Genomic DNA, 57,671 nt, shown 5'->3' on the forward strand with positions numbered 1-57,671 from the left:
GAGACTTTACAGAAAAAAATTAAGAGAAAAGCTCACGTAAAGTAAAACTGTTCTCTTAATTTATTAGAAAGAGGGACATTTACTGAATATCCCTAATTAGTTTTAAGCACATGATTACAAGTAGAAAGATTTCTCAGATTAACGTTTTCGCAGGTAGTCCCTGGGAAGTGGAAAGCGTGAAGCAGCTGTTAAAGTCAGCTTACATCAACGCTTCAACTGAAGACAAAGGCAACGGCATTCATGTGTCTGTTCCCTGTCAACAGTACACCGCTGCTGTACGGGTTATCAGCAACCGAAAGGCTTTATAAGACTTGAGAGAAGACGAAGTGAAAAAAGGCTGCCCGCCGGAAGATTATTCCGAACGGGCAGTTTTTTATTAATAGATTACTTCTCCTCCTTCGGACTCCTCACTATATCGTATATCAAAGCGTCCCTCTGTTACATTCCCGCCTCTGAACGTTCCACTGATAATCGTTCCGTTCATACGGGTGATATAGGCCTCGCCATCTTCCAGTTTTACGCCATCAAAACTGGCATTGATATAAGTACAGACAGCCCCCTGCCGTGGATTCACAAGCGTAAAATGCAAAGAAGTGAAAACACCGGCATCCGCACCAATCGTAACATAATGGTTACCGTCTTCATCGTAAGTACTGACATACGGCTTTCCAAACCGCCCGGAAGTATGTACCCAGCCGTCTATCAAACAACCTAACGTATTTTGCCCCGTCGTCGTAGCTTCGGGCATCAGTGTCGGGTCCACCGACTTATCTTCCTCGCAGGCACAACAGAGAACCAGCAGGAACAGAAATAACAACTTTTTCATAGCGCTCAAAAATGATAGTTTAAACCGAAGACTAAAGATAACTGACCGAAATAACCGGTACCGGTTTTCGGATTTTCCACATTCCACTTCTCATCGTGATACTTCACCGAATAAGTTTCTGTGCTGGATGCCAACCAGTTCAGGCGGGCCGAAGCTCCCCAGTGGCTCGTCAGGAAATACTCGCCCGAAAGCGCCAAGTTACCTGCAAGTTTATCCATCGAAACATCCCGCGGCTTGCCATACACCTTACTCTTATCCTTATAGAACTGATAGCCTATTCCGCCTGCCAACTGAAGTTGATAATGTTTCTTCACCATCGTCAAAGATACCTGCGGCGCCATGTAGTGCATCAGAATCTTATCCGCCCCAGTGTCGTGCGTATTTTTATAGGAACTTCCCTGATACAGCGCTCCCACCCCGAACTTCAACTTCCGGCCGGCAACTTGCGCCAGATAGCTGACATCCCAAGCCACTCCTTTTCGTAAATCACTGCGATAGGCATCCGATCTGTCGGTGATTCCCATCAATTGTCCCAAATACCATGACGGCCCGGCATGAACGGAAAAAGAGGACCTTTTATCACCTGCACTTTGGGCGTACAGAGAGGTAGTTAACAATACCCCTACAAGGAAACAAAACAAGTACTTCATAATGATTTGTATAGTGTTTTTCTTATTAAATGCAAAAAAAAGAAAAGTACTGCATACCGATAGTTTTTATATCATCTTTTTCTTTCTATATGGAAAGAACATATAAGAGATATTGTTGATTCTTTGAATTATACTGTAAATAAACAAGAAAGAAGTCCATTTCCCATTACTAAAAAATTAGACCTGTAACACAGTATATTGATTGTAACCCTCATACATTTTCCGGTTTACATCTTGGTTTACATGAACCGCATAATTCATAGGAAATGCCACTCAATTTAATGCTAAAGGAGGCTTTTTCTAAAGAAACGGCCTAAAAGAATAAAGCCCCGTAAACATATAGTTTACAGAGCTTTAAACAGTACTCGAAGCGGGACTTGAACCCGCACAGCCGCAATGGCCAAAGGATTTTAAGTCCTTCGTGTCTACCATTCCACCATTCGAGCATCCTATAACAGGAGAGCGGAAAACGAGACTCGAACTCGCGACCCTAACCTTGGCAAGGTTATGCTCTACCAACTGAGCTATTTCCGCAGGTCTTTTTCGAAGAACGGGTGCAAAGATAAGGAGTTTCCCCGTTACAGCCAAATTTTTTACACGAAAAAAGCTGTTTTTTATTAGTTACGGACTTGCAAAGTAGTACCGGACACAGAGACTTTATAATGTCTCAGATACTCTGTACCTTCTCCTGTAGGAAATCCACCACTACTCAGATTGTACTGTGTATGGCACTTCGGACATTCAGCTGTGCCCAAGCCGTCTTCTTTCAATTCAACCGATACACTACGGCTGGCCTCTACCGGACAGGCAGCATCATAAGCAACATAATCATTTCCTTCTGAAAAAACAGACTGCCCGATTATTAATCCGGCATAGCCAACCGGCAATCCATTCACATTCTTCTCCACTTTCAGAAACTGACCGGGAGTCTTTATTACATAATAAGGCGATTGCGCAAGGCTACACGAGAAATTAAACGTCACAGAAGGAATGCTCGACTCATATGAGTCACCGCAACCGACGACACACAACCAAAGCATTCCTATGACTATACAAAATTTCCGCATACAATATCGCATTTATCGTCCTAACAAGGATTTCTCAGCCACTTCCATTCCATGAAAGTTGAAACCATCCACCACTTCTTGCATCAGTGCAGAGATTTCATCGTTACAGAGATTGCCGATGCTACCTTCATGCGTATGGTGCACTTGTTTGCTATGAGAGAACTTTCCAGCTTCAATATCCAGCCCGACCTTCTTATAGGCATCACGGAAAGGCATGCCTTCACGTGCCAACCGGTTCACTTCTTCTACGCTGAAAATAAGCAGATACTTATCATCATCAAGAATATGTTCGTTCACCTTGATTTCATTCATGATGTAAGTCGTCATCTGCAAGCAATCCTTCAATTCCTGGAAGGCAGGAAGAAAGACTTCCTTGATAATCTGCAAGTCACGGAAATAACCGGATGGCAGATTATTGGCAATCATCATAATCTGTTGCGGCAATGATTGCAGTTTGTTACATTTGGCACGAGTCAGTTCGAAAACATCGGGATTCTTCTTATGCGGCATGATGCTGGAACCCGTTGTACATTCATCCGGCAACTTCACAAATCCGAAGTTCTGACTATTGAACATACAAGCATCAAAAGCCAGCTTAGAGATAGTACCGGCGATACTTGCCAGAGCAAAAGCCACGTTACGCTCCATCTTGCCGCGTCCCATTTGCGCATAAACCACATTATAATTCAATGAATCGAAACCCAACAAGCGGGTAGTCATCGTACGGTCCAACGGGAATGAAGAACCATACCCGGCAGCCGAACCCAACGGATTACGATTGCACATCTTGAATGCCGCCTGCAGGAAAAGCATATCATCTACCAAGCTCTCGGCATAAGCACCAAACCACAGTCCGAAAGACGACGGCATGGCTATCTGCAAATGAGTATAACCCGGCATCAATACATTCTTGAAACGCTCACTCTGGCATATCAGCACATGAAACAGTTGTTCCACCGCCTCGGCTATTTCTTTAATCTGCGTACGCGTGAAGAGTTTCAGGTCGAGTAATACCTGATCGTTGCGAGAACGACCGCTATGTATCTTCTTGCCTACATCACCCAGTCTACGTGTCAGCATCAGCTCTACCTGCGAATGCACATCCTCTACCCCTTCTTCTATCACAAACTCACCCTTTTCAGCAGCCGCATAGATATTCTTCAGTTCATCGAGCAAAAGAACCAGTTCTTCTTTCGTCAGCAGACCAATGCTTTCGAGCATGGTGATGTGAGCCATAGAACCTAATACATCATGCTTTGCCAGATAAAGGTCCATCTCACGGTCGCGTCCTACCGTAAAGCGTTCTATATCCTTATTTACCTGAACGGATTTCTCCCAAAGTTTCTGAGCCATTTATTTAGTGATTAATGATTAGTGATACGGTATTATCGACAGCATATCGGCCATCTTTTCCAGTCCTTCCTGCAATGGTTTCTGCACCATACCTTTCATAAAGGGATTCAGTTCCATGCCGATGGTCAGTTTCATCTTACATTCCGTCTCCGAAACGGCGACTATCTGTATCCACAGATTGAATGGCAGCGGTGAAGTTGTTGTGGCAAACTTAATACATTTGCACGGTTCCTTCTCTACGATACTCAGCGCTATCTTACCTACGGGAGCCACCTCTATCATCACGCTTTCCGAGTCAAAACTCAAGTTCTTCACTTTATCCTCCGGCAGGCTGCTCTTAAACTTTTCCAGATTATTCAAATCGGACAACTTCTCATAAACAAGTTCCTGTGAGGCGGGTATCGTCTTCACACCACTTTCAAATTTTGTCATATTTCGATTCTCTTTAAAAGACAAAAAAGAACTATTCGGACAGAATCTATCCGAATGGCCCTTTCGTCATATTAATTACTTTGTAGTATAAACCGCTGTTATTTTCCGGCATCCCAATGTGCAGGATCCTTACGCCATTCGTTCAGCGTCTCAATGTCTTCCTCTTCGATGTAACCTGTACGGAGTGCAACATCCAGAACCGCTTCATAATTCGTCAGCGTCACCAAAGGAACTTTGGCATCTTTGAATGCTTTCTCTGCAATGGGGAAACCATAAGTATACGCAGCTACCATACCGATTACTTCGCATCCGTCACGACGGATAGCTTCTACGGCTTTCAAGCTACTTCCACCAGTAGAAATCAAGTCTTCAACAACCACAACTTTCATACCCGGGCGAAGTTCACCCTCAATCAGGTTTTCCAATCCATGGTCTTTCGGGGTGGAACGTACATACACAAACGGCAAGTTCAGCGCATCGGCAACCAAAGCTCCCTGAGGGATAGCGCCTGTTGCTACGCCGGCAATTGCATCCACCTGCCCGAAACGTTCCAATATCAAACGGGTAATTTCAATCTTTACAAAATTACGCAAAGAAGGATAAGAAAGTGTTTTGCGGTTATCACAGTAAAAAGGAGATTTCCAGCCGGAAGCCCAAGTGAAGGGATTTGCCGGTTGTAGTTTAATCGCTTTTATCTTCAGCAACTTCTCTGCGAATAGTTTTTCTAAAGTTCTCATAACTAAATTAGCTATTTATAATAAATATGGCACAAAAATACGGAAACTGAACGAGAATAAAAAAAAGAATAAAGAGATTTTTCACTCAAAACCTTCATTTTCGTCAGAAAGTTGTATACAACGACTGATATCTTTCATTTCGAAACCGCGGCTCAAGGCAAAACGCATCAGTTTTCCATTCAATTCAAATTCGTTCCCGGCATGAACACTTTTCCGTTTCGCCAGTAACAAACCGTCTAATATAGACAGGTATTCTTCCTCGTCTATCTCATTCAGGAAACGTCGGCATACATTATAAGAGATCTTCTTCAATTGAAGTGCCTGGGCAATCTTCACTTTCCCCCACTTGGCAAAACGGTACTTGTCATTGACAAAAGCACGGCAAAACCGCTCTTCATCAATATACTTTTCATTTTCCAAACGTTCAAGGATGCGTTCAATAGCATCATACGGTAGTCCCCAACGCTGTAACTTCTCAGAGACCTCGGCACGGCAATGCTCCGCAGTGGAACAATAGGCAGCAACTTTACTCAGCGCCTCCGTTTCAGTAATATTTGTCATTTTTCGGCTATTACAAATCTATCATTATGGGAAATATCCTTTTGAAGACGGACGGTGCGATATCCTAAATCACGCAACATAGATACAGTATCTTCTCCAAAAGCACGGTTTATTTCAAAATAAAGTTTTCCACCGGGCACAAGCATTTCAAGCCCCAGCACAGCAATACGGCGATAGAAGCGTAAAGGGTCCGCATCGGGCACAAACAGTGCCAGCGAGGGCTCCCAATCCAGTACATTCTGTTCCATCTCCGCCTTTTCCGCTTCAGTCACATACGGCGGATTACTCACAATAACGTCATAACATTCTGTTACATCAGGAGTATAGGTCAACACATCACGCTGTTCGAACCGGATAGATGCTCGCAAGGCTCCGCCATTAAGAGCAGCAACAGACAAAGCTTTTTCGGACACATCCCAAGCCGTGACCTGCGACTCCGGCAATTCTTTTGCCAAAGAGACAGCTATACAACCACTACCGGTTCCGATATCCAAAACACGGGAAGCGGGAGAAAGTTCTTTCAGCATCAACTCAACCAGTTCTTCCGTTTCCGGACGAGGAATAAGCACATCGGGAGTTACACAAAGCGTTCTTCCGAGAAAACGGGCTTCGCCTAAAATGTATTGTATCGGTTCAAAATTATGCAAACGAGTGAGAATGCTCTCTAATTCCTGTTTCGCTTTTGCAGATAAAGTTATATCTTTGCCCAGATAATAATCCACTGTCCGTTGCCCAAATATCTCACAACAGATAAGTCTGGACAGATTGCCGGCTTCCTGAGGAGTATAATAGCCCTGTAGTTTCCGGCGAACATAAGCAGTGGTAATATTCATAATTTGGATATTTTGGGATGCAAAAGTAAGAAATATCCGAGAAAGGAAGCACACATGGAAGAAGAAAAATATATGCGCCGTTGCATTCAGCTGGCTCAGAACGGGCTTTGTAATGCAGCTCCCAACCCAATGGTAGGAGCAGTAATCGTATGTGGCGGAAAAATTATCGGCGAAGGTTATCATATACGTTGCGGAGAAGCGCATGCCGAAGTGAATGCCATCCGCTCCGTTAAAGACAGTTCGTTACTGAAGCATTCAACAATTTATGTAAGCCTGGAACCATGTTCCCACTATGGGAAAACGCCACCTTGTGCCGATTTGATTATTGAGAAGCAAATTCCCCGTGTCGTCATCGGTTGCCAGGACCCTTTCGCCAAAGTTGCGGGACGGGGCATACAGAAGCTGAAAGATGCCGGTCGGAAAGTCGTCGTCGGAGTACTGGAAGGTGAATGCCGGCATTTAATCAAGCGCTTTATCACTTTCCACCAGCTACATCGACCATATATCACCCTGAAATGGGCGGAGTCTGCGGACGGTTTTATCGATTTATGCCGGAAAGACGGGCATCCCGTTATTCTGTCCACCCCCTTAACTTCAATGTTAGTGCATAAAAAACGGGCAGAGCATGCCGCCATCCTTGTCGGTACCCGCACGGCAGAATTGGACAATCCTTCTCTGAATGTCCGCAATTGGTACGGACGCTCTCCTCTGCGTCTCGTATTAGACCGTAAACGACGCCTGTCGCCTGCCCTCCATCTATTTGACGGAAGTGTACCGACACTCATCTTTACCGAACACCCCCTCCCCTCCCTCCCCAACATAGAATATCTCCCAATAGATTTCCAGCAGGATATATTGCCGCAAATCATGTTAACTTTATACGAACGTGGCATCCAATCCCTTTTGGTGGAAGGAGGCAGTGCCTTGCTACAATTTTTCATCGATGCCGACCTTTGGGATGAAGCATTCGTCGAAGTAAGCCCCATACGATTAGTATCCGGTGTTAAAGCACCTGAAATGAGGGATAAAAATAGTTATGTCAACGAACAATCTTTCGGAAGAAGTATACGGCATTATACAACGACAAAATAGTCCGAAACACCTCATTTTGATGCTTTTTTATCGAGAAAAACGGGCATATTATCTATAATTTTATATAAAACTTCCCTGCAATGCTGATTATAGAAAAAAATGTTCCTATTTTTGCAACTTGTAAATAAACACTATCTTTAGAAAATGAGAATAAAGTTTTTATCCGTAATCCTGAGTTTTCTTCTTATGTCAATAGCCATAAGTTCGTGTCTTGACTCAGATGATAATTATGAATATAGTTCTGACGCAACAATACGCGCCTTTGGCATTGATACTATAGGAAAAGGCATATATTATAAGTTCACAATTGACCAGCTGAAAAGAGAAATTTATAACGTTGACTCTCTCCCTGTTGGCTCTGATACCATCATTGACAAAATCCTGATCGATACGCTGAGCGTAACAGGCTGGGTTACTTCCGGCCTTAACGATACATTATTCAACACAAGTGACTCAGTTGACCTGAGAGAGCCTATCAAGCTCAAGGTTCATGCAGCTGACGGCGTGACGGTTCGTGAATATACAATCAAAGTAAATGTTCATAAGCAAGACCCAGATTCTCTGATCTGGAGAGAAATGGCAGCTCTGCCGGCTTCACCTGTTTCCGGTAAGCAAAAATCCGTTATTCTGAAAGGAGAACTGTTTGTTTACACTTCTTCCACAACTGCATATCGTAGTTCCTTGTCCACTCCTGCCAGTCTTCAATGGAGTCTGATCAACGTTGAACTTCCGGAAGGTGCAAAATTAAACTCCATCGTTAGTTTCAATGACCAGCTGTTCATAACTACAACGAGTGGAGAAGCATTTTACTCTGACAACGGCATCAGTTGGACCCAAATGGATATGCAAGGGATGCAGATGGTAACATTCCTGGGAGGTATTCCGGAAGACAAAATTATAGGGAACAAGAATATACTCACTGGTATCTTTACTAAAGAAGGTGCTAACTACTTCTGCGCAAAAGATACAGAAGAAGCCACTTGGAGAAAGGGTGAAGAAGTGATTCCTGCCGGTTTCCCTCTGGAAGACATATATTCCACTGTTTTCACAAATGCAAGCGGTATCAAGCAAACAGTGATAGTAGGCAATACTGAAACAACGGTTGAAGAAACAGTACCTTGGTTCACTATGGGCGGTCCCACCACTATGGACGGACTGACTTGGACAGGCATGAGTACGCCGACAGATTTCTCCTGCCCGGCCATGAAGAATCCGTCAATCATGTATTATGGAGGCCTGTTCTACATGATGGGTGGAGACTTCAATATCATCCGTACCTCTCGCGTAGGAATAGAATGGAATGAGGCAGCTACTAAATTCCGGTATCCGACAGAAATAAAAGTCACTCCGGGTGAAAAGGAAGATGACAAAGATACGATTGAATACATAAGTTTGTTCAAAGACAAGGGAGATTACTCTCTGGCCATTGACACAAAACATTATATTTGGATTGTATGGAACAGCGACGGTTCTGTTTGGCGTGGCCGTCAGAACAAGCTGGGTTTCAAATAACAATAATAAAATAGTCAATTTCCCGTTTCCTTATATAGTAAGGAGTAAAATTAAAACGGTATGGCTATTACAAGAAATATAAAGATAGTGTTTTGCCTGTTCATGTTCCCTTTCTGTTATGTTACAGCGCAGGAAGAATATACATGGGAACTGGGAGGTGCTATTGGAGGAAGTTTTTATATGGGAGATGCCAACAGCAGTACCCCGTTTAAGAACACAGGAATAGCGGGAGGATTCATGGCCCGGTATCTGTTGAATCCGCATATGGCAATAAAAGGCAACCTGACAGCCGGCAGGATTTCCGGTGATACGAGAGATTTCAAAAATGTGTATCCGAATGGAGAGTACGCCACTTTCAAACGGACGATTTTCGATTTAGGAGCACAGTTTGAATATAACTTTTGGGGATATGGTACCGGTAATACGTACCGGGGCGACCGTCGGTTCACACCTTATATATTAGGTGGATTAGGATTTACGTTCGCGCCTAAACCCGCTAAGACTATTTTCACGATGAACATCCCCATAGGGGTGGGTGTGAAATACAAAGCAACTCCGCGCATCAACATAGGATGCGAGTTTACAATGCGGTTCAGCCTTAGCGACCAGTTAGACGTTACCCAACGGGAAGGTTTACAACTGGAAGACCCGTACCAGATAAAAGGAAAAGGTTGGAAGAACAAAGACAGTTATGCATTTACCGTCTTTTTCGTTACCTACGACCTCTTCCCAAGATGTAAGGATTGTAACAACTAAAAAAGATGCAATATAAAGAACAAATTGATTTGAGCCGGATACCCCAGCATGTGGCAATTATCATGGACGGCAACGGACGGTGGGCGAAGCAGCGCGGACACGAGCGCAGCTACGGACATCAGGTCGGTGCTGAAACCGTGCATATCATTGCCGAAGAAGCCGCCAGACTGGGAATCAAATATCTGACCCTATATACGTTCTCAACCGAAAACTGGAACCGTCCCTCGGATGAAGTGGCAGCCTTGATGGGCCTCCTTTTCGATTCCATCGAAGAAGATACGTTCATGAAGAACAACATCAGTTTCCGGATTATTGGAGATATAGAAAAGTTACCCGCAAATGTACAAGACCGCTTATACAGTTGCGTAGAAAATACTTCCAAGAATACAGGCATGTGCCTGGTACTTGCCCTCAGCTACTCTTCACGTTGGGAAATAACAGAAGCCAGCCGGCAAATTGCCGCATTGGTGCAGAAAGGAGAATTGACACCCGAAGAAATCAACACCGATTTAATGTCGAAACATCTGACGACCAACTTCATGCCCGATCCCGATTTGCTGATACGCACCGGCGGAGAAATCCGTCTGAGCAATTACCTGCTTTGGCAATGCGCATATTCGGAACTCTATTTTTGCGAAACCTATTGGCCCGATTTCCGGGAAGAGGAACTTTGCAAAGCCATCTGCGACTACCAGAGACGGGAACGTAGATTCGGTAAAACCAGTGAACAAATCAGTTAAAACCAAACATATTTAATCCAAAACATAAATGCACTATCGTATTTTCTCTATACTCACAGCGTTTATCTGCCTCTTTGGTTGTGTATTGACAAGCGCCGCTCAAGATGTTAACGGCACCGATGATGCGGAAAAACCAGTCATTCTCTACTCGGGAACCCCCAAGAAGTATGAGATTGCAGAAATTAAAGTAGAAGGAGTTAAGAACTATGAGGACTATGTACTTATCGGCTTGTCCGGTCTGTCCGTAGGCCAAACGATTACCGTGCCGGGTGAAGAAATCACTCAGGCTTGTAAGCGTTATTGGCGTCATGGTCTATTCTCCAATGTCCAGATTACAGCCGACAAGATAGAAGGCGATAAAGTATGGCTGACTATCCATCTGACTCAACGTCCGCGTGTATCCGATATCCGCTATCATGGCGTGAAGAAGTCGGAACGTGAGGATATAGAAAGTAGAATCGGTATGATCAAAGGCGGTCAGGTGACTCCCAACGTCATTGACCGTGCCAAGACTCTGATTAAACGCTATTTTGACGATAAAGGTTTTAAGAATGCAGAAGTAATCATCTCGCAGAAAGATGATGTATCCAACGAAAACCAGGTTATCGTAGATATCGACATCGACAAGAAAGAGAAGGTGAAAGTGCACGAAATCACAATCGTTGGTAATGAGGCTTTAGCAACTAAGAAGTTGAAGCGCATCATGAAGAAGACCAACGAGAAGAATAAGTTGCTCAATCTATTCCGCACCAAGAAGTTCGTAGAAGAAAACTTTGAAGCGGACAAACAGTTGATTATCGACAAGTATAACGAGTTGGGTTATCGTGACGCCATGATCGTAGAAGACAGCATCAAGCCTTATGATGACCGCACGGTAGACATCTTCATGAAAATTGAAGAAGGAGACAAATACTACCTCCGCAATGTAACGTGGGTAGGTAATACATTGTACCCTTCAGAACAGTTGAACTTCATGCTTCGTATGAAGAAGGGTGATGTATACAACCAGAAATTGCTGGAAGAACGTACCATGTCCGACGAAGACGCTATCGGTAACCTCTACTACAACAACGGTTACTTGTTCTATAGCCTCGAACCCGTGGAAGTAAACATCGTAGGAGACTCCATCGACCTGGAAATGCGTATTTTCGAAGGCCGCCAGGCTACCATCAATAAGATCAGCATCAATGGTAACGACCGTTTGTATGAAAACGTAGTACGTCGTGAACTCCGTACCCGTCCGGGTGATTTGTTCAGCCGTGAAGACCTGATGCGTTCTATGCGTGAAATCCAGCAGATGGGACACTTCGACCCGGAACAAATCAAACCCGACATCCAGCCGAGACCGGAAGACGGAACCGTGGATATAGGTTACGACTTGGTATCCAAAGCCAACGACCAGGTGGAATTCTCTGCCGGTTGGGGACAGACGGGTATCATCGGTAAGTTAAGCTTGAAGTTCACCAACTTCTCACTTGCCAACTTGCTGCATCCGGGTGAAAACTACCGCGGTATCCTACCGCAAGGTGATGGTCAGACTTTGACTGTCAGCGGACAAACCAATGCCAAGTATTACCAATCCTATAGCATTTCATTCTACGACCCGTGGTTCGGTGGTAAACGTCCGAATGCATTCTCTCTGTCAGCTTTCTATTCCGTGCAGACAGATATCAGCAGCCGTTACTACAACTCGGCGTACATGAACAGCTACTACAACAGCATGTATAGCGGTATGTATGGTTACGGTATGTACAACTATGGCAACTACAACAGTTACGAAAACTATTACGACCCCGACAAGTCTATCAAGATGTTCGGTGTGGCCGCCATGTTCGGTAAGCGTCTGAAATGGCCGGATGACTACTTCCAGTTTACCGCTGAGTTGTCCTACCAACGCTATATCCTGAGCGACTGGCAATACTTCCCCGTAACCAACGGTAAATGTAATAACCTCAGCATCAACCTGACATTGTCCCGCAGTTCTATCGACAACCCGATTTACCCGCGTTCAGGTTCTGAGTTCTCCCTGTCAGCACAGTTGACTCCACCGTATTCTCTGTTCGATGGAAAAGACTACAGCAAATACAGTACCAGCAATCAGGAAGACATGAACAAGATGCACAAATGGATTGAATACCATAAATGGAAATTCAAATCCAAAGTGTACATTCCGTTGATGGACCCCGTAGCCGTGAAACGTACTCCGGTATTGATGGGTCGCGTAGAATTCGGTTTGTTGGGACATTACAACAAGTATAAGAAATCTCCGTTTGAAACATTCGACGTGGGTGGTGACGGTATGACCGGTTACTCCAGTTATGCTACGGAAAGTATCGCTCTCCGTGGTTATGAGAACAGCTCATTGACTCCTTACGGATATGAAGGTTACGCTTATACCCGTCTCGGCCTTGAGTTAAGATATCCGCTGATGCTGGAAACAAGTACCAGTATTTATGCGTTAGGTTTTGTAGAAGCCGGTAATGCCTGGCAGGATGTGAAGAACTTCAATCCGTTCGAATTGAAACGTTCTGCTGGTGTTGGTGTACGTATCTTCCTGCCGATGATCGGTATGATGGGTATTGACTGGGCTTACGGTTTCGATAAAGTACGTGGTTCTACAGAATATGGTGGCAGTCAATTCCACTTTATCTTAGGACAGGAATTCTAATTGTATCACAAAAACCAAACGTTATGAGAAAGTCTGTTTTATTAATGATCTTGCTGTTTGCCGTAGGCATGACAGCCAGTGCACAAAAGTTCGCCTTGATTGATATGGAGTATATCCTGAAAAACATTCCGGCTTACGAACGTGCTAACGAACAGTTGAACCAAGTTTCAAAAAAATGGCAAAGCGAAGTAGAGAAAGTTGCCGAAGAAGCTAAAACGTTGTACAAGAACTATCAATCGGAAGCCGTCTTTCTTTCCGAAGAACAGAAAGGAAAAAAAGAGGAAGCGATTGTCGCTAAAGAGAAAGAAGCAGCCGAGCTACGCCGCACCTATTTTGGTCCTGAAGGAGAATTGTTCAAGAAACGCGAAAGCCTGATGCAACCCATTCAAGATGAAATTTATAATGCGGTTAAAGAGATTTCGGAACAAAAAGGATACTCCGTAGTAGTCGACCGGGCTTCTGCAACAAGCATCATTTTTGCCTCTCCGCGAATTGATATCAGCAATGAAGTCCTCGCAAAGTTAGGATATTCAAATTAATTTCATACATTTGCTCCGCGAACATAGGCTACACTCCAGCATTAAAAATAAGCAAGCTTATTTTGTATTGCATTCAGTTTGCACTATATTTGCACTTAGACAATGAACAATTAATTAAATAAACAATAAACATTATGCTTAAAAAAATCGCACTCCTTGTAATTGTGTTCGCTCTTCCGTTAGGAGCAATGGCACAGAAATTTGCTCACATGAACTCACAAGAGGTTATCGCTTTAATGCCTGAATACACAAAGGCACAAGCAGACCTTGAAACTATGTCCAAACAATATTCAGAAGAAATGCAGCGTTCTCAGGCTGAGTTCCAGAAGAAATTGCAGGAATATCAGGCACAAGCTGACTCTCTGCCCAAAAACATAGCAGAAAGACGCCAGAAAGAATTACAGGACATGGCCGAAAGACAAGAACAATTCCAGCAGGAAGCTTATCAGAATATGCAGAAAGCACAGCAAGAAGCATTAGTACCTATCTATAAGAAATTGGACGAAGCTATCCAGGCTGTAGGTAAAGCAGAAGGTGCCATCTATATCTTCGACCTGGCTCGTACCTCCATACCTTATGTAAGTTCTACAAGCGTAGATGTAACAGCTAAAGTAAAGACTCAGCTGGGTATCAAATAAGAAAGGCATATCTTATCTAAAGATAGAAAAAGGCGTGGATTGCATACAGTCCACGCCTTTTTCTATCTTCAGATAAGATAAGCGGCATCTCAGCAGAACTTTTTTATGCAAGCATGAAAGTTCTGCATTCGATTTGCATTATCTTTGTAGCGTGTACATAGCTTTTCCATCATGAAACAAGAATTACCCACTATCCCCGGCCCTATCGGCGTATTTGATTCCGGATACGGCGGGCTGACTATCCTCAGCAAGATACACGAAGCCCTGCCCCAATATGATTATATCTATCTGGGAGACAATGCACGTACGCCCTACGGCACACGGTCTTTCGAGATTGTATATGAATTTACGTTGCAGGCTGTCACCAAATTATTCGAGATGGGTTGCCATCTGGTTATCCTGGCCTGCAACACAGCATCTGCCAAAGCATTGCGCAACATACAAATGAATGATTTACCCGGTATGGACCCGTCACGTCGTGTATTGGGCGTCATACGTCCTACTGTGGAATGTATCGGTGGCATTACTCACAGCCGCCATGTAGGCATCCTCGCCACCTCAGGAACTGTCAAGTCCGAATCTTATCCGCTGGAAATACATAAGCTTTTCCCGGATATTCAAGTACAGGGTGAAGCCTGCCCCCTATGGGTACCGCTTGTAGAAAACAATGAAGCGGAAGGAGAAGGAACCGATTATTTTATTCGCAAATACATTGATGAACTCCTTGCAAAAGACAGGCAGATTGACACAGTAATCCTGGGCTGTACACATTACCCCTTACTGCTGCCTAAGATAAAGAAGTATATGCCCGAAGGCATCACCACCGTTGCACAGGGAGAACTGGTAGCTGACAGCCTGAAAGATTACCTGCAGCGTCATCCCGAAATGGATGCGAAATGTACCAAAGGAAGCAAATGTTCTTACTACACTACAGAAGCGGAAGAGAAGTTCATCGAATCAGCATCCACCTTTCTGAACAAGGCAGTCACCGTACAACGGATAGAACTATAATCGTAAAACATTTGGCAATAAAAGAAATCTTTTCTCCGAAATACTTGTTATATTTGTAGAATATAAACTTATTAATACTTACCATTATGAAATCAACAGACAACAGCCGTACAGTTGAGGTGTTCAAAGGATCACCGTGGGAAGCAGAACTTGTTAAGGGGTTACTCGAAAACAATGGTATAGCAACTATTTTGAAGGACGGACTAATGAGCACCATTGCGCCCTACATAACATCAGACATAACGATCCTCGTCAGCGAGGAAAAGTACGAAGACGCGATGGAAATAATCCGGGAGCGTGGCAAAGGTGAAGATGAAGACTAAATTCAGTCTCTATAAAACCACATAAGAAGAATATAACGACACATGGAGCAACAATTTTCGAGAATTGCCGTAAAAGTGGGCAGCAATGTTCTGACACGCCGCGACGGCACTCTTGACGTAACACGTATGTCTGCTTTGGTAGACCAGATAGCTGAACTGCACAAAGCAGGAGTAGAAATTATCCTCGTATCATCCGGAGCCGTAGCTTCCGGACGCAGTGAAGTGCACCCTGCCAAGAAACTGGACAGTGTGGATCAACGTCAGCTATTCTCTGCCGTAGGGCAAGCCAAACTTATCAACCGCTATTACGAATTATTCCGCGAACATGGTATTGCCGTAGGGCAAGTGCTGACTATGAAGGAGAACTTCGCCACTCGCCGGCACTACCTCAACCAGAAGAACTGTATGACGGTAATGTTAGAGAATAGCGTTATCCCCATTGTCAATGAGAACGATACAATTTCCGTAAGCGAACTGATGTTTACGGACAATGATGAATTGTCCGGCCTAATAGCGTCTATGATGGACGCACAAGCGCTAATTATACTCAGTAATATCAATGGCATTTACAACGGTTCCCCAGCCGATCCCACCTCGGAAGTGATACGGGAAATCGGACAGGGCAAAGACCTTTCATCTTATATCCAGGCTTCCAAGTCCAGCTTCGGCCGTGGCGGTATGCTGACTAAAACCAACATTGCCCGCAAAGTAGCCGATGAAGGAATCACGGTTATCATAGCCAACGGCAAGCGTGATAACATCCTTGTCGATTTGATTCAACATCCGAAAGATACCCTCTGCACGCGCTTCATACCTTCTGCCGAGCCCGTATCCAGCATAAAGAAATGGATTGCGCACAGCGAAGGTTTCGCCAAAGGTGAACTGCACATCAATCAATGTGCTACGGAAGTGCTGAATTCAGACAAAGCAATCAGCATTCTGCCCGTTGGCATCACCGCTATCGAAGGAGAGTTTGAAAAAGATGACATTGTGCGGATTATTGATTTCGAAGGTAATCCCGTAGGCGTGGGAAAAGCCAACTGCGACTCTGCACAGGCAAGGGAGGCAATGGGAAAACATGGAAAGAAACCGGTGGTGCACTATGACTATCTATACATAGAATAAGAAGCATGTCAATACTCCGTTTGGGAACTGTCGTTTCTGTTATAGGTCTTTTTCCTGATTTTGATTCATTCCCGCTGCAGTAATGAATCATCATTTCATTCAAAACCGGAAAAAGGAAGCTGTACATTGCCAACTTCTTGCCATCGAAGTGGCACAGTCTTGCCATCGCTTTGGCACAGTCGTGCCATAGGTGTGGCAATGTCTTGCCATAGGCGTGGCAATGTTGCGCCATAGGCGTGGCAAAAGCAAGGAATTTGAATCTAAAAACCGTATAAATATACAGCACTTCTACACTTCCCCGTATACTAATTCTTTTTCAAAGAGATAAAGTGTACATTCTCAATATAATTAGTACATTTGCAAGGTAATCAACACTAAAAAGTACAATAAAGATGAACTTAAACAAAGTATTTGCTACTGTACAAGACGCCAGCCGCGAATTATTATCGCTGAGCGACCAGGAAATCAATCGGATTTTGCTGGCTGTAGCAGATGCCGCTTTGGCAAAATCAGACTTCATTCTTACAGAAAACCGGAAAGACCTGGATAGAATGAACCCGAAAGACCCGAAATTCGACCGGTTGAAGCTGACCGAAGAACGTCTGCAAGGCATTGCCGCAGACACGCGTAATGTGGCAACCCTTCCCTCACCCCTGGGACGCATTCTAAAGGAAAATATACACCCGAAAGGCATGAGGCTCAAGAAAGTGAGCGTCCCCTTTGGTGTCATCGGCATCATATACGAGGCACGCCCGAACGTCAGTTTCGACGTATTCTCCCTCTGCCTGAAAAGCGGAAACGCCTGCATCCTGAAAGGCGGCAGTGACGCCGACTACTCCAACCGTGCCATTATCAGCGTAATTCACGAGGTGTTGGAACGCTTCAGCGTCAACCCGCACATCGTAGAACTGCTTCCCGCCGACCGTGAAGCAACCGCCGAATTACTGAATGCCAGAGGTTATGTAGATTTGCTCATTCCCCGCGGAAGCAGTAGTCTCATCAACTTTGTACGCCAAAATGCCACCATTCCGGTTATCGAAACCGGTGCAGGCATCTGCCATACTTTCTTCGACCGGGACGGTGATGTAAAAAAAGGTGCCGCCATCATCAACAACGCCAAAACCCGCCGCGTCAGCGTATGCAACGCCCTGGACTGTCTGTTGATTGATGCCGACCGCCTCAACGATTTGCCCGCACTTTGCCGACCACTGCCTGAAAGCAACGTGATAATCTATGCAGATTCTTATGCTTACAGCACCTTGAAAGGCAACTATCCGAAAGAATTGCTGAAAGAAGCTACAGAAGAGGACTTCGGTACCGAATTTCTGGACTACAAGATGTCCGTGAAGACCGTTCAATCCATCCGCGAAGCAATCGCACATATCCGGAAATATGGTTCCAAGCACAGCGAATGTATCGTGACCGAAGATAAATCCCGTGCCGAATGGTTCTGCCGCGATGTGGACGCCGCCTGTGTCTACGTCAACGTACCGACTTCCTTCACGGACGGAGCACAATTCGGACTGGGTGCCGAGATCGGTATCAGCACGCAGAAACTTCATGCCCGCGGTCCGATGGCACTGGAAGAACTCACCACCTACAAGTGGATTATAGAGGGCGAAGGACAAATAAGGGAGTGATTAATCAAAAATTACAAATATGAAAAAGTTTACTTGTGTGCAGGATATCGGAAATCTGAAAGCTGCACTGGATGAAGCATTTGAGATTAAGAAAGACCGTTTCAAATACGTAGAGTTGGGCCGGAACAAGACGTTGATGATGATTTTCTTCAACTCCAGCCTCCGAACCCGTCTCAGTACTCAGAAAGCTGCGATGAATCTCGGCATGAACGTCATCGTACTTGACATCAATCAGGGAGCATGGAAGTTGGAGACAGAACGTGGTGTCATCATGGATGGCGACAAACCCGAACACTTGTTGGAAGCCATCCCCGTAATGGGTTGTTATTGCGACATCATCGGTGTGCGCTCCTTCGCCCGCTTCGAGAATAAAGAAGATGATTATAATGAAATCATCATCAACCAATTCATCAAGCATTCCGGGCGTCCGGTGTTCTCAATGGAAGCCGCCACACGCCATCCGTTGCAGAGCTTTGCCGACCTCATCACCATTGAGGAATATAAAAAGACAGCCCGCCCCAAAGTGGTAATGACCTGGGCACCACACCCTCGCCCATTGCCCCAAGCCGTGCCTAACTCATTCGCTGAATGGATGAACGCTACGGATTATGACTTCGTCATCACCCATCCCGAAGGCTACGAGCTTGCTCCACAATTCGTAGGAAATGCCCGCGTGGAATACGACCAGATGAAAGCCTTTGAAGGCGCCGACTTCATCTATGCCAAAAACTGGGCGGCATACACAGGCGATAACTACGGACAAATCCTGAGCAAAGACCGCGAATGGACCGTCAGCGACCGCCAGATGGCCGTAACCAATAAGGCCTACTTCATGCACTGCCTGCCTGTGCGCCGCAACATGATTGTAACGGACGATGTCATCGAAAGCCCACAATCTATCGTAATACCCGAAGCTGCCAATCGCGAAATATCCGCTACGGTGGTGCTGAAGAGATTACTCGAATCTCTCTAACCTGAACAATTCACACTCCGGAGTTAAAGGAGTTAAGGAGTTATCAGCCGACAAATTGGTTTAGGAGTTAAAGCCAATAGTTTTACTTGCATAATACAATAGTACCGGCTCTGACTCCTTAACTCCTAACGAAGTGATAACTCCTTTAACTCCTGCGATGAATAATGCAGGATAGATTTTAATATGCCTTTTTTTCTTCAAAGATAAAGATAAGCTGCACCTCAGCATTAAAAATAAGCGAGCTTATTTTGTACTACCTTCGGTTTGCATTATCTTTGCCCCAAATAACGCTAAGGATTATGACAATAAAGGAGTTTTTTTCTTTCCGGCAGAATAAGTTTTTCTGGGTAAACCTGATTGCAATGGTCATCGTGGTTGCCCTTGCACTGTTCGGAGTCCTGAAGGGACTGGACATATATACCCGTCACGGTGAAGCGGTAGTAGTGCCTAATGTAAAAGGCATGGGAGTGGCAGAAGCCAAAAAGCTGTTCCGCAACCAGAAGCTAAACTGCATCGTTTCCGACTCCAGCTATGTAAAGAACTTGCCCGCCGGTTGCATCCTCGACTACAACCCCTCCGCCGGACAGAAAGTGAAGGAAGGACGGACCATCTATCTGACAATAAACACACTAAGCACCCCCTTACAAGCCGTTCCCGACGTAGCGGACAACAGTTCCATGCGCCAGGCACAGGCACGTCTGCTGGCATCCGGCTTCAAACTGACCGAAAACCAACACGTGCCCGGCGAGAAAGACTGGGTATATGAAGTGAAATATAAAGGACACACACTGGCCAACGGTGAAAAAGTGCCCACAGGCGCCACGCTAACATTAGTGGTAGGTGATGGCGGAGAATTGCCCCAGGAAGGAGACTCTATCGGAACAGCAACCACAGCACCCGTTTCTTCCGGAGATTCTGCTGCGGACGAATCCTGGTTCTAACCGCAACGATATACGAGGTATAACGACTCTTTCATAATATCATATAGAAAAAACGAGAAATGATAGAAGAATTGCCGGACGACATAGCAATTGACGACCTGGACGATGTGGAACCCGTCGGCGAAGGGGCGCAACTTTATGAACACTTCCGCGTGGTAGTGGATAGGGGGCAGGAGATGGTGCGCGTAGACAAATACCTGTTCGACCGCCTGACGAACGCTTCGCGCAACCGCATCCAGAAAGCAGCGCAAGACGGCTTCGTAATGGCCAACAACAAACCCGTCAAGAGCAGCTACAAAGTGAAGCCGATGGACGTCATCACCATCATGATGGATCGCCCGCGCTACGAAAACGAAGTCATTCCCGAAGATATTCCACTTAATATCGTTTATGAGGATAAATACCTCATGGTGGTGAACAAGCCTGCCGGACTGGTTGTCCACCCGGGACACGGAAACTATCACGGAACTTTAGTGAATGCCATCGCCTGGCACATGAAAGATAACCCCGACTATGATGCCAACGACCCTCACGTGGGGCTGGTGCACCGTATCGACAAAGACACATCCGGCCTGCTCGTCATAGCAAAAACACCGGATGCCAAAACCAACCTCGGCATACAGTTCTTCAACAAAACCACCAAACGCCGTTACCGTGCATTGGTGTGGGGAGTCATGGAACAGGACGAAGGAACCGTCACCGGCAACATCGGCCGGAACCCCAAAGACCGTATGCAAATGACCGTCTTGCCCGACGACCAGGGTAAACATGCCGTAACCCATTACCGCGTGCTGGAACGTCTGGGTTATGTCACCCTTGTAGAGTGCATCCTCGAAACTGGACGCACCCACCAGATACGCGTGCACATGAAGCACATCGGGCACGTGCTCTTCAATGATGAGCGCTACGGCGGCCACGAGATTCTGAAAGGTACTCATTTCAGTAAATACAAACAGTTTGTAAACAATTGCTTCGACACTTGCCCACGGCAGGCACTGCACGCCATGACGCTGGGGTTTGTACATCCCGCCACCGGCGAAGAGATGTACTTCACCTCGGAGTTGCCCGACGACATGACCCAGCTGATAGACAAATGGAGAGGCTACATCAGTAACAGAGATTTAGAATGAAACGCACGATTGCTATCGTTTGCGGAGGTGACACCTCCGAATTCCAGGTTTCCCTGCGCAGTGCACAGGGCATCTATTCCTTTATCGATAAGGAGAAGTATACATTATATATTGTGGAAATGCAAGGGCTGGACTGGCATGCGCAACTCCCCGACGGCGGTAAAGCCCCCATCGACCGGAATGACTTCAGTTTCCAGCTGGACGGCCAAAAGGTGACGTTCGACTTTGCCTATATCACCATTCATGGCACTCCGGGCGAAGACGGACGCTTGCAGGGCTACTTCGACCTGCTCCACATCCCCTATTCCTGTTGCGGAGTGCTGGCTGCTGCGCTTACCTATGATAAGTTTGCCTGCAACCAATACCTGAAGGCATTCGGCGTCCGCATTGCAGAGTCCTTAGTACTCCGGCAGGGACAGTCCATCTCCGACGAAGACGTGCTGGAAAAGATCGGCTTGCCTTGCTTCATCAAGCCCAGCCTGGGTGGTTCAAGTTTCGGTGTAACAAAGGTTAAGACGAAAGAACAAATACAGCCTGCCATTGTTAAGGCATTCGGTGAAGCGCAAGAAGTCCTGGTGGAAGCCTTCATGGAAGGAACAGAAATTACCTGCGGCTGCTACAAGACTAAAGAGAAGTCGGTAGTGTTCCCCATCACGGAAGTGGTGACGGAGAATGAATTCTTCGACTACGACGCCAAGTACAACGGACAGGTTTCCGAAATCACTCCCGCCCGCATCTCCGACGATCTGACTCGCCGGGTACAGACGCTGACTTCCGCCATTTATGACATTCTGGGTGCCTCCGGCATCATCCGTGTGGACTATATCATCACTGCCGGTGAGAAAATCAACCTGCTGGAAGTGAACACCACTCCCGGAATGACGACCACCAGCTTCATACCCCAACAGGTGCGTGCCGCCGGACTGGATATAAAAGATGTAATGACAGATATTATAGAAAACCAGCTAATCACTCATCACTAAAACGTTAATCACTATGGAAGTGGAATTTGATGAAATTCGCCCTTATCATGACGAGGAACTCCCTCAGATTTATGAGGAATTGATTGCCGATCCGGCTTTCCGGCAGGTGGCGACTGCTGTTTTTCCGGAAGTTCCTTTTGAGGCACTTGCGCAGAAAATGCGTTCATGCAAGACGAAGTTGGAGTTTCAGAAAGCATTCTGTTACACAATTCTAAGAAGGTTTGCCAAAGATACCACTCAAGGAGTGACTTTGGACCACACGGCACTTTCTGATAAACAAGCCGCCTATACCTATATATCCAATCACAGGGATATCATCCTCGACTCCGGCTTCCTGTCCGTAGAGCTGATAGACCAAGGCATGGACACCGTGGAGATTGCCATTGGCGATAACCTGTTAATCTATCCCTGGATTAAGAAGTTCGTACGTGTCAACAAATCATTCATTGTGCAACGCGCCCTGACCATGCGCCAGATGCTGGAGTCTTCGGCACGCATGTCACGCTATATGCATCACACCATCAAGGACAAGCACCAGTCCATCTGGATAGCCCAACGCGAGGGACGCGCCAAGGACTCGAACGACCGCACCCAGGAAAGCGTACTCAAAATGCTTGCCATAGGCGGAGAAGGCGACATCGTCAACCGGTTGATTGAAATGGATATCGTTCCGCTGGCTATTTCTTATGAATACGATCCCTGCGACTATCTGAAAGCACAGGAATTCCAGCTGAAACGTGACATACCGGACTACAAGAAGACACAGGCGGACGACTTGAAAAACATGCAGACCGGACTCTTCGGATTCAAAGGCCGGGTACACTTCCAGGTTTCGCCCTGCATCAATGAGGATTTGGCAAAACTGGACCGTTCCCTCCCGAAACCCGAACTTTTCTCACAGATTTCCGCCCTCATAGACCGGAGAATCCATGCGAACTATCGCATATATCCCGGCAACTATATAGCCCACGATTGTTTGTCAGATACCGGAACTTTCTCCGGCAACTACACCGCCGAAGAGAAACAACATTTTCTGGAATACATTGACCGGCAGCTCAACCGCATTGAACTGGATAATAAAGACATACCTTTCCTGCGCGAGAAGATATTGCTGATGTATGCCAACCCACTGACAAATTATCTGGCTACCCAAACTGATAATCCGAAATAAAGTAAGGTATGAAAGGTAAGCTACAATTCCCCGTTTCTTTACGCTGGCTCTTGCCCGTACTGATGTGCGTGCTGGTTTCCTGTGGTGATGACGACGACTATTATTATCCACCCGTAAAACTGGAATTCCTGACTGCGCAAGCAGACGCAAGCGGCTATATAAAGTCTGTCCTGACAGATGAAGGAGAAACCTTCGCTGTAGTGGAAGACGCATCCAATACACGTATAGACGCAAATGCCTCTGCCCGTATAGTCAGCAACTACAGTACAGCAGTGGCAACCGACGGTACATCCGGAGTGAAATTGTATGCCTTACTAAATGCCGTATCTCCCGTGCCGGAACCACCATCATCGCCGACATTCAAGGACGGCGTGAAACGCGACCCGGCTGACGTGACAAGTATCTGGATGGGACTCGATTATCTGAACATGATACTGGACATCAGGGCACAGAATGGAAAACATTCATTCCACTTTGTGGAAGAAGAAGTCAGCACGGACGAAGAAACCGGTCATCGGTTCGTTCATCTGCTGCTGTACCATAGCGACGGAGATGTGCAAGCCTACAGCAAACGCGCTTATCTTTCCGTTCCCCTGCGGCAATATGCTGCGGAAGGAATAAAGCAAGTCACTGTACGGTTCTCTCTTATAACCTATTCCGGAGAAGAAAAGAATTATGAATTTGAATATAATCCTAAATAGAATATCCTATGAAAATGAATTCCTTCATTGCAGGTATCTGCCTGTTCTTCAGCTCCCTTTTTTCCTGTCAGCAGAAAGGAGACTTCAAGTCTGTTTCGGCGGAAGAGTTTTCCACGATAATCGACAATTCCGATGTTCAGCGCCTGGACGTGCGTACAGTTGCTGAATATTCCGAGTCACACATTCCCGGCAGCATCAATATCAATGTGCTGGATAAAGAGTTCGCTGCTATGGTCGACTCCACACTACAGAAAGAGAAACCCGTAGCCCTCTATTGCCGCAGCGGTAAACGCAGCAAGAAAGCCGCTGCCATTCTCAGTGAAAAGGGGTACAAAGTCTACGACCTTAATGAAGGCTTCGAGGGTTGGAAGAAAGCAGGAAAAGAAATAGAGGAATAACCGAAAAATATAAATCATTGAAAAGAGAAAAGCCGCAAAGCACTGTTGTCAGTTCTTTGCGGCTTTCTTAATCTCTTTATAACAAGAGTGCGCTTATGCTTTCACTCCGTTGTATTCGTCAGAAACAGTCAGTTTCTTGCGGCCTTTAGCACGACGTGCAGCTAATACTCTGCGACCGTTAGCGGAAGCCATTCTCTCACGGAAACCGTGTTTGTTTTTTCTCTTTCTGTTAGAGGGTTGAAATGTTCTTTTCATTACTGTATATTGTTTTATGTTATTATTTCACGTAATCGGGCTGCAAAAATAGGGACTTTTTTCAAAATAACCAAGAGTTAAGTCTTTTTCTCTCAAAACTTTTTGCGATTTTTACTGATTTCCATTACTTTTGCACCCGCAAAGCTCACTGGAGACAAATTAAATAACATCTAAAATAAAAAATATTAGTATGATTAATGCCCAAGACATTAAAATCGGAACTTGTATCCGCATGGATAACAAGTTGTATTTCTGTATTGACTTCCTGCATGTAAAACCGGGAAAAGGTAACACTTTCATGCGTGTTAAACTGAAAGACGTAGTAAACGGTTACGTACTTGAACGTCGTTTCAACATCGGTGAGAAACTGGAAGATGTACGCGTGGAACGCCGTCCTTACCAATTCTTATATAAAGAAGGTGAAGACTATATCTTCATGAATCAGGAAACTTTCGACCAACATCCCATCGCTCACGACCTGATCAATGGTGTTGACTTCCTGCTGGAAGGAATGGTACTTGATGTAGTATCTGATGCTTCTACTGAAACTGTTCTCTATGCTGATATGCCTATCAAGGTACAAATGAAGATCACTTACACTGAACCGGGTATGAAAGGCGACACAGCCACTAACACTCTGAAGCCTGCAACAGTTGAATCAGGTGCCACAGTACGCGTTCCTTTGTTCATCAGCGAAGGCGAAACTATCGAAATCGATACTCGCGACGGTTCTTACGTAAGCCGCGTGAAGGTATAAGACTGCTTGTTTCATACATATATATAAGCTGCCTGCCGGGAGAATCAGACACTCCTGACAGGCAGTTTTTGTATAAGAACTGCCAAAAGAAAAGATAAATGAAAAGATTATCGGAAAATAATAGTTTATCTTTGTAAGCAATAAAAACGATTGCAGTCATGAACAAACAGATAAAGACAGGCAACGAATATAAAAGTCATCAAGTTGGTAACAAACTAAAAGATTGATTAATGAGATACTCCGTCATCATCCCTGTATACAACCGTCCCGATGAGGTAGACGAACTGTTGGAAAGTCTGACGCAACAAACCTTCAAGGACTTCGAAGTAGTGGTTGTGGAAGACGGTTCATCCATCCCCTGTAAGGAAACAGTAGAAAAATATCAGAAAGAACTGGATATACACTATTACGACAAGCCCAACTCCGGCCCCGGACAAAGTCGGAACTACGGTGCGGAGCGAAGCCTCGGAGAATATCTGATTATACTGGACTCCGACTGCATACTACCCAAAGGCTATCTCTCCGCCATCGAGCAAGAACTTCAAACCTCCCACGCCGACGCCTTCGGCGGACCGGACCGCGCACATGAATCTTTCACCGACATACAGAAAGCCATCAATTACTCCATGACTTCTTTCTTCACCACCGGAGGCATCCGCGGGGGAAAGAAGAAAATGGATAAATTCTATCCGCGAAGCTTCAATATGGGAGTCAGACGGGACGCATACACTGCACTTGGAGGCTTCTCCAAAATGAGGTTCGGAGAAGACATTGACTTCAGCATCCGGATATTCAAAGGCGGTTATCAGTGTCGGCTGTTCCCGGATGCGTGGGTATATCACAAGCGGCGCACGGACTTGAAGAAGTTCTTCAAACAAGTGCACAATTCGGGGATTGCACGCATCAATCTGTACAAGAAGTACCCGGAATCACTGAAGATTGTCCACCTCCTGCCGGCAGCATTCACGCTTGGCGTGGCAATACTGTTGCTCGGCGCTCCGTTCTGCCTTTATAGTCTGACGCCCATCGCGCTATATGCGCTATTGGTATGCGCCGACTCCGCCATCCAAAACCGGAGTTTGCTTATCGGCATTTACTCCATTGCCGCTTCTTTCATCCAACTCATCGGCTACGGTACCGGCTTCTGGCGGGCATGGTGGAACCGTTGCATACGGGGCAAAGATGAATTTGAAGCATTCAAAAAGAACTTTTATAAGTGATGAACGATTAGCGATTAGTATGGAAAAACTAAATATCAACCAGTGGGCGGAAGAAGACCGTCCGCGGGAGAAGATGATACTGAAAGGCGCGGAGGCTTTGAGCGATGCCGAACTTCTCGCCATCCTTATCGGTTCAGGAAATACAGAGGAAAGCGCAGTAACTTTGATGCAACGGGTACTTGCCGAATGCGGAAACGACTTGAATCAATTGGGAAGATGGGAAGTACGCGACTTCTCCCGCTTCAAAGGCTTCGGACCCGCCAAAAGCATCACCATCATGGCGGCAATGGAACTGGGCAAACGCCGCAAACTACAAGAACGGCCGGAACGCGCCACAGTCCGTTCTTCACAGGACATTTACGAACTCTTCCACCCTTTGCTCTGCGACCTGGCTTACGAAGAATTCTGGGTATTGCTGCTCAACCAGTCTTCACGCGTCATCGAGAAAACACGCATCAGCCGCGGCGGCATCGACCAGACCACCGCCGACGTACGCAGCATCCTGCGCGAAGCACTGATACAACGCGCCACGCAGATAGCCCTTGTACACAACCACCCTTCCGGCACCCCCCGCCCAAGCACCGACGACCAACGCCTGACGCAACTCGTGCAAAAGGGAGCGCAAACGATGAACATCCGCCTCATCGACCACGTTATTGTCACGGACGGGAGATATTACAGTTTCAATGATGAAGGAATGATTTAAATGATGGTGTTTTTCAAAACCCGTTCTTTTGTAGTCTCAATTAATTTCTTTAGTTTTGCCTGACTAAACCATACGAATATGACCAAGTTTGAAATAGAAGAGAAAATAGTAGCGATGCTCAAGACTGTATTCGACCCGGAAATCCCGGTAAACGTATACGACTTGGGACTTATCTACAAGATAGATCTCTCCGACAACGGAGAAGTAAATATCGACATGACCTTAACAGCTCCCAACTGTCCAGCTGCCGACTTCATCATGGAAGATGTGCGCCAGAGAGTTGAATCGGTTGACGGTGTCACTGCCGCCACCATCAATCTGGTGTTTGAGCCGGAATGGGACAAGGATATGATGAGTGAAGAAGCCAAACTGGAATTGGGCTTTTTATAACGCAAACTTTAAACCCAGAAGTATGAAGAACGTATATTTCCTTTCGGACGCACACCTCGGCTCCCGCGCCATTGAACACGGACGCACTCAGGAACGACGCCTCGTTAATTTTCTCGACAGTATCAAGCACAAAGCATCTGCCGTGTATTTGTTAGGAGATATGTTCGACTTCTGGTATGAATTCAAAACCGTTGTGCCCAAAGGTTACACCCGTTTTTTGGGCAAACTGTCCGAACTGACGGATATGGGAGTGGAGGTACATTTCTTCACTGGCAATCACGACATCTGGTGTGCCGACTACCTGACCACAGAGTGCGGCGTCATCATGCACCGTGAACCGCTCACCACAGAAATATATGGCAAGGAGTTCTACCTCGCACACGGTGATGGTTTGGGCGACCCGGACAAGAAGTTCAAACTGCTGCGCTCCATGTTTCACAGCGAATTCCTGCAAATCCTGTTCTCTGCCATCCACCCCCGTTGGAGTATGGAGTGGGGACTGAACTGGGCAAAGCACAGCCGCCAGAAACGTGTTGACGGCAAAGAACCCGATTATATGGGCGAAGACAAAGAGTTCTTGATACTCTACACAAAAGAGTACCTGAAAAGCCACCCGAACATCAACTTCTTCATTTACGGCCATCGCCACATCGAGCTGGACCTGATGTTAAGCGCCACAGCACGCATCACGATATTAGGAGACTGGATTAATTTCTTCTCTTATGCCGTCTTTGATGGCGAGAATTTCTTCCTCGAAAACTTCATCGAAGGAGAAACCCGGCTGTAATTCCTGTTCTCGTAAATCATCTGATATGAACCTGTCAAGACTGAAACTTTCCTTCACCGTATGCCTGTTTGCCATAAGCATCTTTCCGGCATGGGGACAATTCACCCAACCCGCCCCTACCCTTGTTATTCGCATTGATGATCTCGGAGCTTTCCACTCTGTTAACGAAGCCTGCATACAGACCTATCAGTCGGGAATTGCCCGCTCTGTAGAAGTGATGCCCGTAGCTGCCTGGTATCCGGAAGCCGTCTGCCTGTTGAAAGAAAATCCGGGACTGGACGTAGGATTGCATTTAGTCATTACCAGCGAATGGGAGAATGTAAAGTGGCGTCCATTGACACATTGCCCCAGTCTGACGGATGAGAACGGATACTTTTATCCAATGATGGGACCTAATCCGGCATATCCGGGACAGTCGGTTATGGAAAATAAATGGGACTTGAAGGAAGTGGAGCAGGAATTTCGTGCACAGATAGAGATGGCATTGAAAAATATCCCTCAACTCAGTCATCTGACGGGGCATATGCTATCCACAGGGTTCACCAAAGAAGTAAATGAAATGGTGCTGCGCCTAGCAAAAGAATATCATCTTCCCTCCATCGACCGTATGGACTCACCGGAAAATTATCAGTTTACCTATATCGGTTATGACGGTCCGAGCCGGACAAGCGCCGAAAAGGAAGAAAGCTTTATCCGTTCACTAAACAAGTTGGAGGCGGGTAAACGTTACCTGTTTCTTGACCACCCGGCACTGGACAATGAAGAAATGCATCCTGTCTTCCATATCGGCTATGAAAATGTAGCGCTCGACCGCCAAGGAGTGACGGATTTACTCACCAGCCCGCGTGTAAAACAAACCATTGAAGATAAAGGCATCAAGCTGATTTCCATCAATCAGCTAACGAAAGGTCTCCCCCGTGCCACCACTCCCGGGAAACTGGGAAAAGCGATGGAAAAATATCTGAAAGCGGCACAGCAAAACAACCAAGACCTGCACAGCATCATGATTGTGCAACATGGCAACATTCTTGCCGAAGAATGGACTTGCGGGCAGGATAAGGAATCTGCAAGCTATATATGGATAGACTCCACAAACGACAAGGAGAAACTCGCTGATTATTTATACCCGCACCTGTTTCGTCCGTTAGGCATTGTTGGCGTGAAGTTTCAGGCAAACCTGCAAAACACCAATCGCAGTGGTTGGAACCTGTTCTTCAAAACGGAAGACCTTGCCAAAATGGGACAACTCTTCCTGCAAAAAGGAAAATGGAACGGTCGGCAGATATTGTCGGAAGAGTGGACCGCCAAAGCATCCGCTTACTGTGCCGACGGAGTAAACGGGCAATACGTCCTTGTCATTCCGGAAAAGGATGCCGTAATTGCAGTGAAGGCACACACCGGAAACGAACAAATTAAGCTGGATTTAATTCGAAAGCACCTGCTTCCGGCACTCTAAACAGATACTTCACCGATTTAATCTTCTGTAAATAGATACGGGAAAACATGATTGCCCGGAACTTTTTGCAAGTAATCTTGTAGTAATATCATAAACCATTAAAGCTTATTTGTTATGGATGATATGATTTACAGAAACGATGCGATTGCCGAAGAGAATATTGACCCGCATGGTCGGCCGGCAAAGGATAAGTTTGAAGAATTCAGTGAAGAAGTTTCCGAGCATACAGACCTCGGATATAAGGATCAAAAGGTTAAATCCAAGAAGGAACGGAAAGAACGCCTCAAAGAAATAGACGAAGTGATTGAGGAAGACTTAAAGTAGTTAGAAGTTACGAGCTACAAGTGGCTAGCTACGCAATTACACTGCATAGCCTTGTAGCTCGTAACTTCTAACTATATTACTTGTACCCCGCAACTTTTGCTATACGTTTTGGGATTTCCGTATTGTCATACTTGCCTGCAAATTCTTTGGAGCCTGCGCCCACTGCATATACAGGAACATATCCCGCAGTATGGCTACCGCTTGTCCAGCCCACCATAGCAATCTGGCTCATGACTTTCCTTGCAGAAGCGGCCAGCGGCTCAGTCTTCGAATAAAGAGTTTCCTCAAAGACCACTTTATTCTTCACGAACGACTGTTCAAATTCATCACGCAACATCTTTTCCTGTTCCCAAGTCAAAGGCAGTTCTTTCCAGAAGCCCATCTTTTCAGCTAACAAAGCTTTAGCATCTTCCCAGGTCACATTATGTCCTTTCGCTTTGCGCAAGTCAGTGATGGCAGTAGAAAGCAGGTCTTGAGACTGTTTCTGATTTTTCAGAGCTTTCAGGTGCAGTTCATATTTGCCTGTACCCAGTCCTAAACCACCGGTTTCATGGTCGGCAGTTACCACAATCAAGGTTTCTTTCGGATGTTTCTTATAGAATTCGTAAGCCACTTTGATGGCATTGTCCATATCAATCACTTCTTCGAAAGTTGTGGCAGGGTCGTTAGAGTGACAAGACCAGTCAATTTTTCCACCTTCTACCATCAGGAAGAAACCTTTGTTCTTGCCTTTGGTAAGGAAAGAAATAGCGCTTTCTGTGATTTCAGCAAGAGTCAGGTCACCTTCCTTGCGGTCAATAGAATAGGGCAAACAAGAAGGAGTAGCACCGTCCTTCTGAATCAAAACCATCTTGTCGGCCTGAGCAGCCTTAGACTTAAAATCATCCACACCTTTTGCAATAGTATAACCGGCTTCCTCGATGATAGGGAAAATACTTGGAGCCTCTTTCTTTTCGGCGGTAGTAGTCGGCTTCAGGAAACCTCCGCCTGCATAGAAATCAAAACCTGCCTTCGGCAAATCAAGGGCAATTTCATAATACATATTACGGTTGGGCTGGTGAGCATAGAAAGCGGCAGGAGTAGCATGGTCTATGCTGACACTGGTGGTTACACCTACTTTCTTTCCGGCTTTCTTAGCCTTTTCGGCAACAGACTGGAGCACATTCTTCTGATCGTCCATTCCGATAGCACCGTTATAAGTTTTCACTCCGGTAGCAAGGGCTGTTCCGGCAGCGGAAGAATCGGTAACGGAGTTGGTGGCGGAAAAAGTAGTGGCAACGCCTACAGCCGGAAACTGGGTAAACAGCAATGGAGTTACGCCGATGCGTCCTTCCTGTTCAGCCAGATACATTTCCGTACCATTCACCTGGTTTACTCCCATTCCATCACCGATGAAATAAAATACATACTTTGCCTGTTGCGCATACGTCATACCTGTCAACAAGACAAAAAACAATAAATACGTAAGTCTTTTCATAAATTGATATATTTAAAGTAGTTTGAATAAATCAAAGGGAAAACAAAGATAAGGATTTTAAACCAGTGACGGAGCAGATATTGTTAAAAAAATAATGCCGGAAGACAATCTGCATTGCTTCCGGCATTATTGTTACATCGCTGTTGCGATGCTATCTACTTTTAAAAGGATTATTTCTTGTTCAGAATATCCATTGTATCCGAGGCAATCATCAGTTCCTCGTCAGTCGGGATAACCACAACCTTCACCTTGGAATCTTCAGCAGAGATCACAGCTTCTTCGCCACGGATTTTGTTCTTTTCCTGATCCAGTTTCACGCCCATGAACTCCAGACCTTCACATGCACCGGCGCGACAAGAAGCCTGGTTCTCGCCTACACCACCGGTGAACACGATAATATCCACACCACCCAAAGCAGCAGCATAAGCACCGATATATTTCTTGATACGATAGAAGTACATTTTCTCAGTCAGGATAGCCATATCATTGTCACCTGCAGCTACAGCAGATTCCAGTTCACGCATATCGCTGGACACGCCGAAGATGCCCATCACACCACTCTTCTTGTTCAACAGGTCGGACACACCGGTAGCAGTCAGGTTCTCTTTTTCCATGATGAAAGTTACGGCGCCCGCATCAATGTCACCACTACGGGTACCCATCATCAAACCTTCCAACGGTGTCAGCCCCATACTGGTGTCCATGCTCTTGCCATCTTTGACAGCAGTGATAGAGCCGCCGTTACCAATGTGGCAGGTAATGATTTTCTTTCCTTCCGGATTCACACCCAGATATTCGCACACACGTTTTGAAACGTAACGGTGAGAAGTTCCGTGGAAGCCATAACGGCGCACACCATATTTCTTGTAAAGTTCGTAAGGGATGGCATACAGATAAGCATAGTCCGGCATAGTCTGATGGAATGCTGTATCAAACACACCAATCTGCGGTACGTTCGGCAGGATAGCAGAGATAGCGTTCACACCTTTCAGGTTGGCGGGGTTATGAAGCGGAGCCAAATCATTGCAAGCAGTGAAAGCATCCAGAACTTCCTGAGTCAGCAATACGGATTCGCTGAATTTCTCACCACCATGCACCATACGGTGACCCACTGCATTTATTTCGTTCAAAGACTTGATGGCACCATATTCGGGACTGGTCAATGTATCCAGAATAAATTCTACTCCTACGGTATGTTCAGGAATATCTTTCTCCAATATCTTCTTTTCGCCATTAGGCAAAGTGAATTTAAGGAAAGAGCCTTGCAGACCGATTTTTTCAATGCCACCTTGTGCGATAACTTCCTTATGATCCATATCAAACAACTTATATTTGATGGACGAGCTACCGCAGTTCAAAACTAAGACTTTCATTTTATATATCAGATTTAATGGTTATTTTTGATTTTTCGCTGCAATAGCCTGATTAGCTGTAATAGCGATCATGCGATAAACATCTTCGATAGAGCAACCACGTGACAAGTCGTTCACCGGACGGGCAACCCCCTGCAGAATAGGACCAACCGCATCTGCATGACCTAAACGCTGTACCAGTTTATAAGAGATATTACCTACCTCAAGACTCGGCACAATCAGTACATTTGCATTACCAGCAATGGCAGAACCCGGTGCTTTGCTCGCTCCTACTTCCGGAACCAATGCAGCATCAGCCTGCAATTCTCCGTCAATAGCCAAATCCGGATCCATTTCCTTAGCAAGCTTCACAGCTTCAACTACCTTATCCACAACTTCATGTTTAGCAGAACCTTTGGTTGAGAAGCTGAGCATAGCCACCTTCGGATCCATACCTACTACAGCCTTAGCCGTACGGGCTGTGCAGACAGCAATCTGTGCCAGTTGTTCAGCATCAGGAACCGGAGTAACAGCAACGTCACCCATTACCAAAATACCATTCTTTCCATATTCGGGAGCATGTGTCAACAGCAACATCGCACCGGATACACAAGTGATGCCCGGAGTCGTCTTAATGATTTGCAAAGCCGGACGAAGCACATCACCCGTAGTGTTACGTGCACCAGCCAACTGACCGTCAGCATCACCATTCTTAATAATCAGACAGCCCAGGTAGAGCGGATTAACCACCAGCTTACGAGCCTCCTCAATGGTCATACCTTTCTTCTTACGCAGTTCACACAACAATTGTGCATACTCTTCTTTCTTCGGATGATTTTCCGGATCGATGATTGTAGCCTTGTTGATGTTCCCAAGTCCCCATTCCGTTGCACAAGCATTGATCTCATCCGGATTACCCAGAAGAATCAGGTCAGCAACTCCGTCTGTCAAAATTTGATTGGCAGCTTTCAAAGTACGTTCTTCCGTACCTTCAGGAAGAACAATACGTTGGCGGTCGGCTTTCGCCCGCTCAACGATTTCATTAATTAATCTCTGCATATATATAAATTGTGTATAAAAATCCAGTAGACGTGTTATTCACGCCGCAAAAGTACACAATTTTGCAATATCAACATTGCAATTCGGGGCATTTTTATACCCCGAACTGCAATTATTATAAAATTTAACACTAACGGATGATTTCCGGAGCTACTTGTTTGTATTGGTCCATGCAGGCACCGATCGGTGCACCGATATAGGTAGGGTCACAAATCAAATATTTGCTGCCGTCATCTAACACCACATAATCACCGGAGATTTCTTCCGTGAAGCGGACGGCCGAAGCAATATGATTGGGATAATCCAGAAGAATGGTATCCAAGCCGAGCAAATCCCTCACTAAAGTGGAATAAAGCATCGCACGGTCTTCGCAATCACAATAAGGATAATAGAATGTCTCATCCGGGAAGTTCGGCTTTTCAAATCCGAATTGCTCTCCGTCCGTCTGATATTCAAAGGCGGTCTGCACAAAGTTGAGCAAAATGTTGGCGGCATCTTTCTGAGACTTACCCTCAATGGCAGTTTTCAACTGTGGATAAAGTGAAGAACGAAGTTCCTCGCTCATCGGGGTTTTATAGTGAATCACTACATCACACTGCGGATAATCGTAATAAAAGTCTATCAGATTTTTATTAACCTGCGTCTGTACTTTCACAGCACCCGTAGATGAAGTCAGACTCCTTTCAAACTCATTCATATAGAAAGAAGGAATACCTTCAATATTCAGGCATACCAGATTCTTGGCATTGGCAAAGTCCTGACGATACGTATAAATGCCCATCGAGCCACCCGGGGTAGGTTCGAACACATAATACTTATTGCCGCCTATAGTAAGATAAGGTGTGCCATAGATGGTACCGGCAGGAGCAACCATCAGTTTTAGCTGGTCGTCAATCTTGGCAAGCTTTACCTTATAGCCGGACTTATTCAAGAGGAACATCTGCAAGAATACGATGTTGTTTGTATTTCCTGCACCATATAACTGTACTCCGATTTGCTTGGTGAAAAGTAAATACGCCCAGTCACTCAGGTTCTTTTCCTTCTTGATTGTCATGCAATCCTTCACCATCTGTTCATAGTTCCTCTTACAAAGAGTTTTCCAGGCATCCGCCACGTCAGATTCACGATTTCCCTTCAAAGAAAGGTCTTCCGCCATTTCCAAAGCCACATCAAACGTAGTACCGTAGAAATTCACAGGTGTACGGTAAATCGTACTACCCGGCTTTACGGAAGGCACTTCCACCAACACAGGAGTATAAGGTTTTCCCGGCACATATATACCCGGTGCGGGCTTATCCTCAATGGGCGGTAAGTCGGGACGTTTCACGTCCACAGGCACCTTGTCGCCCATACTTGGCACAGGGGCATCCGGCACTTTCGGCGCAGCAGGCTTTATGTTCACCGGAGGCATAGCCGGCTTCGTCTTATCAAACTCTACCGGTTTGGGCGGTTCGGGACGTTCAGGAGCCGGAATGGCGGCAAACGCCTCAAACTTCTGCCACGTTTCTCTCAGGAATGTTTCGAACTCCGCATCCGCCTTATTCTTGAAATCATCAAATTCTTGTTGCTGCTGCTTCGCGAAATCATCAAATTCTTTCTCGATATCCTGCGCACACAAAGGCGCTGCCGACAGGAAGAAAGCAGTCAAAGCAACCGAAAAACACTTCATCTTATTCATCTGTATAATAGATTTAGAGAAGTTAAAAATAAAACATGCATTACTTGATAAGTATCATGTCGTAGAAGGCACAACGCTTGTCATTAGGAATGGAATATACCCATTTCAACACATTCTGATAGGTCACCTCATCCGTAAAAGGAATATTTTCTTTGGTAGCCACCATCATCATGTTGATTTTTTCACTTTCTTTCCCTTGCTTTTCCATACGATAATCCACCGCATTACTGAAAGGAATTCCATATTCCTTCTCCGCTTTCAACAAAGTGTTGGGCTCATAAGTATTAGGATAGAGCAACGCCCCACCGGTGCTGTCAAACCAGAAGAATTTCAGATAAGAGTCCGTCCCGTGTACTTTCAGCGTACAGGTAAATACGTCTCCTTCCTTATATAGATTCGCAACGCCCTTCACTTCCAGCGCATACGACTTATCCACCTTTTCCTCTTTCTGCACTACGGCGTCGATAGTCACCACTTTATAGAGGCTGCGGGTATCCGTATCCCACACTTCCTCCACTTTTTTATTAGTGACATTCACCATTCCACCAATCGCGAGCACGTTCATTTGTGAATACGCCTCATGAAATTCCGTACCGCTGTCTTGCGAAATCTGTCCGAACACAGACCACACATTCTCCATGACGCCAGCTTTGCGCAAGGCTTCCTTCTTCGCCTCCATAAAAGCGCGTTCTTCCGCTTCTTTCAGCGTAATCTCCTCACTCACCTGCCAACGTCCCTGCGCGCCTTTCACCTTAACGGTCTGGGCGTGCAGTGGAGCAGTTGTCATACATATCACAAGGAATATCCACCCAATCAGGTTGTTCCTATTCATTCACCATCTGTTTTTTAGAAAACGGAATTAATTAATAGCCCAGTTTATCCAACTGTTTTGCCAGTTCTTCTGACTTGGCAGCCAGTTCCTTGCGGATAGCCTGGATAGCGGCCTGATTGGCAGACTGCATACTGTAGCCGATAGTCACCATTACTTCCACATTCTTGTTAGGCAAAGTTTTGTACACTTCCACTAAAGGAATAGTACGGCCCAATGTAGCAGAAATCACACTCTTGCTGGAAGCTACTACGCTTGACAGGCTGGCAGCCTCTTCCTGTCCCATATCGTCATTAGCCACTTTAGCTTCAATCAACTGAGATACTTTGGTCTGAATCTGACCGGCCAGGTCAATTTTTGCAGCATTGGTTGCTTGCAAGGCAGCCGCCGACTGGTTGCCACCTACCGCTCTTGAAGAAGCGATATACCAATACGGGTTACCTTCCGTATCCAGTTCAGCCTGCTTTTCCCATGCTGTTTCCAGTTGTTTAGCCAAAGGCAATTTGCCTACCGGAGTCTTGAAACCTTCCTTTTCCAGTTTCTTGGCTTCCTTGCGGGCTTCTTTGATTGCTTTTTTCTGCAAATCCTTATCCAAAACTTTTTCTTGCTTCTTCAGGTCTTTATAAGCCTTACCAGTCGCTTTTTCCTGTGCATTCACATTTACACAAAACATCATAACAAACGCTACTAAAGCGCTAATAAATAAACTCTTTTTCATATTCTTCCTGTTTAAAAGATTAATATTTATGTTGAAACTTTATATACATTGTTCCTCGCAAAAATAGGCAAAAATTTCTAATAATATATATATCGCGTCTTTTTTTTTCATTGCCTCCAGACAAATGGAAATAAATATCACGGTAAACAGTGACAGCCAAGCTGCAAAATGCCTAACTTTGCAGCGTTTTCAGTAAACAATTCAGCTTCTGACAGGTTATTAGAAAGGTTTCAACGAAGTTATAACCCCTTTCGGCTGAAGGAAGTCGAGTTTAATAATAACAAATAGGTATATAGTATTATGATTCGTCAATGCGCCATCCTTTTCGGATGCCTGGCTTTGGGTGAATTGGTTGTTTTTCTTACGGACCTCAAACTTCCGTCCAGCATCATAGGTATGCTGCTGCTCACCCTTTTTCTGAAATTGGGTTGGATTAAACTGCAATGGGTGCAGGGATTATCCGACTTTCTGGTTGCTAATCTGGGATTTTTCTTTATCCCACCCGGTGTAGCTCTTATGCTTTATTTTGACATCATCGCCGACCAGTTTTGGCCCATAGTCATCGCTTCATTAGTCAGCACCCTGCTGGTATTGGTAGTAACAGGGTGGGTTCATCAACTAACACGTAAAATAAAATGAGTTACTTAGACAACGAGTTCTTCCTGTTAGCCGTTACGTTTGGCGTATTTTTCTTCTCCAAACTGCTACAAAAGAAAACAGGCATCCTATTGCTCAACCCCATTCTTCTGACCATTGCCGTCCTGATTATCTTTCTAAAAATGGCACATATCAGCTACGACACCTACAACAAAGGCGGGCATCTCATAGAATTCTGGCTGAAACCGGCCGTGGTAGCCCTCGGTGTTCCCCTCTACCTACAGTTAGAAGCCATCAGGAAACAACTGGTTCCCATCCTGCTTTCACAACTGGCAGGTTGCATTATCGGAGTAGTTTCTGTTGTGGTGATCGCCAAGCTGATGGGAGCGCCACAGGAAATAATCTATTCACTCGCCCCTAAATCCGTCACCACTCCCATCGCTATGGAGGTGGCCAAAACATTGGGCGGTATTCCATCATTAACGGCTGCCGTAGTAGTCTGCGTGGGTTTGCTAGGCAGTATTGTCGGTGTCAAAACCCTGAAACTGACCCGTGTAGGTAGTCCCATTGCCCAAGGATTATCCCTGGGAGCCGCCGCCCACGCCGTAGGAACTTCCACCGCAATGGACATCAGCAGCAAATACGGAGCATACGCCAGCCTCGGACTGACGCTAAATGGAATCTTCACTGCCCTGCTCACCCCAACTATTTTACGATTATTAGGTCTGCTATAACAATTTCTCCCTATCTTTGTTATTCTAAGTAATCAACTTAACGAAAACGATTATATGATATCATTTAAAGACATCGAACTTACAGACAAAGAAGTCATCACATCCTATACACAGAACAGCCCCCGGCGCAACTGTGACCTTTCATTTTCCAACCTCTGTAGCTGGCGTTTCCTTTACGATACGCAATTTGCCGTGCAGGACGGATTCCTGATACTGAAATTCTGGGCAGGTGACAAACTAGTGTACATGATGCCGGTAGGAAACGGAGATTTAAAGAAAGTACTGGAAGATATGATAGAAGATGCCGGACAAGAAGGTGAACGCTTCTGTATGCTTGGCGTATGCGCAGGTATGCGGGCAGACCTGGAAGCCATCATGCCGGGCAAGTTCCACTTTGAAGCGGACAGGGATTATGCCGATTACCTGTATCTGCGTACCGACCTCTCCACATTAGCGGGTAAAAAGTTCCAGGCCAAACGGAACCACCTCAACAAGTTCCGTCGGACTTACAATTACGAATACGTCCCTCTCACCCCCGACCGCATCCGGGAGTGTCTTGACCTGGAAGCCGAATGGTGTAAAGTGAATAACTGCGACCAGCACGAAGGTACCGGTAACGAACGTCGTGCCCTCATCTACGCATTGCACAATTTCGAGGCACTCGGCCTGACAGGTGGCATCCTTCATGTGAACGGCAAGATTGTAGCTTTCACATTCGGTATGCCTATCAACCAGGACACATTCGGAGTACATGTGGAAAAGGCCGACACCAGTATTGATGGTGCCTACGCCATGATAAACTATGAATTCGCCAACCATATCCCCGAACAATATATTTATGTCAACCGGGAAGAAGACCTGGGTATTGAAGGATTGCGTAAAGCCAAGCTATCCTATCAGCCGACCATCATTCTGGAGAAATATATGGCGTGCCTGAACGAGACTCCCGTAGAACCTGTGAAATGGTAACTCCATATTTATACAGTCAATTAAGTAATAAGCAACACATAGTTAAGTAGAAAAAGAGAAATGCGTGAGAAAGTAAGGAAACTGTGGAAACTTTGTTTCAATGACAGCAAAGAGTTTGTGGATATGTATTTTCGCCTCCGTTACAACAACGATGTCAACGTCGCTATCGAAAGCGGCAATGAAGTCATTGCTGCCTTACAGATGCTGCCCTATCCCATGACTTTTTGTGGCAATGAGGTAGCTACAGCTTATATTTCAGGAGCCTGCACCCATCCCGATTACCGCAGCCGGGGCGTGATGCGCGAACTGCTCTCACAAGCATTCGGACGTATGTATCGTAATGACATCGCTTTCAGCACTCTTATCCCCGCCGAACCGTGGTTATTCGATTATTACGCCCGTACAGGCTATGTAACGGCTTTCCGCTATGGCAAGCGTACGTTCACCCTGCCTGCTGACGGAAAAGACTCCTTCTCTCCCGTTCCACCTACCGGCATTGCCTGGAAATTCCAGACTTTCACGGACTACAACGAAGACATCTATTGCTACCTGAATCGTAAAATGCAGGAACGTCCTTGCTGTCTGCAACATACGGAAGCCGACTTCCGTGTGGTTCTCGCCGATTTGGAATTAAGTGAAGGATATATTTTCACTTTATCAGACGAGTTAGGGATTGCGGCTCTTGCCGTTGCTTATCCGGATGAAACCTCTTCCATTCTTCATATCGGCGAATTACTATCTGACACTCCTGAAGTGGAACGTCTGCTATTTACCTATATCTGCCGGAGCATACAGACAGAAATCCTTCATATCGTCATGCCCCTCGCAAAAGGCCAACCTGCTTTCGACTTAGGAATGATACGTATCATTCAAGCCAAACCGGTTCTTCAGCTTTATGCAGCCACCCACCCGGAAGAAGAAATGAATATCGACCTCGTTGATGACCAGCTATCTGCCAACAATGGTTATTATTATCTGAACAAGGGAAAGTGCATGTATAGCCACAAGCGCATCCCGGGAGCTCACGAGCGACTGACCATCGGGCAATTGACCGCAAAAGTATTCTCGGCAGAACAGGCGTATATGAGTTTGATGCTGAATTAAAAATCCCGTCCTTTCTGACATCAATCAGGAAAGAACGGGATGTTTATCTTAAAAGGTTATTTCTTTAAAGACCGCTGAAGTCCACTCCTTCAAACACTAATGAAGGTATCAGCCAGCTACGATCTTTACGCGCATCATTTCCGATAGCCGCAAGTGAGTTCCACAAGGTGAGGAAATTCCCGGTAACGTTCATCTCATTGACAGGCTGCGTCAGCTTACCGTTCTCAATGAGGAAACCTTCGATACCGTATGAGAAGTCACCGGTATTGCTATTGCTGTTACCGCCATTCAGTCCGGTCACAAGAATACCGTTAGTCACATCGGCAATCAGCCCGTTCAAGTCTTTATCTCCCGGAGTCAGCACCAGGCGTGACGGGCCGCTGATAGTAGGCGCTACCCCCATCTTCTTAGCATTATAAGTATCGAAGAAGTAAGTCTTCAGCACACCATTCTCAAAAATCGGACGGCGTTCCGTAGCCACACCTTCGCCATCGAAATAGCGTGAGCCATTGGCACCGATAACGTGCGGGTCATCCATCAGCGTCAACTTATCAGAAGCCACCTTCTGGTCCAGCTTATCTATCAGGAAAGAGTTCTTCTGTTGCAAGGAAGAACCATAAAGGGCACTCAATACAGGACTCAACATACGACCGGAACTCATCGGATCAACCACCATTGTATATTTACCCGACTTCACCTTCTTCTGTCCTAACTTACGCAGCACACGCTCCAGAGCCTTGGCGCCGATATCTGTTTTCGGCAATGCATCATAGAATAGTGTACTTTCATACCAATAGTCCGACGGACGTGCCTCGCCCTCTCCCCTGACTGCCACACTGGCGCTTACCGAATACCAGGTTGATTTGGATTCTCCTTCGAAGCCATTGCTCATCAGACGATAGGAAGCATTCTCACCGTCACTGTAAGAAGTCTCCACAGAGATGATACGGTCATTCTTGCCCAATACCTCTTCAGCGGCAGCACGGGCACGGGCTACCTTATCATCAGGATTGATGCCAAAGATTTTACCATCAAACAGTTTCAGGTCGGGCTTGCCACCTTTATAATAACGGGCAGGATCAGCCAGCACACGGAATTCATCTTCAGCCAGGTAACGGGTAGATTCGATACCATTCTTAATGAAACTTTCCAGCTCTTTCTTATCCAGACGGTTGGTAGAATAATTACCATAACGTCCGTCTACGTACAAATTTATTCCCAGACCACTTTCGGAAGCCTGCTGCAAGCGGTCCATCTTGGCGTCGCGCAGTTCGAAAGAAGTATTTGAGTTGGCATACAATATTACTTTGGCTGCCTGGCAACCGTTTTTCAGAGCGAAGTCCATCGCCCATTGAGCCAGTTTTTTATTATCGTCTGTTATCATCAGTTTTCTCCTCCTACCGTTAATTTACTTACTAAAGCCGATGGCATACCGCAGGTCACAGGACAAGATTGTCCGTCCTTACCGCACGTCCACGTACCGTTATCTATCTGGTCATTGTTTGCCACCATGGTGATGTCTGCCAATGCCTTCGGACCGTTACCGATAATATTGATATCCTTGATGGGCTGTGTCAGCTTGCCGTCTTCGATAAGATAGCCGAACTTCACGAAGAAAGTAAAGTCACCCGCACCGATCTGCACCTGTCCGTTAGTGAACTGGTAGGCATAGATACCGTTTTTCACAGTAGAGATGATATCTTCTTCTTTCATGTTTCCGGCTTCCATATAGGTGGCGCGCATACGCGGAATAGGCACATTGCGGAACGTATCGCGACGACCGTTTCCGGTAGGAGCCACACCGTAATGCTTGGAACTGATACGGTCGTGCAGATAGCTGGTCAGCACACCATCTTTCACGATATAAGTTTTCTGACCTTCCACACCTTCATCGTCGAAGTTCACAGAACCACGGTTGAAAGGAATGGTGCCGTCATCTACCACACTGATGTGTTCGTTGCAAACCTTCTTGTTCAGTTGGTCGGCAAAGATGGAAGTGTTCTTGCGGTTGAAGTCGGCTTCAAAGGCATGTCCTATGGCTTCGTGCAACAAAATACCCGAACCACCGGCAGCCATCACTACAGGCAGTTCACCGCCTTTGGGCTTAATGGCCTTGAACATAATTGCCGTATTATCCACCACCTCACGTGCCAGAACTTCAATAATATCATCCGACAGGAATTCGAAACCCTTACGATAAGAACGGGTAGCATAATTATTTTCCATACGCCCATCCTCTTCCATCACGCAGAAAGCCATATAGGACACCATCGGGCGGTAATCATAGTAAGTGACGCCTTCGGAATTGCAGAACAGCACATGGGTAGTGCTATCACTCAGACCGGCCTGCACTTTGCGCACGCGTTTATCCAATGAGAACACCTTGTCATTCAGTTTCTGCAAGTAAGGCATTTTAGCTTTCAAATTCACTTCTTCCCAGGGGGTCACTACGGAGTAACGGTCTCTTTCAATCGTTTTTTCCTTGAACGCCACCGGTTTACCGGCTTTGCCCGAAGAGGCGATACGGGCAGCGGTACGTGCCGCACGCAGCATTTCTTCCAAAGTCACGCCTTCTACGTAAGCATAACCGCTTTGGTCGCCTGCCAATACGCGTACTCCCATACCGAAGTCGATATTCGAACTGCAACTATTTACCTTACCGTCCATCAGACTGACATTATTGTTGAAAGAGTGCTCGAAATAGAGGTCGGCATAATCTCCACCTTTCTCAAGGGCAACGGTCAGCACTTTCTTCAAGTCCGCTTCCGTTACACCGAAATGGTTCATTGCCGCATCTACGGCAGACTTTTTGTCCGTTCCTCCCAAAGCTCCCCGTACCGTATCCGGCAAGGCAAGTGACGGAGCAGCCAGCGAACCTAATACCGCCAAACTCCCCATCCGTAAGAAATTCCGTCTATCCATCTTTTTATTCTTTAAGATTGCTAATAATTATCTATGTTATGCTATTGCTATTCTGTACAATAAGACGCCATTTACTACCATTTTGTCACACCGGACTTTAATTTTCTTTTGTCAACAGGCTCTCCAATTCTTCCGCATTCAGGCGCAGGTAGAATTGTCCCTTGTGAGCAACAGAAATAGAACCTGTCTCTTCGGAAACGATAATAGCCATCGCATCGGACTCCTGGGAAATGCCCATCGCCGCACGGTGGCGCAGTCCCAGCTCCTTCGGTATATCCAGATTGTGCGATACCGGCAATATACATCCCGCAGCTTTAATACGGCCTTTACTGATAACCATCGCACCATCATGCAGAGGACTGTTCTTGAAGAAAATATTCTCTATCAGGCGCTGATTGATGTCGGCATTGATAACCTCACCCGTACGCACCACATCATCCAACGGGAAATTATGTTCGATGACAATCAAGGCTCCTACCTTCTGTTTGCCCATACTGATGCAAGCCATCACCACCGGCATGATTTCCTCATGCTGCATATTCTCTTTCTTATTTCCGGTAAAGAAGCGCACCAACGCGCTGGCATGCTGGTGCGAACCAAGCGTCAGCAGAAAACGCCGTATTTCGTCCTGAAACAGAATAATCAGTGCAACCACTCCCACGCTCACCAACTTGTCAAAGATGGAACCGAGCAACTTCATCTCCAATACCTGGGATACCACCAACCATATCAATATGAATATCAGAATACCCGTAAACACATTGATGGAACCGGAAGCTTTCATCAGCTTATACGTATAGTAAAGCAGAAATGCAACCAACAGAACGTCGATAATATCTTTTACGCCAATATCAAAAAACACGGACTTTAATTTTTAATTATGAACTTTCAATTATTAATTATGAGTGAGGTGACTTTCCATATCACTCCGTCACCTTATCACTGTTTTCCCGCATTGCTTCCACAATCTTCACCGTTTCCACAGCTTCACGCACATCGTGCACCCGGAGGATGTCGGCACCTTTCATCAGGCAGATAGTATCAAGCACTGTCGTTCCGTTCAACGCATCCTGCGGAGTATTTCCCAGCAGACGGTATATCATCGACTTGCGGGAGACACCCACCAGCAAAGGTAACTCAAAAATTCGGAATTCTTCCAAATGCGCCAGTAGTTCATAGTTATGTTCCACTGTCTTTCCAAAGCCGAAACCGGGATCGAGAATAATATCCTTTACACCCAAATCGCGCAATTGCTGCACCTTCCGGGCAAAATACATGAAAACTTCTTTCAGGAGATTGTCATAATGCGGATGTTGCTGCATACTTTGCGGAGTGCCTTGCATATGCATCATGATATAAGGCACGTTCAGTTCCGCCACTGTACGGAACATCTCTGCATCCATCTCTCCGGCGGCAATATCATTGATGATCGCCACACCGTACTCTTCCACACACATCTTTGCCACATCCGCCCGGAAAGTATCGACGGAAATAACAGCTTCGGGATGCGTTTTACGCAAAATTTCCAGTCCCATGCGCAGCCGCTCCATCTCTTCGTGGGGCGAAACGTTTTCCGCATTAAGCCGCGAAGAATAGGCGCCGATATCTATAATCGCGGCACCTTCGTCCAGAATCTGTCGGGCCCGTCCGGCTATTTCAGCCTCAGTCTGCATACGGGAACCGGCATAAAAAGAATCGGGGGTCACGTTCAATATACCCATGACACGGGGAGTGGAAAGGTCGAGCAAAGAACCGTTGATATTGATATATTTAGAGGATACTGCTTCCATGGTTAGTCCTTTTTCGTTTATACTTTGCAAATGTAGCCAAAAAAGAGTATCACAATTGCATAAAATATAAAAAAACAAATTAACTTTGCTCAGTATTGACAACTAATCGAAAGAAGTAGTAAACTATGAAGGTATGCAGGAGTGCCGGAGCGGCATCTTTTTTCCTACTATTATTCTGGTTGCTTACTCCCGGGCGAGTTTGCGGACAAGAAACAAACGAACAAGAAAAATATCACGTAGACAGTACATTATTTGTCTACTACCAGCGTTGTAGGACAGAAGTGACATCACCTTCCGTCATGCAAAAGTTGGATACCCTTTTTCAAATGGCCAAAGAAAAGGGAGACGAACGTATGCAGGCAGTAGCCCTTTCCACTAAAGTAGACCATTTTTATTTCAGCCCGTCTTTCGAAGGACAGGAAGACAGCCTGATTTTCTACACCAATACAGTCAAAGACTTTTCCCTAAAGACCGACCAGCCCCAATACTACTATTTTGCATGGGCAAACCGCCTCATCACCTACTACACCAAACAAAAGAAATTCAACCTGGCGCTTTATGAAGCCAACAAAATGCAAAAAGAGGCTGAAAGCCGGGAAGAGATTGACGGTATGCAAAACTGTTACCAGGCATTATTCCGCATCTATCAGAGCAAGGAACTCTATAAACAGGCTGCTTTGTATGCCCAAAAACTGATAGATATGACCTTGAAATACAATATGAACCAATATAATCTGGCAAATAAGTATCTCGAATTAAGTAATTGTCACCTGCAAAATAATGCCCCCCAAAAGGCCTGGGAAGCTATCGAAGAAGCTAAAAAATACATAATCAATGAAATGCAGCAAGGCTATCTCCTGTGCGCCACTCTCCGTTATTATGTTCATGTAGAAGACCTGCCCAAAGCCGGTACGGTATTGGAAGAGGCAACGCAGCTTTACAACAGCAACACAGAACTAAAGGCCAAGCGCCTGACACACTTATTGGAAGCTGCCGTCGACTACTACATGAAGATAGGTGAATATGACAAAGCCCTGGCAATGCAGACACAGTCATTTGGGATTTTAAAGCAAAACGGGTTTATTCCTCCAATCGCATATCGCAGGCTCGGCCTCATTCATGCCAGCAAAAAGGAATATCAGAAAGCCATTGACAATTATGAACATGCGTTTTTGCTCAGTGATTCACTCGGCAGCATCCAGGAAGACAGATCGGCAGGAGAATTTGCCACCATCCTGGGAATGGAGCAACTGAATCAGGAGAACAAAGAACTGATACGGAAGAATCAGGAAATTCAACTGGAAAACCGGCGGCGCCTCATCATCCTCTTATGCATTATCGTGGCAAGTTTCGCATTCATGTTCTTCCGCGAGGTACGGTTGAACAAGATTCTGCGCCGCGCCAAAGATGTGGAGCAAAGCGCCAGCCGTATGAAAACGGAGTTCATACAGAACATGAGCCACGAGATACGCACTCCACTGAATTCCATTGTCGGCTTCTCTCAATTACTCGGCAGCATCTCCGGAAAAGATGAAGAAGCGAAAGAATATACTGATATTATCGAACAGGGAAGCAACCATCTGCTCCAACTGGTGGACAATGTGCTCGAACTGGCAAACCTCGACAGTGGTACACCTATCCTGACCGATACGAAAGTTGAAATAGGCAAATTGTTCCGGCAATGGATGGAAGAGACGAAAAATTCGTTCAAACCCGGAGTAGAACCGGTTTACGAACCGGGGCAGGAAGAGGTTTACGTACACACTAATCCCGGACGTCTCACCCAGGTGATATCACACCTGCTCCACAATTCAGCCAGGTTTACAGAAAAAGGCAGCATCACACTTGCCTGGCATACCAATCCCAAACAAAAACTCCTGACGATCAGCGTAACGGACACCGGTATCGGAATCCCCCAAGACAAACAGGATTTTGTATTCGAACGTTTTGCCAAAATAGACACATTCTCCACAGGAACCGGACTGGGGCTTGCACTCGGACGCCTCATTATGGAGAAAATGGGCGGCAGTCTCACGCTCGACGGCAAATATACCGGAGGATGCCGCTTTGTATTAACTTTACCCCTGAAATAACACAAACAAAATACCACAAAGTCTTTTAGTTTCAAAAAAGATAAATTAACTTTGCGGAAAGTGCATTAATAATCAACTATGAAAACAAAGAGGACAGCTTTGCATATCCTTACTGTTTTGCTCTGCCTCACGACATTATGCAGCCTCCCGATGCGAGGACAGCAAAGAGACACGCAGAAAGAATACAATGTAGATAGTACATTATACGTTTACTATCTCCGTTGTAAAGCCGAAATGAGTTCTCCCATTATCATGCAAATGTCAGATACCCTCTTCCAGATGGCAGTTCAGAAGAACGACCAACGCATGCAGGCGGTAGCATTGTGTAATAAACTGGATTTCTACTACTTCCAGGGAACGCAAGGAGATAGCATAAGCCACTATGTAGATGTAGTAAAGGATTTCGCCCGCAAAACCCACCAGCCCAAATATTACTACTTCGTATGGAGCAAACGGCTCATCAACTTCCACATCAAGCAATACCAATATAACATTGCCTTGTACGAAGCGAACAAGATGATGAAAGAAGCCGAACAGGAAAAGTATATGGACGGTATAGCCGGCGCCTACAATGTTCTCAGCACAATCTACCAGTGCAAAAGATTGTTCAACCTGGCTGTAGACAATAAAAAGAAAGAGATAGAAATTATTCTGAAATATGGCCTGGACACATACAACCTGACCACTTCCTATTCTGTACTGGCCAACCTCTATTGTGAATTGGGAGAAACCGAAAGAGCCTATGAAAGCCTGCAAAAAAGCGCTTCATGCCTCTACAGCAGTACACAAGAGTTTTATAATTACGTTCGTTTCGCCCAGTATTACCTTGTCATCGAAGACTTTTCCAAGGCCTGGGAATATCTGGAAAAAGCAAAACATTTATCCGATACAAAAAAAGAAGTGCGGAAAAATCTCCAGGAGTATTATGAAGTACTAAAGAGATATTATACGCAGACGAAACAATACGAAAAGGCACTGAAAACCCTGAATTATTCGCTCTCCACCTTCGGGAAGAATAGGAAGGACAATATGGACGCAACGCTCAATCGTGCTTCAATATATTATTATATGGGCGACATGGTCAATGCCGCCAGATATTTCATGGAATATTATCAGCTGAATGACTCGGCACAGATACATAATGAAGACATCACATTGGGAGAATTCTCCGCCATGCTAGGTGTGGAGGGGTTGAAACTGGAAAAGAGCGAATTGCAACAGCAGATGCAGCAACGCGATCTGGTAAACAAACAACGCATCATCATCTTCCTGATAGCGTTACTGACCCTCGGTCTCATTATTTTCTACCGCGAGCATCTCCTTAACGGCCGCTTGCGCATATCCCAAAAGCAACTTAGCGAGAAGAACAACGAACTGCTCCTCTCACAGGAAGCATTGAAATATGCCAAAGAGCAAGCGGAAGACGGCAGCCGCATGAAGTCGGAATTCATACAGAACATGAGCCACGAAATACGCACGCCACTCAACTCCATCGTAGGCTTCTCACAAATACTCAGCAGCTACTTCAGCGATAATGACGACACGAAAGAGTATGCCCACATCATCGAGCAGAACAGCACCAACCTCCTGCAACTCGTCAATGATGTACTCGACCTCTCCTATCTGGATGGCGAACGGGATATACCCACACAGACCATTGCAGACATCACCGGTGTCTGCCAGACTTGCATCGACCAAATACGCTTCAAACTGAAACCGGATGTGCAACTGACATTCATCCCCGAACGTGAGAATTTCACCATGCAGACAAATCCCGACCGTATCTCGCAGATACTGATGAATCTCCTGCAAAACGCGGCAAAGTTCACACAAGAAGGCAGCATCACCCTCACATACCATATCCGCGAAGAAGAGAAAAAGATTCTGTTCAGTGTGGCCGATACGGGCATCGGCATTCCGGCGGATAAGCAAGAAGCCGTATTCGAGCGCTTCACCAAGCTGGATACATTTGTTCCCGGCACAGGATTGGGCTTATCCATCAGCCGGATGATTGCCGAAAAGATGGGTGGTACGCTTGTCGTAGACTCAACCTATACCACAGGTTGCCGCTTCGTCCTGACTTTACCTCTAAAAGAATAAAAACATTTCACCCTAAACGTACCACTGTAGCGGAGAATATCTATCTTTGCAACGTTTTAGACAACAGAGTATAACAACGTTTCAAATAAGGAGACAGTTATGGATATCACCGCCCTTTACAAGATATTTCAGGAATGCAGCAGCGTGACCACCGACAGTCGCAACTGCCCCAAAGGTTCTTTATTCATCGCCCTGAAAGGCGATAACTTCAATGGAAATGCCTTTGCCGCCAAAGCACTCGAAGCCGGCAGTGCTTACGTCGTAGCAGACGAAGCCGAACACGTTCCGGCAGGAGATTCACGTTATATATTAGTAGACAATTGCCTGCACGCACTGCAACAGCTTGCCAATTACCATCGCCGCCAACTGGGCACCCGCCTCATCGGCATCACAGGCACCAATGGGAAAACCACTACCAAAGAGCTGATGGCCGCTGTCCTTTCGCAGACCTATAATATACTTTATACGCTGGGAAACCTGAACAACCACATCGGTGTCCCCCTTACTTTGTTGCGCCTGAAACCGGAACATGAACTCGGCATCATAGAAATGGGTGCCAGCCATCCGGGAGACATCAAAGAACTGGTAGACATAGCCGAACCGGATTATGGCATCATCACCAACGTAGGCAAGGCACACCTGGAAGGTTTCGGCTCTTTCGAAGGAGTCATCAGAACCAAAGGAGAGCTATACGATTACCTCCGCGAACGTGGCAATTCCACCATCTTCATCCACCACGACAACGCATATCTGAAAGAGATAGCCGGAGGATTAAATCAGATCCCTTATGGAAGCAAAGACGGATTGTATATCAGCGGCCACGTAACAGGCAATTCCCCCTATCTGGCTTTTGAATGGAAAGCGGACAAGGAGGGTGAATGCCACGAAGTGCAGACACAGCTTATCGGCGAATATAACTTCCCGAATGCGCTGGCCGCCATTACCATCGGCCGTTTCTTTGGTGTAGAGCCGGAAAAAATAGATGCTGCATTAGCCGCTTATACCCCACAGAATAACCGGTCGCAACTGAAGCAAACCGCAGACAATACGCTTATCATCGACGCATACAACGCCAATCCCACCAGCATGCAGGCTTCGCTTGCCAACTTCCACAATATGAAAGTCGAAAACAAGATGCTGATATTGGGAGATATGAGAGAATTGGGAAAGGACGGACCGGAAGAGCATCAGAAGATTGCAGATTTCCTCACGGAATGTGGTTTTGAGGATGTGATGCTGGTAGGCGAACAGTTTGCCGCAGCCAGACACAGTTTCCCGACCTACCCGGATGCCGCCGCAGTTATCGAAGTATTGAAGCAAAGCAAACCTCACGGGAAAACCATTCTTATCAAAGGTTCGAATGGAATCAGACTGAATACGGTGATTGATTATCTATAATCAATCACCACCTGGTTACGATTTCTTCATCATCCGCGGACGCAGAACGAAGTAACCTATCAGCGAAGCGATAACTGCTCCTGTGGTATTCGCCGCAAAATCCAACCAGTCGCCACCACGGTAAGTGGTGCAATACTCCTGCAACAACTCCACTATTCCACTGAACAGCACCGGGCACACGAATGCCCCTACCCACGCATGCCACAAAGGAGAATCATTTCTCCGATGTGCCCTGAGAAATTCCAGCCACAACATGCCGGACATACCCAGATACATACAAACATGTACAATTTTATCAATATTAGGAATATTGCTTAAATCCGTTGTTGGCGGTTTGAAAAACGACAAATAAATCACTGTCAGTATAATCAGTAACGATGCCGGATATTTCTTAATATAGTATAGCATATCTCAATTTAGAATCGATTTGTGCACAAAAGTACAGAACATTTTCTATATTTGCATGTTTTAGTAGAGAATAATAACGAAATGAAAGAAAAATCTACTTTTTTATGACGAAAAATGATAGAGCCAACTTTGGGAGCAAATTAGGCGTCATACTTGCTTCGGCAGGTTCCGCAGTCGGCCTGGGAAATATCTGGCGGTTTCCTTATGAGACCGGCAATCACGGCGGTGCCGCGTTTATTCTCATCTATTTGGCATGCGTACTTATTTTAGGGATTCCGATCATGGTATCCGAGTTCCTTATCGGCCGTCACTCGCGCGCCAACACAGCAGGAGCTTATCAGAAACTGGCACCGGGCACACACTGGCGTTGGGTGGGCCGGATGGGTGTATTGGCGGGATTCCTGATTCTGAGCTATTATTCGGTAGTGGCCGGATGGACGTTGGAGTTCATCGGTGAGGCAGTTACGGATAATTTTGCCGGGAAAACGTCAGCCGATTATATCAACACCTTCAATTCTTTCTCCGCAAATCCCTGGCGGCCGGTTATCTGGTTGATGCTCTTTCTCTTTGCCACCCATTTCATCATCGTAAAAGGAGTGGAAAAAGGTATTGAAAAGTCTGCCAAGATTATGATGCCGATGTTATTTGTCCTGCTGGTCATATTGGCGGCATGCTCCATATCATTGCCGGGTTCGGGCGCAGGTCTGAAGTTTCTGCTGAAACCCGAATGGGATAAAGTGAATGCGAACGTATTCCTGAGCGCTATGGGACAAGCCTTTTTCTCTTTAAGTCTGGGAATGGGATGTCTTTGTACCTATGCGTCTTATTTCAAGAAAGACACGAATCTGACGAAGACAGCTTTCAGTGTCAGCATCATCGACACATTCGTTGCGATATTGGCAGGACTTATCATCTTCCCGGCAGCATTTTCGGTAGGCATCCAGCCCGATGCAGGGCCGAGCCTCATCTTTATAACGTTGCCGAATGTATTTCAACAGGCTTTTAGCGGTATACCTTTATTGGCATATATATTCTCCGTCATGTTCTATGTCCTTCTGGCGGTTGCCGCACTCACTTCCACCATTTCCATGCACGAAGTAGTGACGGCTTATCTGCACGAAGAATTCCATCTGAGCCGTAAACGTGCGGCAAGTATCGTGACGGGCGGTTGTATGTTTTTAGGTATCTTATGCTCGCTCTCGCTGGGGGTAGGCAGAGATTACACTATATTCGGCCTGAACCTGTTCGATTTGTTCGACTTCGTTACGGCTAAGATTATGTTACCGTTAGGTGGCCTGTGCATTTCCCTTTTCACCGGCTGGTATCTGAACAAGAAGATAGTCTGGGAAGAGGTAAGCAACAACGGGACACTGAAAGTAACGTTCTACAAACTGCTGATATTCATATTGAGGTTTATAGCTCCAATAGCAATTTCACTCATCTTCATCAAAGAGTTAGGATTTCTGAAGTTGTAGGAAGATGCAAAATCCATTCAAAGATTTCTTTTATTTCTCCCGGGGAGAAAGACGAGGCATACTGGCGCTCATAGTCGCAATAGGTATCGTTCTTCTCTCCGGGTATTTTATATCAGTGTGGCAACAAAGAGGCAATATCCGCCCGATGGATATAGCGCAACAAGCCACTGTCCGGCAGGAATACGAGGAATTCATAGCTTCACTGGAAGAGGAAGCATCGCCCCGGAAGAAACAATACACCTCTTATGAACGAGAGGAAGAAAGTACCCCTGTAGTTCTGACACCTTTCAATCCGAACAGGGCAGACTCTACCGCATTCCGGCATTTAGGTTTACCTGCCTGGATGATTAAAAACATTTTGCATTACCGTTCCAAAGGTGGCAAGTTCCGGAAAGCGGAAGATTTCAAAAAGATATATGGCATGACGGAGGAACAATATGCTGTTCTTTCAGCTTATATATACATTGCTCCGGAAGATACAATTCGCAACACACCACAATTATACATCCACCAACCTGCAGCAATAGAAAATATAAAGTATGCATCCGGCACTGTAATCGATCTGAACCTTGCCGACACCACCGAACTAAAAAAGATACCCGGCATCGGAAGCGGTATAGCCCGCTTGATCGTGGGTTACAGACAACAGTTAGGTGGATTTTATCGTATTGAGCAATTGAGGGATATCCATCTCGACGACCGGCTGTTGCAAGATTGGTTCAGTATAAAGCCGGCAAGTATTCATCGTATCAATCTGAACCGCGCCAGCGTAGACAGGTTGCGTTCCCACCCCTATATCAACTTCTATCAGGCCAAGGCATTTGTAGAATACCGTAAGAAAAAAGGCTCGCTGACAAGCCTTAAACCTTTCTCTCTCTATGAGGAATTTACGGAAGCGGATTTAGAAAGAATCAGCCAGTATATTTGTTTTGAGTGATGCCGTTGGGTAAACAAAATGCTTTGTTCAGTCCTGACGGGATTTGAACAGAGCAGGCATTCATTGCGCAGCTCAAGGCTGAAAGCCTTTTATCTTATAGCCCAGGGCAGCGCCCTGGGAATTGAGTAATGTTTATCCCTGCGCCCTGTAAGGGCATAACAGCACACATCGGCTTTTGCCCTTACAGGGCGTAAGATTGTGAGGCCATCCATTACCCAGGGCGTTGCCCTGGGCTATAAGATAAAAGCCTTTCAGGCTTGGGCTACGCTAAATCATCATTTGCTTCATTTCTACACAGTTTTGAATCAAAATCAAGAGTACAAAGCACTGCATCTGATTCTCCGTCAAGATGCTATTCGGACTCTTCCCATTGGCTAATCAGATTTTCCTCATTGCCTACTTTTTATTCGTTCCACTATAGTGGTCCGCAAGGGTAACTATAGTGTTCCTTGCGGACAACTATAGTGGAACGCAAGGACAACTATAGTGGAACGAAGAAAGAATGCCTGACAAAACAAGTCTTGTCAGCCAAGCGGCGAAAAAAGAAAGGCATACAGGAATCATCTTCTGAATACGAAGCAAATAGAAATAATTTATTCCTTCCGTCCGGCAATTTCCCCTTTCTCCTCCCTCCATTGTGTTAAAAACCCAGGATTTAAAAGCCTTTGAAATCTTTTTTTCCTTTTCATTGTTCTGATGCAATATATCATTCACATAAAAATTTAATGCAATGAAGAGAAACCTGAACCCTCCTATGAAGAGAGCCCTAAGGCTTAAAAAACTATTCTTGGCGGTGTGTTTCCTACTGATAGGTACCACCGCTTTCTCTCAGGAACGCACCGTGACCGGTGTCGTTACCGACTCATTTAATGAACCGCTGATAGGTGTATCTATAGTGGTACAAGGCACCAATACCGGCGTAGTAACCGGACTGGATGGAGACTACTCTATCCAAGTACCGGCGGGTGCCACCCTCGACTTCTCCTACGTAGGCATGGAGAAACAAAATATCAAGGTAGGCGACCGTAACGTCATCAACGTCCAGCTGAAAGAAGACTCACAGATGCTTGCCGAAACAGTGGTCATCGGTTACGGTAGTGCCAAAAAACGTGACCTGACCGGCTCCATCACCAACATTAAAGGTGATGAGATTGCCAACAAACCGGTTGCGAACCCGCTGTCCGCCCTGCAAGGCAAAGTGGCCGGTGTGCAAATCATCAACTCCGGCAAGGCGGGCGCCGACCCGGAAATCCGCGTGCGCGGCACGAACTCCATCAATGGCTACAAACCGCTGTATGTAGTGGACGGACTGTTCAATGACAACATTAACTTCCTGAATCCCCAGGACATTGAGTCTATGGAAATCCTGAAAGACCCTTCTTCACTCGCCATCTTCGGTGTGCGTGGCGCCAACGGTGTCATCATCATCACCACCAAGAAAGCCAAAGAAGGACAGACCCGTGTGAACATCAACGGCTCGTTCGGCTTCAAAGCCATCACAAACAAGATTGCGATGGTAGACGCAGAAGGCTTCAAACTGCTGTACAACGAACAGCTGAGAAACGAAGGCAACCCGGAATACAATTTCTCCGACTGGACCGGCAATACCAACTGGCAGGACGAAATCTTCCAGACCGGATTTATCACGAACAACAACATCAGCATCACCGGTGCCTCCGACAGACACAGTTTCTACCTCGGTGCAGGTTATGCCTACGAACAAGGCAACATCAAAAATGAGAAGTACAGCAAAATCACGTTGAACATCAGCAATGACTACAAGGTGACGGATAACTTCAAGGTAGGTTTCCAGTTCAACGGCGCACGTATGCTGCCGGCTGACACGAAGAGTGTCGCCACTGCCCTGCGTGCGGCTCCGGTAGCTCCGGTCTACAATGAAGAATATGGGCTGTATACTTCCCTCCCCGGTTTCCAGAAAGCGCAGATGAACAACCCGATGGTAGACGTGGAACTGAAAGCGAACACCACGAAAGCGGAAAATTACCGCGGTTCGGGCAACATATACGGACAATGGGACTTCCTGAAACATTTCCAGTTCAAGGCTATGTTCTCACTGGATTATGCATCCAACAGCACGCGGACTTACACACCGATTATACAGGTGTATGACGCCAGCGCCGAAGGAGACATCGCCACGCTGGGCACCGGAAAAACCGGAGTGAGCCAGGCGAAAGAAACAGAAATGAAAGTGCAAAGCGACTACCTGCTGACTTACACCAACTCGTGGGGCGACCACAACCTGACGGCTACAGCCGGTTTCACCACCTATTATAATAAGCTCGAAAATCTGAACGGAGCCCGCACACAAGGCGTAGGTCTGGTGATTCCGGACAACTCCGATAAATGGTATGTAAGCATCGGTGATGCAGCCACAGCCACAAACGGAAGTACACAATGGGAACGTAGCACAGTGTCGGTGCTGGCGCGTATCCTCTACAATTATAAAGGTAAGTATCTGTTCAACGGTTCCTACCGCCGCGACGGTTCTTCCGCATTCTCTTACACAGGCAATCAGTGGCAGAACTTCTACTCCGTAGGTCTGGGCTGGCTGATGAGCGAGGAAGAATGGATGAAAGGCATCGAGTGGCTGGACATGTTGAAGCTGAAAGGTTCATGGGGCACACTGGGCAATCAGAACCTGGACAGGGCTTATCCGGCAGAACCGTTGCTGACGAATGCCTATTCCGCCGTATTCGGTACTCCGTCCGCCATCTATCCGGGCTACCAGCTTGCCTATCTGCCCAATCCTAACCTGCGTTGGGAGAAAGTGGAAGCTTGGGAAATAGGTGCGGAAGCCAACTTCTTCCGCAACCGCCTGCACTTCGAAGGTGTGTACTACAAGAAGAAAACGAAAGACCTGCTGGCAGAAGTGCCGGGCATCTCCGGAACAGTGCCGGGCATCGGTAACCTGGGTTCCATTGAGAATTTGGGTGTGGAACTTGCCCTCAGTTGGCGCGACCAGATCGGCGACTGGGACTATAACGTGGGAGTAAACCTGGCAACCATCAAGAATAAAGTCCTGAGCCTCGTGCAAGACGGTTACTCCATCATTGCCGGAGACAAGAGCCAGAGCTACACAATGGCAGGCTATCCTATCGGGTACTTCTATGGCTACAAGGTGGAAGGTGTTTATCAGAGCCAGGAGGAAATAGACAACTCTCCGAAGAACAAGCTGGCAACCGTCACTCCGGGTGACCTCAAGTTCCGGGATGTGAACGGTGACGGTGAAATCACTACGGCAGACCGTACAATGATTGGTAATCCGACTCCGGATGTCACTTACGGCATTACACTCGGGGCAGGTTATAAGAACTG

56 protein-coding genes and 2 tRNA genes (1 of these 58 running past the window's edge) are annotated in these 57,671 nt (G+C 46.0%); 36 read left to right on the forward strand and 22 right to left on the reverse strand.

All coding sequences use genetic code 11. The features are described 5' to 3' along the window. Positions 1-110: 110 nt before the first annotated feature. On the forward strand, positions 111-308 hold the full coding sequence (locus BUC01_RS08195; RefSeq protein ID WP_025834708.1) for a DUF2007-related protein: 198 nt from the start codon (positions 111-113) through the stop codon (positions 306-308). A gap of 68 nt (positions 309-376) precedes the next feature. Here the strand turns inward: BUC01_RS08195 and BUC01_RS08200 are convergent, their stop codons facing one another. The 10 genes from BUC01_RS08200 to prmC all read right to left on the reverse strand — a co-directional run bounded on the left by BUC01_RS08200 (position 377) and on the right by prmC (position 6,459). Then, a complete protein-coding gene (locus tag BUC01_RS08200) occupies positions 377-826 on the reverse strand; it encodes a Riean_0653 family protein (RefSeq protein ID WP_073313316.1) in 450 nt (149 codons plus the stop codon). A gap of 5 nt (positions 827-831) precedes the next feature. Then, the gene (locus tag BUC01_RS08205; protein WP_034524677.1) at positions 832-1,476 is read right to left on the reverse strand and encodes a hypothetical protein; all 645 of its coding nucleotides are present in this window, start codon (positions 1,474-1,476) and stop codon (positions 832-834) included. A gap of 362 nt (positions 1,477-1,838) precedes the next feature. Beyond that, positions 1,839-1,922 (reverse strand) — tRNA-Leu (locus tag BUC01_RS08210). A 15-nt stretch (positions 1,923-1,937) separates the two neighbouring features. After that, positions 1,938-2,010 (reverse strand) — tRNA-Gly (locus BUC01_RS08215). Positions 2,011-2,093: 83 nt separating this feature from the next. Continuing rightward, positions 2,094-2,543, reverse strand: a complete 450-nt coding sequence (locus BUC01_RS08220; RefSeq protein ID WP_025834710.1) for a Rieske (2Fe-2S) protein — start codon at positions 2,541-2,543, stop codon at positions 2,094-2,096. Positions 2,544-2,555: 12 nt separating this feature from the next. Next, positions 2,556-3,896: an argininosuccinate lyase gene (argH, locus tag BUC01_RS08225; RefSeq protein WP_025834712.1), complete on the reverse strand. Its 1,341-nt coding sequence runs from the start codon at positions 3,894-3,896 to the stop codon at positions 2,556-2,558. An 18-nt stretch (positions 3,897-3,914) separates the two neighbouring features. Next, complete coding sequence (locus BUC01_RS08230) at positions 3,915-4,328, reverse strand: SRPBCC family protein (protein WP_025834713.1); 414 nt, start codon at positions 4,326-4,328, stop codon at positions 3,915-3,917. 98 nt (positions 4,329-4,426) lie between these two features. After that, on the reverse strand, positions 4,427-5,065 hold the full coding sequence (pyrE, locus tag BUC01_RS08235; RefSeq protein ID WP_025834715.1) for an orotate phosphoribosyltransferase: 639 nt from the start codon (positions 5,063-5,065) through the stop codon (positions 4,427-4,429). A gap of 81 nt (positions 5,066-5,146) precedes the next feature. Beyond that, positions 5,147-5,626 (reverse strand): regulatory protein RecX, encoded by a 480-nt coding sequence (locus BUC01_RS08240; protein WP_073313319.1) that lies wholly within the window; start codon positions 5,624-5,626, stop codon positions 5,147-5,149. Further along, complete coding sequence (prmC, locus tag BUC01_RS08245) at positions 5,623-6,459, reverse strand: peptide chain release factor N(5)-glutamine methyltransferase (RefSeq protein ID WP_073313321.1); 837 nt, start codon at positions 6,457-6,459, stop codon at positions 5,623-5,625. The genes BUC01_RS08240 and prmC overlap by 4 nt, the downstream gene beginning before the upstream one ends. A 54-nt stretch (positions 6,460-6,513) precedes the next feature. On the opposite strand from prmC, the gene ribD reads away from it, so the two are divergent. From ribD to BUC01_RS08335, 18 genes are all read left to right on the forward strand, one after another. Further along, on the forward strand, positions 6,514-7,551 hold the full coding sequence (gene ribD, locus BUC01_RS08250; protein ID WP_073313324.1) for a bifunctional diaminohydroxyphosphoribosylaminopyrimidine deaminase/5-amino-6-(5-phosphoribosylamino)uracil reductase RibD: 1,038 nt from the start codon (positions 6,514-6,516) through the stop codon (positions 7,549-7,551). A gap of 144 nt (positions 7,552-7,695) precedes the next feature. Further along, positions 7,696-9,063 (forward strand): BamI family beta-barrel-assembly machinery protein, encoded by a 1,368-nt coding sequence (locus tag BUC01_RS08255; RefSeq protein ID WP_034524678.1) that lies wholly within the window; start codon positions 7,696-7,698, stop codon positions 9,061-9,063. Positions 9,064-9,123: 60 nt separating this feature from the next. Next, positions 9,124-9,819, forward strand: coding sequence for a type IX secretion system protein PorG (gene porG, locus BUC01_RS08260; RefSeq protein WP_025834717.1), 696 nt, complete (start codon positions 9,124-9,126; stop codon positions 9,817-9,819). A gap of 5 nt (positions 9,820-9,824) precedes the next feature. After that, positions 9,825-10,559, forward strand: a complete 735-nt coding sequence (locus BUC01_RS08265; protein ID WP_025834719.1) for an isoprenyl transferase — start codon at positions 9,825-9,827, stop codon at positions 10,557-10,559. A gap of 28 nt (positions 10,560-10,587) precedes the next feature. After that, positions 10,588-13,227 (forward strand): outer membrane protein assembly factor BamA, encoded by a 2,640-nt coding sequence (gene bamA, locus BUC01_RS08270; RefSeq protein ID WP_025834721.1) that lies wholly within the window; start codon positions 10,588-10,590, stop codon positions 13,225-13,227. Positions 13,228-13,250: 23 nt separating this feature from the next. Continuing rightward, positions 13,251-13,766, forward strand: coding sequence for an OmpH/Skp family outer membrane protein (locus BUC01_RS08275; protein WP_007217074.1), 516 nt, complete (start codon positions 13,251-13,253; stop codon positions 13,764-13,766). 134 nt (positions 13,767-13,900) lie between these two features. Continuing rightward, positions 13,901-14,404: an OmpH/Skp family outer membrane protein gene (locus BUC01_RS08280; protein WP_025834728.1), complete on the forward strand. Its 504-nt coding sequence runs from the start codon at positions 13,901-13,903 to the stop codon at positions 14,402-14,404. 171 nt (positions 14,405-14,575) lie between these two features. Continuing rightward, complete coding sequence (murI, locus tag BUC01_RS08285) at positions 14,576-15,415, forward strand: glutamate racemase (RefSeq protein ID WP_025834730.1); 840 nt, start codon at positions 14,576-14,578, stop codon at positions 15,413-15,415. An 86-nt stretch (positions 15,416-15,501) separates the two neighbouring features. Then, positions 15,502-15,738 carry a DUF2007-related protein gene (locus BUC01_RS08290; RefSeq protein WP_025834732.1) on the forward strand — a complete coding sequence of 79 codons (237 nt, stop codon included), beginning with the start codon at positions 15,502-15,504 and terminating at the stop codon, positions 15,736-15,738. Between the two features lie 42 nt (positions 15,739-15,780). Continuing rightward, positions 15,781-16,863: a glutamate 5-kinase gene (proB, locus tag BUC01_RS08295; protein WP_025834734.1), complete on the forward strand. Its 1,083-nt coding sequence runs from the start codon at positions 15,781-15,783 to the stop codon at positions 16,861-16,863. Positions 16,864-17,255: 392 nt separating this feature from the next. Beyond that, complete coding sequence (locus BUC01_RS08300; protein WP_025834737.1) at positions 17,256-18,503, forward strand: glutamate-5-semialdehyde dehydrogenase; 1,248 nt, start codon at positions 17,256-17,258, stop codon at positions 18,501-18,503. 19 nt (positions 18,504-18,522) lie between these two features. After that, the gene (locus tag BUC01_RS08305) at positions 18,523-19,476 is read left to right on the forward strand and encodes a Rossmann-fold NAD(P)-binding domain-containing protein (protein WP_025834739.1); all 954 of its coding nucleotides are present in this window, start codon (positions 18,523-18,525) and stop codon (positions 19,474-19,476) included. A 299-nt stretch (positions 19,477-19,775) separates the two neighbouring features. After that, complete coding sequence (locus tag BUC01_RS08310) at positions 19,776-20,417, forward strand: PASTA domain-containing protein (RefSeq protein ID WP_073313326.1); 642 nt, start codon at positions 19,776-19,778, stop codon at positions 20,415-20,417. Between the two features lie 59 nt (positions 20,418-20,476). Next, positions 20,477-21,547, forward strand: coding sequence for an RluA family pseudouridine synthase (locus BUC01_RS08315; RefSeq protein ID WP_073313329.1), 1,071 nt, complete (start codon positions 20,477-20,479; stop codon positions 21,545-21,547). Further along, complete coding sequence (locus tag BUC01_RS08320; protein WP_073313331.1) at positions 21,544-22,530, forward strand: D-alanine--D-alanine ligase; 987 nt, start codon at positions 21,544-21,546, stop codon at positions 22,528-22,530. The genes BUC01_RS08315 and BUC01_RS08320 overlap by 4 nt, the downstream gene beginning before the upstream one ends. Positions 22,531-22,543: 13 nt before the next feature. Continuing rightward, entirely contained in the window at positions 22,544-23,701 is a 1,158-nt protein-coding gene (locus tag BUC01_RS08325) for a hypothetical protein (protein WP_025834741.1), read from the forward strand. A gap of 8 nt (positions 23,702-23,709) precedes the next feature. After that, entirely contained in the window at positions 23,710-24,402 is a 693-nt protein-coding gene (locus BUC01_RS08330; RefSeq protein WP_025834743.1) for a NigD1/NigD2 family lipoprotein, read from the forward strand. Between the two features lie 8 nt (positions 24,403-24,410). Beyond that, on the forward strand, positions 24,411-24,800 hold the full coding sequence (locus BUC01_RS08335; RefSeq protein WP_025834746.1) for a rhodanese-like domain-containing protein: 390 nt from the start codon (positions 24,411-24,413) through the stop codon (positions 24,798-24,800). A gap of 93 nt (positions 24,801-24,893) precedes the next feature. On the opposite strand, the gene rpmH is transcribed toward BUC01_RS08335, so the two are convergent. Further along, positions 24,894-25,055, reverse strand: a complete 162-nt coding sequence (gene rpmH, locus BUC01_RS08340) for a 50S ribosomal protein L34 (RefSeq protein WP_002558970.1) — start codon at positions 25,053-25,055, stop codon at positions 24,894-24,896. Between the two features lie 190 nt (positions 25,056-25,245). Here rpmH and efp point away from each other — a divergent pair, with 190 nt between their 5' ends. The 7 genes from efp (at position 25,246) to BUC01_RS08375 (ending at position 30,695) form a co-directional block, all read left to right on the forward strand. Further along, complete coding sequence (gene efp / locus BUC01_RS08345) at positions 25,246-25,812, forward strand: elongation factor P (protein ID WP_025834747.1); 567 nt, start codon at positions 25,246-25,248, stop codon at positions 25,810-25,812. A 230-nt stretch (positions 25,813-26,042) separates the two neighbouring features. Then, positions 26,043-27,032 carry a glycosyltransferase family 2 protein gene (locus tag BUC01_RS08350; protein WP_025834748.1) on the forward strand — a complete coding sequence of 330 codons (990 nt, stop codon included), beginning with the start codon at positions 26,043-26,045 and terminating at the stop codon, positions 27,030-27,032. A 19-nt stretch (positions 27,033-27,051) separates the two neighbouring features. Beyond that, complete coding sequence (gene radC / locus BUC01_RS08355) at positions 27,052-27,738, forward strand: RadC family protein (RefSeq protein ID WP_025834750.1); 687 nt, start codon at positions 27,052-27,054, stop codon at positions 27,736-27,738. A gap of 78 nt (positions 27,739-27,816) precedes the next feature. Further along, positions 27,817-28,128, forward strand: coding sequence for a metal-sulfur cluster assembly factor (locus tag BUC01_RS08360; RefSeq protein ID WP_025834752.1), 312 nt, complete (start codon positions 27,817-27,819; stop codon positions 28,126-28,128). Positions 28,129-28,150: 22 nt separating this feature from the next. After that, positions 28,151-28,915: a UDP-2,3-diacylglucosamine diphosphatase gene (locus tag BUC01_RS08365; protein WP_073313334.1), complete on the forward strand. Its 765-nt coding sequence runs from the start codon at positions 28,151-28,153 to the stop codon at positions 28,913-28,915. A 25-nt stretch (positions 28,916-28,940) separates the two neighbouring features. Then, entirely contained in the window at positions 28,941-30,371 is a 1,431-nt protein-coding gene (locus BUC01_RS08370) for a polysaccharide deacetylase family protein (protein WP_073313336.1), read from the forward strand. 114 nt (positions 30,372-30,485) lie between these two features. Beyond that, positions 30,486-30,695, forward strand: a complete 210-nt coding sequence (locus BUC01_RS08375; protein ID WP_025834627.1) for a hypothetical protein — start codon at positions 30,486-30,488, stop codon at positions 30,693-30,695. Between the two features lie 76 nt (positions 30,696-30,771). Here the strand turns inward: BUC01_RS08375 and BUC01_RS08380 are convergent, their stop codons facing one another. The 6 genes from BUC01_RS08380 to BUC01_RS08405 all read right to left on the reverse strand — a co-directional run bounded on the left by BUC01_RS08380 (position 30,772) and on the right by BUC01_RS08405 (position 37,808). After that, entirely contained in the window at positions 30,772-32,172 is a 1,401-nt protein-coding gene (locus BUC01_RS08380) for an alkaline phosphatase (RefSeq protein ID WP_025834625.1), read from the reverse strand. A gap of 170 nt (positions 32,173-32,342) precedes the next feature. After that, complete coding sequence (locus BUC01_RS08385) at positions 32,343-33,545, reverse strand: acetate kinase (protein WP_025834622.1); 1,203 nt, start codon at positions 33,543-33,545, stop codon at positions 32,343-32,345. A gap of 21 nt (positions 33,546-33,566) precedes the next feature. Next, on the reverse strand, positions 33,567-34,583 hold the full coding sequence (gene pta, locus BUC01_RS08390) for a phosphate acetyltransferase (protein ID WP_073313338.1): 1,017 nt from the start codon (positions 34,581-34,583) through the stop codon (positions 33,567-33,569). Between the two features lie 130 nt (positions 34,584-34,713). After that, positions 34,714-36,261, reverse strand: a complete 1,548-nt coding sequence (locus tag BUC01_RS08395) for a hypothetical protein (RefSeq protein ID WP_073313340.1) — start codon at positions 36,259-36,261, stop codon at positions 34,714-34,716. A gap of 40 nt (positions 36,262-36,301) precedes the next feature. Further along, entirely contained in the window at positions 36,302-37,093 is a 792-nt protein-coding gene (locus BUC01_RS08400; protein ID WP_025834621.1) for a hypothetical protein, read from the reverse strand. 31 nt (positions 37,094-37,124) lie between these two features. After that, a complete protein-coding gene (locus BUC01_RS08405) occupies positions 37,125-37,808 on the reverse strand; it encodes a hypothetical protein (protein WP_025834619.1) in 684 nt (227 codons plus the stop codon). Positions 37,809-38,108: 300 nt separating this feature from the next. Here BUC01_RS08405 and BUC01_RS08410 point away from each other — a divergent pair, with 300 nt between their 5' ends. The 4 genes from BUC01_RS08410 to BUC01_RS08425 are packed head-to-tail and all read left to right on the forward strand — an operon-like array spanning position 38,109 to position 41,212. Continuing rightward, a complete protein-coding gene (locus BUC01_RS08410; protein ID WP_025834616.1) occupies positions 38,109-38,447 on the forward strand; it encodes a CidA/LrgA family protein in 339 nt (112 codons plus the stop codon). After that, positions 38,444-39,139, forward strand: a complete 696-nt coding sequence (locus BUC01_RS08415) for an LrgB family protein (protein WP_025834615.1) — start codon at positions 38,444-38,446, stop codon at positions 39,137-39,139. The genes BUC01_RS08410 and BUC01_RS08415 overlap by 4 nt, the downstream gene beginning before the upstream one ends. 54 nt (positions 39,140-39,193) lie before the next feature. Beyond that, positions 39,194-40,108, forward strand: a complete 915-nt coding sequence (locus BUC01_RS08420) for a DUF2156 domain-containing protein (protein WP_073313342.1) — start codon at positions 39,194-39,196, stop codon at positions 40,106-40,108. A 60-nt stretch (positions 40,109-40,168) separates the two neighbouring features. After that, positions 40,169-41,212, forward strand: a complete 1,044-nt coding sequence (locus BUC01_RS08425; protein WP_025834613.1) for a GNAT family N-acetyltransferase — start codon at positions 40,169-40,171, stop codon at positions 41,210-41,212. A 64-nt stretch (positions 41,213-41,276) separates the two neighbouring features. On the opposite strand, the gene BUC01_RS08430 is transcribed toward BUC01_RS08425, so the two are convergent. From BUC01_RS08430 to folP, 4 genes are all read right to left on the reverse strand, one after another. Next, positions 41,277-42,596, reverse strand: coding sequence for a TldD/PmbA family protein (locus tag BUC01_RS08430; protein ID WP_073313344.1), 1,320 nt, complete (start codon positions 42,594-42,596; stop codon positions 41,277-41,279). Beyond that, complete coding sequence (locus BUC01_RS08435; RefSeq protein WP_025834611.1) at positions 42,596-44,134, reverse strand: TldD/PmbA family protein; 1,539 nt, start codon at positions 44,132-44,134, stop codon at positions 42,596-42,598. Before BUC01_RS08435 ends, BUC01_RS08430 begins: the two co-directional genes overlap by 1 nt. Before the next feature lie 97 nt (positions 44,135-44,231). Continuing rightward, positions 44,232-44,996, reverse strand: a complete 765-nt coding sequence (gene cdaA / locus BUC01_RS08440; RefSeq protein WP_025834609.1) for a diadenylate cyclase CdaA — start codon at positions 44,994-44,996, stop codon at positions 44,232-44,234. A 61-nt stretch (positions 44,997-45,057) separates the two neighbouring features. Continuing rightward, positions 45,058-45,924 (reverse strand): dihydropteroate synthase, encoded by an 867-nt coding sequence (folP, locus tag BUC01_RS08445; protein WP_073313345.1) that lies wholly within the window; start codon positions 45,922-45,924, stop codon positions 45,058-45,060. 326 nt (positions 45,925-46,250) lie between these two features. Between folP and BUC01_RS08450 the strand changes: the two genes are divergently transcribed. The 3 genes from BUC01_RS08450 (at position 46,251) to BUC01_RS08460 (ending at position 51,515) form a co-directional block, all read left to right on the forward strand. Beyond that, entirely contained in the window at positions 46,251-48,017 is a 1,767-nt protein-coding gene (locus tag BUC01_RS08450; RefSeq protein ID WP_244895740.1) for an ATP-binding protein, read from the forward strand. Positions 48,018-48,095: 78 nt separating this feature from the next. Continuing rightward, the gene (locus BUC01_RS08455; protein ID WP_025834607.1) at positions 48,096-50,117 is read left to right on the forward strand and encodes a tetratricopeptide repeat-containing sensor histidine kinase; all 2,022 of its coding nucleotides are present in this window, start codon (positions 48,096-48,098) and stop codon (positions 50,115-50,117) included. Between the two features lie 99 nt (positions 50,118-50,216). Beyond that, complete coding sequence (locus tag BUC01_RS08460) at positions 50,217-51,515, forward strand: UDP-N-acetylmuramoyl-tripeptide--D-alanyl-D-alanine ligase (protein WP_025834605.1); 1,299 nt, start codon at positions 50,217-50,219, stop codon at positions 51,513-51,515. A 15-nt stretch (positions 51,516-51,530) separates the two neighbouring features. Here BUC01_RS08460 and BUC01_RS08465 read toward each other — a convergent pair whose 3' ends face one another. Then, complete coding sequence (locus tag BUC01_RS08465; RefSeq protein WP_025834603.1) at positions 51,531-51,923, reverse strand: VanZ family protein; 393 nt, start codon at positions 51,921-51,923, stop codon at positions 51,531-51,533. A 104-nt stretch (positions 51,924-52,027) separates the two neighbouring features. Between BUC01_RS08465 and BUC01_RS08470 the strand changes: the two genes are divergently transcribed. The 3 genes from BUC01_RS08470 to BUC01_RS08480 all read left to right on the forward strand — a co-directional run. After that, positions 52,028-53,398, forward strand: a complete 1,371-nt coding sequence (locus tag BUC01_RS08470; RefSeq protein ID WP_025834601.1) for a sodium-dependent transporter — start codon at positions 52,028-52,030, stop codon at positions 53,396-53,398. A 4-nt stretch (positions 53,399-53,402) separates the two neighbouring features. Further along, positions 53,403-54,335, forward strand: coding sequence for a ComEA family DNA-binding protein (locus tag BUC01_RS08475; RefSeq protein WP_025834599.1), 933 nt, complete (start codon positions 53,403-53,405; stop codon positions 54,333-54,335). Between the two features lie 730 nt (positions 54,336-55,065). Further along, positions 55,066-57,671, forward strand: the 5' portion of a protein-coding gene (locus BUC01_RS08480; RefSeq protein WP_025834598.1) for a SusC/RagA family TonB-linked outer membrane protein. The gene runs 433 nt beyond the window's last position; 2,606 of the gene's 3,039 nt are visible here — the first part of the coding sequence; its start codon is at positions 55,066-55,068; its stop codon lies beyond the right edge, outside the window.

The organism is Bacteroides stercorirosoris, assembly GCF_900142015.1.
Taxonomy (GTDB): Bacteria; Bacteroidota; Bacteroidia; order Bacteroidales; family Bacteroidaceae; genus Bacteroides; species Bacteroides stercorirosoris.

Excerpts from the sequence above, each read along its gene's own strand:
- BUC01_RS08195 (WP_025834708.1), top strand. The coding sequence starts at position 111 with ATGATTACAAGTAGAAAGATTTCTCAGATTAACGTTTTCGCAGGTAGT.
- BUC01_RS08200 (WP_073313316.1), bottom strand. The coding sequence starts at position 826 with ATGAAAAAGTTGTTATTTCTGTTCCTGCTGGTTCTCTGTTGTGCCTGC.
- BUC01_RS08205 (WP_034524677.1), bottom strand. The coding sequence starts at position 1,476 with ATGAAGTACTTGTTTTGTTTCCTTGTAGGGGTATTGTTAACTACCTCT.
- BUC01_RS08220 (WP_025834710.1), bottom strand. The coding sequence starts at position 2,543 with ATGCGGAAATTTTGTATAGTCATAGGAATGCTTTGGTTGTGTGTCGTC.
- argH (WP_025834712.1), bottom strand. The coding sequence starts at position 3,896 with ATGGCTCAGAAACTTTGGGAGAAATCCGTTCAGGTAAATAAGGATATA.
- BUC01_RS08230 (WP_025834713.1), bottom strand. The coding sequence starts at position 4,328 with ATGACAAAATTTGAAAGTGGTGTGAAGACGATACCCGCCTCACAGGAA.
- pyrE (WP_025834715.1), bottom strand. The coding sequence starts at position 5,065 with ATGAGAACTTTAGAAAAACTATTCGCAGAGAAGTTGCTGAAGATAAAA.
- BUC01_RS08240 (WP_073313319.1), bottom strand. The coding sequence starts at position 5,626 with ATGACAAATATTACTGAAACGGAGGCGCTGAGTAAAGTTGCTGCCTAT.
- prmC (WP_073313321.1), bottom strand. The coding sequence starts at position 6,459 with ATGAATATTACCACTGCTTATGTTCGCCGGAAACTACAGGGCTATTAT.
- ribD (WP_073313324.1), top strand. The coding sequence starts at position 6,514 with ATGGAAGAAGAAAAATATATGCGCCGTTGCATTCAGCTGGCTCAGAAC.
- BUC01_RS08255 (WP_034524678.1), top strand. The coding sequence starts at position 7,696 with ATGAGAATAAAGTTTTTATCCGTAATCCTGAGTTTTCTTCTTATGTCA.
- porG (WP_025834717.1), top strand. The coding sequence starts at position 9,124 with ATGGCTATTACAAGAAATATAAAGATAGTGTTTTGCCTGTTCATGTTC.
- BUC01_RS08265 (WP_025834719.1), top strand. The coding sequence starts at position 9,825 with ATGCAATATAAAGAACAAATTGATTTGAGCCGGATACCCCAGCATGTG.
- bamA (WP_025834721.1), top strand. The coding sequence starts at position 10,588 with ATGCACTATCGTATTTTCTCTATACTCACAGCGTTTATCTGCCTCTTT.
- BUC01_RS08275 (WP_007217074.1), top strand. The coding sequence starts at position 13,251 with ATGAGAAAGTCTGTTTTATTAATGATCTTGCTGTTTGCCGTAGGCATG.
- BUC01_RS08280 (WP_025834728.1), top strand. The coding sequence starts at position 13,901 with ATGCTTAAAAAAATCGCACTCCTTGTAATTGTGTTCGCTCTTCCGTTA.
- murI (WP_025834730.1), top strand. The coding sequence starts at position 14,576 with ATGAAACAAGAATTACCCACTATCCCCGGCCCTATCGGCGTATTTGAT.
- BUC01_RS08290 (WP_025834732.1), top strand. The coding sequence starts at position 15,502 with ATGAAATCAACAGACAACAGCCGTACAGTTGAGGTGTTCAAAGGATCA.
- proB (WP_025834734.1), top strand. The coding sequence starts at position 15,781 with ATGGAGCAACAATTTTCGAGAATTGCCGTAAAAGTGGGCAGCAATGTT.
- BUC01_RS08300 (WP_025834737.1), top strand. The coding sequence starts at position 17,256 with ATGAACTTAAACAAAGTATTTGCTACTGTACAAGACGCCAGCCGCGAA.
- BUC01_RS08305 (WP_025834739.1), top strand. The coding sequence starts at position 18,523 with ATGAAAAAGTTTACTTGTGTGCAGGATATCGGAAATCTGAAAGCTGCA.
- BUC01_RS08310 (WP_073313326.1), top strand. The coding sequence starts at position 19,776 with ATGACAATAAAGGAGTTTTTTTCTTTCCGGCAGAATAAGTTTTTCTGG.
- BUC01_RS08315 (WP_073313329.1), top strand. The coding sequence starts at position 20,477 with ATGATAGAAGAATTGCCGGACGACATAGCAATTGACGACCTGGACGAT.
- BUC01_RS08320 (WP_073313331.1), top strand. The coding sequence starts at position 21,544 with ATGAAACGCACGATTGCTATCGTTTGCGGAGGTGACACCTCCGAATTC.
- BUC01_RS08325 (WP_025834741.1), top strand. The coding sequence starts at position 22,544 with ATGGAAGTGGAATTTGATGAAATTCGCCCTTATCATGACGAGGAACTC.
- BUC01_RS08330 (WP_025834743.1), top strand. The coding sequence starts at position 23,710 with ATGAAAGGTAAGCTACAATTCCCCGTTTCTTTACGCTGGCTCTTGCCC.
- BUC01_RS08335 (WP_025834746.1), top strand. The coding sequence starts at position 24,411 with ATGAAAATGAATTCCTTCATTGCAGGTATCTGCCTGTTCTTCAGCTCC.
- rpmH (WP_002558970.1), bottom strand. The coding sequence starts at position 25,055 with ATGAAAAGAACATTTCAACCCTCTAACAGAAAGAGAAAAAACAAACAC.
- efp (WP_025834747.1), top strand. The coding sequence starts at position 25,246 with ATGATTAATGCCCAAGACATTAAAATCGGAACTTGTATCCGCATGGAT.
- BUC01_RS08350 (WP_025834748.1), top strand. The coding sequence starts at position 26,043 with ATGAGATACTCCGTCATCATCCCTGTATACAACCGTCCCGATGAGGTA.
- radC (WP_025834750.1), top strand. The coding sequence starts at position 27,052 with ATGGAAAAACTAAATATCAACCAGTGGGCGGAAGAAGACCGTCCGCGG.
- BUC01_RS08360 (WP_025834752.1), top strand. The coding sequence starts at position 27,817 with ATGACCAAGTTTGAAATAGAAGAGAAAATAGTAGCGATGCTCAAGACT.
- BUC01_RS08365 (WP_073313334.1), top strand. The coding sequence starts at position 28,151 with ATGAAGAACGTATATTTCCTTTCGGACGCACACCTCGGCTCCCGCGCC.
- BUC01_RS08370 (WP_073313336.1), top strand. The coding sequence starts at position 28,941 with ATGAACCTGTCAAGACTGAAACTTTCCTTCACCGTATGCCTGTTTGCC.
- BUC01_RS08375 (WP_025834627.1), top strand. The coding sequence starts at position 30,486 with ATGGATGATATGATTTACAGAAACGATGCGATTGCCGAAGAGAATATT.
- BUC01_RS08380 (WP_025834625.1), bottom strand. The coding sequence starts at position 32,172 with ATGAAAAGACTTACGTATTTATTGTTTTTTGTCTTGTTGACAGGTATG.
- BUC01_RS08385 (WP_025834622.1), bottom strand. The coding sequence starts at position 33,545 with ATGAAAGTCTTAGTTTTGAACTGCGGTAGCTCGTCCATCAAATATAAG.
- pta (WP_073313338.1), bottom strand. The coding sequence starts at position 34,583 with ATGCAGAGATTAATTAATGAAATCGTTGAGCGGGCGAAAGCCGACCGC.
- BUC01_RS08395 (WP_073313340.1), bottom strand. The coding sequence starts at position 36,261 with ATGAATAAGATGAAGTGTTTTTCGGTTGCTTTGACTGCTTTCTTCCTG.
- BUC01_RS08400 (WP_025834621.1), bottom strand. The coding sequence starts at position 37,093 with ATGAATAGGAACAACCTGATTGGGTGGATATTCCTTGTGATATGTATG.
- BUC01_RS08405 (WP_025834619.1), bottom strand. The coding sequence starts at position 37,808 with ATGAAAAAGAGTTTATTTATTAGCGCTTTAGTAGCGTTTGTTATGATG.
- BUC01_RS08410 (WP_025834616.1), top strand. The coding sequence starts at position 38,109 with ATGATTCGTCAATGCGCCATCCTTTTCGGATGCCTGGCTTTGGGTGAA.
- BUC01_RS08415 (WP_025834615.1), top strand. The coding sequence starts at position 38,444 with ATGAGTTACTTAGACAACGAGTTCTTCCTGTTAGCCGTTACGTTTGGC.
- BUC01_RS08420 (WP_073313342.1), top strand. The coding sequence starts at position 39,194 with ATGATATCATTTAAAGACATCGAACTTACAGACAAAGAAGTCATCACA.
- BUC01_RS08425 (WP_025834613.1), top strand. The coding sequence starts at position 40,169 with ATGCGTGAGAAAGTAAGGAAACTGTGGAAACTTTGTTTCAATGACAGC.
- BUC01_RS08430 (WP_073313344.1), bottom strand. The coding sequence starts at position 42,596 with ATGATAACAGACGATAATAAAAAACTGGCTCAATGGGCGATGGACTTC.
- BUC01_RS08435 (WP_025834611.1), bottom strand. The coding sequence starts at position 44,134 with ATGGATAGACGGAATTTCTTACGGATGGGGAGTTTGGCGGTATTAGGT.
- folP (WP_073313345.1), bottom strand. The coding sequence starts at position 45,924 with ATGGAAGCAGTATCCTCTAAATATATCAATATCAACGGTTCTTTGCTC.
- BUC01_RS08450 (WP_244895740.1), top strand. The coding sequence starts at position 46,251 with ATGGCCAAAGAAAAGGGAGACGAACGTATGCAGGCAGTAGCCCTTTCC.
- BUC01_RS08455 (WP_025834607.1), top strand. The coding sequence starts at position 48,096 with ATGAAAACAAAGAGGACAGCTTTGCATATCCTTACTGTTTTGCTCTGC.
- BUC01_RS08460 (WP_025834605.1), top strand. The coding sequence starts at position 50,217 with ATGGATATCACCGCCCTTTACAAGATATTTCAGGAATGCAGCAGCGTG.
- BUC01_RS08465 (WP_025834603.1), bottom strand. The coding sequence starts at position 51,923 with ATGCTATACTATATTAAGAAATATCCGGCATCGTTACTGATTATACTG.
- BUC01_RS08470 (WP_025834601.1), top strand. The coding sequence starts at position 52,028 with ATGACGAAAAATGATAGAGCCAACTTTGGGAGCAAATTAGGCGTCATA.
- BUC01_RS08475 (WP_025834599.1), top strand. The coding sequence starts at position 53,403 with ATGCAAAATCCATTCAAAGATTTCTTTTATTTCTCCCGGGGAGAAAGA.